This window comes from Streptomyces sp. NPDC004266, from assembly GCF_042874095.1.
In the GTDB taxonomy this organism is placed as follows: Bacteria; Actinomycetota; Actinomycetes; order Streptomycetales; family Streptomycetaceae; genus Streptomyces.
Genome location: NZ_JBIAMM010000022.1, coordinates 1 through 56,745, shown reverse-complemented (window position 1 = coordinate 56,745; position 56,745 = coordinate 1). Strand labels below are relative to the sequence as shown.

Sequence of the window (56,745 nt, the reverse complement as noted above, 5' to 3'; positions counted from 1 at the left end):
GTCGGGACGGACCAGCAGAGCCTGCCCCAACAGGTCCGCCGGTCCGTCCACGATCCTCGCCAGGGCCGCCGCCTCCCCCGAGACGGCGGCGGCCAGCGCGGCGGGGAAGACCCCGCCGCGGACCGGGGTGACGAGGATGTCGATGATGCCGCCGCAGGTCAGACCGACCGCGAAGGCGTCCTCGTCGCTGTATCCGAAGCGCTCGACGACGGTCTTGCCGTCTTCGAGGGCCTGGACGCACAGGTCGTAGACCGCGCCCTCCACACACCCGCCGGAGACCGATCCGATCGCCGTGCCGTCGCTGTCGACGGCGAGTGCGGCTCCCGGCTGCCGGGGCGCGCTGCCGCCGACCGCGACCACGGTGGCGACGGCGAACGTGCGTCCCTGCTCGACCCACCGGTGCAGCTCTTCGGCGATGTCCAGCATGTCGGTCTCCTTGGGTGTGCGGAGGGCGGGTCGGGCGTCAGCTGACGCCCAGCCAACCCTCGATCGGGTGAAGGGCGAAGAACACGATGAAGATCGCGGTGAGGGCCCACATGAACGCGCCGACCTCGCGCGCCTTGCCCTGGGCCACCTTGATGACGGTGTAGGCGATGACGCCGGCCGCGACGCCCGGGGTGATGCTGTAGGTGAACGGCATCAGGACGACGGTCAGGAAGACCGGGATCGCGACGGAGCTGTCGCCCCAGTTCACGTGCTTGGCGTTCATCATCATCATCGCGCCGATGACGACCAGGGCGGCGGATCCGACCTCACGGGGCACGATCTGGGTGATCGGGGTGAAGAAGATGGCGGCCGCGAAGAACAGGCCCGTGATCACCGAGGAGAAGCCGGTGCGGGCTCCCTCGCCGACGCCGGTGGCGGACTCCACGAAGACCGTCTGGCCGGAGGCGCCGGAGACGCCGCCGATCGCGCCGCCCGCGCCGTCGATGAACAGCGCCTTGGACAGGCCGGGCATCCGGCCCTTGTCGTCGGCGAGGTTGGCCTCGGTGCCGACGCCGATGATGGTGGCCATGGCGTCGAAGAAGCCGGCGAGGACGAGGGTGAAGACGATGACGCCGACGGTGATGAAGCCGACGTCGCCCCAGCCGCCGAAGGAGACGTCGCCGAAGAGCGAGAAGTCCGGGCTGGAGACCGCGCTGCCCTTGAGCTCCGGGGCGCCGTTGGCCCAGGAGCCCGGGCCCTTGGCCGGGATGTCGGCGACCGCGTTCACGATCAGGGAGATGACGGTGCCGGCGACGATGCCGATGAGGATCGCGCCCGGGATCTTGCGGGCCTGGAGCGCGAAGATGGCGAGCAGGGTGACCGCGAAGATCAGTACCGGCCAGCCGACGAGCTCGCCGCCGGCGCCGAGGGTGATGGGCGGGCCGAACTGCGGGCCGGCGCCCACGAAGCCGGCCTTGTTGAAGCCGATCAGCGCGATGAAGAGGCCGATGCCGATGGTGATGCCGTGCTTGAGCGGCAGCGGGATCGCGTTCATGATCATCTCACGGAGACCGGTGACCACCAGGAGGCAGATCACCACACCGTAGACGACGCACATCCCCATGGCCTGCGGCCAGGTCATCTGGGGCACGACCTGGGTCGCCAGCACACCGGAGACGCTGAGCCCCGCCGCGAGGACGAGCGGGACCTTGCCGACGAAGCCCATCAGCAGGGTGGTCACCGCCGCCGCGAAGGCGGTCGCCGTGATGACGGCGGAGGTGGCGAGGACGTGCTTGTCGACGTCCGGGCCGCCCAGGAGGATCGGGTTGAGCAGGAGAATGTACGCCATCGCCATGAAGGTGGTGACGCCGCCGCGGATCTCCGTCGCGACGGTGGATCCTCTCTCCGAGATGTGAAAGTACCGGTCGAGCCAAGAGCGCCCGGCGGGGGTGCGCGAGCCGGAGCCCGCGTCCTCAGCGGCGGTCTTGGGCTCCACAGACGACTGGGTCATGGGGCCTACTCCCAAGGTTCAAAGGGGCACCCGCATCAGACTTCCAAGCTCTGACGGTGAAGCTGCGGGATTTGGGATATTTCGTTGGCTGCACGACCCGGGGGACGGCCCGAGACGAACGGGGTGATGCCGTGAAGCGTGGGTACTGCGGGTGGAGCGGTACTGCGGTGACGCGGGTTCCCGAGAGGGAGTGCTCCGGGCGGTGAGGGCGGTGGAAGTGTGACGTTCCTGGGAGGCACGCACCGCCCGGAGAGTCCTACAGGGTGCCGGTGAGCGCCTCGGGGCGGACCGGCGTCTTGTTGAGCTCCAGGCCCGTCGCCGCCCGGATCGCCGCGAGGACGGCCGGGGTGGACGACAGGGTCGGGGCCTCGCCGATGCCCCGGACGCCGTACGGCGCGTTGGGGTCGGCCAGCTCGAGGTAGTCGACCGGGATGGTCGGCGTGTCGAGGATGGTCGGGATCAGGTAGTCCGTGAAGGAGGGGTTGCGCACCTTCGCGGTCTTCGGGTCGACGATGATCTCCTCCATCACCGCGACGCCCAGGCCCTGGGTGGTGCCACCCTGGATCTGGCCGACCACGGAGAGGGGGTTGACCGCCTTGCCGACGTCCTGGGCGCAGGCCAGCTCGATGACCTTGACCAGGCCGAGCTCGGTGTCGACCTCCACGACCGCGCGGTGCGCCGCGAAGGCGTACTGCACGTGGCCGTCGCCCTGGCCGGTGACGAGGTCGAAGGCCTGGGTGGGCCGGTGGCGCCACTCCTCCTCCACCTCCACGACCTGGTCCTCCAGGACGTCCGCGATGGTGGCGAGGGCCTCGCCGCCGTCGGTGACGACCTTGCCGCCCTCCAGGAGGAGCTCGGCGTTGGCCCAGGCCGGGTGGTACGAGCCGAACTTGCGCCGGCCGATCTCCAGGACCTTCTCGCGGACGATCCCGCAGGAGTTCTTGATGGCGCCGCCGGTCATGTACGTCTGACGGCCCGCGGAGGTCGAACCGGCCGAGCCCACCTGCGTGTCCGCGGGGTGGATGGTGACCTGCTGGACACCGAGCTCGGTACGGGCGATCTGCGCGTGGATCGTGACGCCGCCCTGGCCGACCTCCGCCATCGCGGTGTGGACCGTGGCGACGGCCTCGCCGTTGATGACCTCGATGCGGATCTTGGCGGTCGAGTAGTCGTCGAAGCCCTCGGAGAAGCCGACGTTCTTGATGCCGACGGCGTAGCCGACGCCCCGCACGACGCCCTCGCCGTGCGAGGTGTTGGACAGGCCGCCCGGCAGCGCGCGGACGTCCGCGCCCTCGCCGGCGGTCTCCCACTGGCGCTCCGGCGGGAGCGGGCGGGCCTTGACCCGGCGCAGCAGCTCGGCGACCGGGGCCGGCGAGTCCACGACCTGGCCGGTCGGCATGATCGTGCCCTGCTCCATGGCGTTGAGCTGGCGCAGCTCCACCGGGTCCATGCCCAGCTTGGCCGCGAGCTTGTCCATCTGCGCCTCGTAGGCGAAGCAGGCCTGGACCGCGCCGAAGCCGCGCATGGCGCCGCAGGGCGGGTTGTTGGTGTAGAGGCCGATCGCCTCGATCTCGACGTCGTCGATGACGTACGGGCCGACCGAGAGGGAGGAGGCGTTGCCGACGACCGAGGCCGTGGACGACGCGTACGCGCCGCCGTCCAGCACGATCTTGCACTTCATGTGCGTGAGCTTGCCGTCCTTGGTGGCGCCGTGCTCGTAGTAGAGCTTCGCCGGGTGCCGGTGGACGTGCCCGAAGAAGGACTCGTACCGGTTGTAGACCATCTTGACCGGCTTGCCGGTGCGCAGCGCGAGGATGGAGGCGAGGATCTGCATGGAGATGTCCTCGCGGCCGCCGAAGGCGCCGCCGACACCGGCCATGGTCATGCGGACCTTCTCCTCGGGCAGGCCGAGGCAGGGGGCGATCTGCTTGAGATCCGAGTGCAGCCACTGGGTGGCGACGTACAGGTCGACGCCGCCGTCCTCGGCCGGCACGGCGAGGCCGGACTCGGGGCCGAGGAAGGCCTGGTCCTGCATGCCGAAGGTGTACTCGCCCTTGACGATGACGTCGGCGCGCTTGGCGGCCTCGTCGGCGTTGCCGCGGATGATCGGCTGGCGGTGCACGATGTTCGGGTGCGGGACGTGGCCGGCGTGGTGGTCGTCGCGGTTCTCGTGGACCAGGATCGCGTCCGGGGCGAGGGCGGAGGCCTCGTCCGTGATGAGCGGGAGCTCGCGGTACTCGATCTTGATCTTCGCGGCGGCGCGGCGGGCGGTCTCCGGGTGGTCGGCGGCCACGAGGGCGACCGGCTCACCGTGGTGACGGACCTTGCCGTAGGCGAGGACCGGGGTGTCCTGGAACTCCATGCCGTAGTTCTTCGCGGCCGGCAGGTCCTCGTGGGTCAGGACGGCGTAGACGCCGTCCATCGTGAGGGCCTCGGAGGTGTCGATGGACACGATCTCGGCGTGCGCGACGGTGGAGCGCAGGATCTGGCCCCACAGCATGTCCTCGTGCCACATGTCCGAGGAGTAGGCGAACTCGCCGGTGACCTTGAGGGTGCCGTCCGGGCGGAGCGTGGACTCGCCGATGCCGCCCTTGACGTGGTTCTGGGTGACGTCGGTGGGCGTGCCCACCGGAAGTGTGTTCTGGGCCATCGTCAGACCGCCTCTCCCTGACGCTCCTGGCGAGCGGCCGCGAGGCGGACCGCGTCGAGGATCTTCTCGTAACCGGTGCAGCGGCAGAGGTTGCCGGAGAGCGCCTCGCGGATGTCCGCGTCCGTCGGGGACGGGTTGCGCTCCAGCATCTCGTCGGCCGCGACGAGCAGACCGGGGGTGCAGAAGCCGCACTGGACGGCGCCCGCGTCGATGAACGCCTGCTGGATCGGCGAGAGTTCGACGCCCTCACCGGTCTGCGAGTCCTGGGGCTTGGCCTCCCACTTCTTCGCGGCGTCGACCGAGGTCCCGCCGCAGGCGCCGGTGGCGCAACCGCCGTGCGCCTCGCGCTCCTTGGCGTACTCCGCCAGGCCCTCGACGGTGACGACCTCGCGGCCCTCGACCTGACCGGCGGCGACCAGACACGAACACACCGGCACGCCATCGAGGCGGACCGTGCAGGAACCGCACTCGCCCTGCTCGCACGCGTTCTTGGAGCCGGGCAGACCCAGACGCTCACGCAGGACGTAGAGGAGGGACTCGCCCTCCCAGACGTCGTCGGCTTCCTGCGGACGACCGTTGACCGTGAAATTGACGCGCATGGTTATGCAGCTCCCTCAAGCGTGCGGCCGGCGCCGCGGTACTGCTCCCAGGTCCAGCCGAGCTGGCGGCGAGCCATGATGCCGACGGCGTGGCGCCGGTACTTGGCGGTGCCGCGGACGTCGTCGATCGGGTTGGCGGCGGCCGAGCAGAGGTCGGCGAACTGCTTCGCGATCGAGGGGGTGATGATCTTGCCGTTGTCCCAGAAACCGCCCTCTTCCAGAGCCGCGTTCAGGAAGGCCTCGGCCTCCTTGGCGCGGATCGGGGTCGGCGCGGCGGAGCCGATGCCGGTGCGCACCGTCCGGGTCTCCGGGTGCAGGGCCAGGCCGAAGGCGCAGACGGCGATGACCATCGCGTTGCGGGTGCCGACCTTGGAGTACTGCTGGGGGCCGTCCGCCTTCTTGATGTGGACGGTCTTGATGAGCTCGTCGGGCTGGAGCGCGTTGCGCTTCACGCCCGTGTAGAACTCGTCGATCGGGATGAAGCGGTTGCCGCGCACCGACTCGACCTCGACCTCGGCGCCCGCGGCGAGCAGGGCCGGGTGGGCGTCGCCGGCGGGCGACGCGGTGCCGAGGTTGCCGCCGACGCCGCCGCGGTTGCGGATCTGCGGGGAGGCGACCGTGTGCGATGCCAGCGCCAGACCCGGGAGCTCTGCGCGCAGGTTCTCCATGATCTGCGTGTACGGGACGGAGGCGCCGAGGCGGACGTTCTCCTCGCCGACCTCCCACTCGCGCAGCAGCTCGATACGGTTCAGGTCCAGGAGGTACTCGGGGCGTCGGTGGTCGAAGTTGATCTCGACCATGACGTCGGTACCACCGGCGATGGGCACGGCCGTGGGGTGCTCGGCCTTGGCGGCGAGCGCCTCCTCCCAGCTGGCGGGGCGAAGGAAGTCCATGGTGGCTCTCTTCTAGTGATTCTGGTGATCGGGGGTCGAGCTAGTGGGTCCGGGGGGACGGCCGGCCCTCGACATCGTGTTCATGTGCTGTTCACGCGGTGTGTGGCCTAGTACACAAGCCACTGTCGCCCGGGGTGCAGTCACCGAAAACATGAAGGAGTTGGCTGGTGCCCGTCGTCGTCTTGTAGATTCGAACGAACGATGGAGAACAGAAACCTCTCCGTTTCCCCCTGGAAACGGTGGCACCGCGCCACCGTCGACAACGCGACACCACCATCACCGAACGAAGGAACGGCGGCGACACGATGCGGCTGCGCGCACTGCTGGAGAACGACGCGCTCGGGCTGCGCCTGCTCGGCGGCGAGGACGAGCTGGACCGGACCGTCCGGGGCGTCATGACGACGGACCTCAAGGACCCCAGCCGGTACCTGTCCGGCGGCGAGCTGGTGCTGACCGGCCTCGCCTGGCGGACGGACCCGGCCGACGCCGAGCCCTTCGTCCGGATCCTGGCCTCGGCCGGGGTGGCGGCCCTCGCGGCGGGCGAGGCCGAGCTCGGCGACATCCCCGACGATCTCGTGGAGGCGTGTTTGCGCCACCGGCTGCCGCTGTTCGCGGTGAACGAGTCCGTTGCGTTCGCGACGATCACCGAGCACGTTGTTCGACAGGTCTCCGGCGAGCGGGCCGGCGACCTGGCGGCCGTCGTCGACCGCCACCGGCGGCTCATGACCTCCGGTCCGGCGGGCGGCGGACCCGAGGTCGTCCTCGACCTCCTCGGCTCCGACCTGGACCTGCGGGCCTGGGTCCTCTCCCCCACCGGCCGCCAGATCGCGGGCGCCGGCGAACCCCTGGACGCCGGGCTCGCCGCCACCCTGGCCGGCGAGCACCTGGCCGCCACCCGCACCGGCCGGCGCGGCCCGCACCGGCTGAGCATCGCCGGAACGGCGTACTCCCTCTTCCCGATCCGCAACACCGGCCGGGGCGCCGCGCCCGCCTCCCGGGACGTGCGCGAGACGGTCCTGTCGGACTGGCTGCTGGCCGTCGAGGCGGACGCCGGGGACTGGCCCGCCGCCCGGCTCGACCTGCTCCAGGGCGTCACCCAGCTGATCGCCGTCGAGCGGGACCGGCGCGACGCGGCCCGTACGGTACGGCGCCGGCTCGCCCAGGAGGTCCTGGAGCTGGTGCAGACGGGCGCCGCGCCCGCCGAGATCGCGGCCCGTCTGCGGGTCGCCGCCCCGGTGCTGCTGCCCGGGCTCGGCACGGCCCCGCACTGGCAGGTGGTCGTCGCCCGCGTGGAGTGGGACCAGGAGGCCGGCCAGCCCCCCGTGGACAGCGGACCGGTCGCCCAGTCGCTCCTGGAGGAGGTCCTCGTCGACCCGGCGACCGTCGGCGCCGAGTCGGCCGACCGCATCGCGGTCGCGCACAGCGGCGACGAGGCGATCGCCCTGGTCCCGCTGGCCGCGGGCCCGCTGCCGGACAGCGAGGACGAGGGCCCGGCCCCCGCCCTCGGCCTCCACGCGGACGCGCTGCTCGCCTCCGTACGGGCGCCGCTCTCCTCGGGGCTCGACGGCGACGGGCGCCTCACGCTGGGCGTCAGCGCCGCCGTGCACTCGGCGGAGGGCCTGCGCGGGGCCCTGGAGGAGGCCCGGCACGCCCGCCGGGTGGCCGCCGCCCGCCCGGGCCGGGTCTGCGCCGCGGGGCACCACGAGCTGGCCTCGCACGTGCTGCTGCTGCCGTTCGTCCCGGACGACGTCCGGCGCGCCTTCACGGCCCGGCTGCTCGACCCGCTGCGCGACTACGACCGGCGCCACCGGGCGGAGCTCATCCCGACCCTGGAGGCCTTCCTGGACTGCGACGGCTCCTGGACCCGCTGCGCGACCCGCCTCCACCTGCACGTGAACACGCTGCGCTACCGGGTGGGCCGGATCGAGCAGCTCACCGGCCGTGACCTCTCCCGCCTGGAGGACAAGCTCGACTTCTTCCTGGCGCTGCGGATGAGCTGACGCCGTCCGGGTGAACCGGAGCGCGTGCGGCAGGGCCCGGCGGGGCCTCGGCGATTCACTCCTTCGGGCGAGTCCGGAGGAGTGGCGAACGGGGCTTCGGCGGGCCCTTCGGCACGGGGCCCGCGGACCGGGCCCGGCCCTGATCACCGCCGTGATCACGGGTCGATAGGCCGCCCCGCGCCCGGTCGGAACGGGCCGGGGCGGGGGCCCGCACCCCCTTCGGACTCTTGTGAAATTTTTCACCCGACCCCTTGGCCGGGTGCTCCCATCCGTGCTGAGATGCCGTCCTACTCAACAGCTCGATGGCGCGCTCGGGGAGGGCAATGTGGCGGATACCGCCATGTCTGGTTCCGAATCAAGGGGTGGCGAAGATCCGTCCCTCGCCTACGGCAAGGAGACACCCGTGGAGACCGCCATATGGCGGCTCCGCTCCCGAGGTTGCTGGACGGACGCGGCCGCGCTCCTCGCGCCGCACGCGTCCGAACCGGCGGCCGCACTCGAACGGGCCGCGCTGCTCATCGAGCGCTGCCTCTACACCGAGAAGGGCTGGGCCGACGCCGAGGAGGCGCTGAGGGCGGCCGAGGCCGTCGCCGGCACCGACGAGGAACGCGGGGCCGCGGCCTGCGAACGCGGCTATCTCGCCTACGCCTCCACGCTGTTGGGGGTGCGCGACCGGGCCGACGAGGCCCGGATGGCGCTGGGCCGGGCGGCGGCGCTGATCGGCCCCTCCGCCGACGGCCGTCCCCTCCTGGACTTCCGGCGCGGGCTCGTCGCCCAGAACCTCGGCGACTCCCCGCAGGCGGCCCGCGCCGCGTACCGCAGGGCGCACGAGGGGGCGACCGCCCGGGGCGACTCGTTCCTGCTCTCCTTCACCTGGCGGCACCTCGCCGGACTCGCCCTGCGCGAGGGGGAGTTGGCGGAGGCGCGGCACGGCTTCGCGGAGTCCCTGCGGATCCGCGAGGAGCTGGGCTACCTGGTCGGCACGGCCCCGGCGCTCACCGCCCTGGCGACCACGGAGACCGAGCCGGAGGCGGGCCGTCTGCGCGCCGAGGCCCGGCGTCTCTTCCAGCTTCTCGGCGGGGTGCCGACCTGGCTCTCGGCCCAGCTGACGCCCCGGGCCGCCACCTGAAGCCGCCCGGGCGGGACGCCTGCCGACGTCCCGTCACGGGTCAGCTCCTCGGGGCGAGGCACACCAGGCTCTCGTCGGTGCCGACGAGCAGGGAGCCGGAGCCGGTGACCGCGACCGCGCGGACCGGCGGGCCCGGGCGGAAGGAGAGCGTCGGGCCGCCCTCCGGCCGGTGCAGTTCGACCAGCCCGTCGGCCCAGGCGGCGGCGACCAGCGGGCCGTGCGGGGTCTCGGTCGCGTGCAGGGAGACGACCGGCGAGGGGCGTTCGGCGAGGGGCTCGGGTCGCGCGGTGCTGCCAGGCGTCCAGAGCCGGACGCTCCCGTCCGCGCCGCCGGAGCAGACGAACGGGGTCTCGGACTCGACCGCGGCGACGGCCGTGACCCGGCCGCTGTGCGAGGCCGACTGGTGAAGGCCCGTCAGGCCGAAGGCGTGGACGGAGCCCAGCCGGTCCCCCACCACCACCGAGCCGGCGATCGCCGCGAGGGCCGTCCCCGGGTGGCGGGCCAGGGTCGCGGAGACCGCCTCGGTGAGCCGCTCCAGGTACGGGGGCCTGGGTGCCGTTCCCCGTACGGCGTGCAGCCGGCCCCGGTCGTCCAGGAGCAGCACCGTGCCGTCGGGCGCGGGCGCCAGCGCGGTGATCCGGCCGGGGACGGTGTGCGCGAGCCGGCCGGCCGGGCTCGCGTCGGCCTCGTGGAGCAGCCGCACGGTGCCGGTGGGGTCGCCGACGAGGAGCGTCCCCGCCAGCGGGCCGCCCGCCGCGCCGAGCACGGTGACCGGGCCCGGCCAGGGCGGCGTCAGGTCGCCGCGGTGGCGGGCCCACCGGACCCGCCACGGCGCGGCTTCCGCGAGCTCGGCGAGCGCGGGGCGCAGCCGGGGGTCGGCGCCGTCGCCCAGGGCGGCGAGCAGGACCAACGCCCTGTCCGACGGGGCCTGTTGGCGGCAGAGCGACTGCCCGGCGCGCATCCAGGCGGTCCGGAGCCCGCCGTGCTCGTCGACGGCCCCCTCGCCGGGGCGGGCGGACGGCTCGGGCCCGTCCAGGGTGCCGGGCACCCCGGCGAGGGCGGCGCCGGTGACGTACGCCGTGGTGACGAGCAGCGGGTCGGCCGCGCAGACGGCGGCCGGGTCGGAGAGGTCCGGCAGCGGCGGGGCCGGCTCCGCCCGGGCGGCGTCGGCGGGCTCGGGGCCGCCGTCCAGGTCGACGACGGCGATCCGGCGTTCGGCGCGCAGGACGGCCGGGGCCGGGGTGTCGCTCCGGGCCTCGACCACGAGGCGGATCCTCCCGACTCCGGCGAGCTCCGCGATGAGCCGGGTGAGCGCGGCGGGTTCGGCGGCGGCGTGGAGGTCCGCGAGGAGGAGGACGGCCCCGCCGGCGGGACGCGGCTCGCTGGTGGCGAGGGCGTGGACGAGGTCGCCGGGCGACCGGGCCACGACACCGAGGCGGTCGGCGATCGTCCAGGCCGCGCCGAGGGCGCTCTGGCCGGCGAGCGGGACGAGCATCCGGGGCGTCCGGCGGCGGGAGCGACCGGAGCGCGGGCCGTGCGCGGCGAGCCAGCCGAGGAGGGCCGTCTTGCCGCTGCCCGGGGCGCCGGTGACGAGGCAGAGCCGGGGCGCCTCGGGATCGGTGAGCCAGCCGAGCAGCGCGACGGCCTCGGCTTCCGTACCGCCCCAAGCCGGGGGCGGGCTCGCGGACGTCATGGGGACACCTCACGGGTGACGCGACACGGCGGACGGCTGACGTCTCCGACCTTAGCCGTCCGAACGGCGGCCGGTACCCCGCCGGCGAAACCGGCTCACGGAGCGACGCGGGACGCCGGCGCCCCGCCGGACCCACCAGCCCCTCCCGGGCCGCGCCCCGGGGCGGGGGCCCAAGCGGGACTTTCCGGACACGGCCTAGCGCTCCGAGCCGGTGAAGTGCTCCCGCACCAGGGTCTGGACGACGGTCAGGTCCTGGGCGATCAGGGCGTCGAGCAGGGCGGTGTGCTCGGCGGCGTCGGCGACCAGGTCGCCGTGACGGAGGGCGGGGGCGCTGACCAGGGGCCACTGCGAGCGGCGGTGGAGGTCGTCCGCGACGGCGAGCAGCTGCTCGTTGCCGGCCAGGGAGAGGACGGCACGGTGGAAGGCCCGGTCGGTCTCGGCGTAGTGGGCGCGGTCGCCCCGGGCGGCGGCGGTCGCGGTGGCCTCGGCGAGCGGCCGGAGCTCGGTCCAGCGGGCGGCCGGGACCGTACGGGCGAGCCGCAGCATGACGGGGACCTCGATGAGCGCGCGGACCTCGGCGAGTTCGGCGAGCTCGCGGGGGGTGCGCTCGGTGACGCGGAAGCCGCGGTTCGGCACGACCTCGACGGCCCCCTCCACGGCGAGGCGCTGCATGGCCTCGCGGACGGGGGTGGCGGAGACGCCGAAGCGCTCGGCGAGGACGGGGGCGGAGTACACCTCGCCGGGACGGAGTTCACCGCCGACGAGGGCGGTGCGGAGGGCTTCGAGGATCTGGCCGCGGACGGAGTGCCTGCGCACGGTGCGGGGGCCGAGGTCCGCCGGTTCGTCGTGGGGGTGCTCGCCGCGGGCGTGCTCGGGGCCTCGGCCCGGCTCCGTGCCGCGCGTCTGCCCCGGGACCCGTACGGACTCCGGGTGCGGCGGCTCCGGACGCGGGGACGCCGCGCGGGCGGACTCAGGCCCCGCCGGCTCCGGACGTACGGTCCCCGTGGCGTCGCCGAAGGGCGGGGACGGCCTCTCCGTCGCCCGCTCGCGCGCTGCGCCCTGCTCCACCCGGGTCCTCCTGCGGCCTCGTGCCGGGCCCGGCTCGCGTCGCCGGGGTCCTCTGTGCACCATAGGCGAACGGACCGACATCCGGGGCATACGGGCTGCCCCGCAGGTGGGAGGGGTTCTCCGATGGTGAGAGGCCACCTCAAATCGGGTAAGGTAAGGCTAACCTGCCAATGCTCGCGATTCGGTGGTCCGCATGACCGTCCCCGCCCTGTTGCCCGCTCCTCCCGCCTCGCCCGTCGCGGCCTCCTACGCCCGGCTCGCCGAGGTCTTTCCCGGCCTGCGGATGGAAGAGGCCGCCCTGGAAGAGCGGCTGCCGAGCGGCGCGGGCTGGGTCGGCGCGGACGAGCTCGCGGCCGGCGGCCCCCGCCTCGACGCCTTCCTCGCCTGGGACGACGCGCAGGTGCTGCGGGACCACGGCGCCCGGGCCCGCCCCGACGTCGTCGCGGGCTTCGGTCTGCACCGTTACGCCTGGCCCGCCTGCCTCCTCGTCACCCTCCCCTGGTTCCTGGACCGCAGGGTGCCCCGCCTGCCCGTCCGGAACGTGGCCTTCCAGCGCATGCTCGGCCGCATGGCGGTCCGGGTGGAGGAGTTCGCCTGCCTCCCGGGCGACCCCGCGGCCGCCCTCCCCGGAGCCCGGGTCGTCGCCGACGAGGAGGCCCTGCGCGCCGAGGTGCGCGCCTCCCTCGCCGAGCACTTCGAGGCCGTCCTGGACGGCTTCGGACCCCGGATGCGGCGCGGCCGCCGGGCCCTGTGGGGGATGGCCACGGACGAGATCGTCGAGGGCCTCTGGTACGTCGCGGCCCTCCTCGGCGAGGAGCGGCGGGCGATGACCGAGCTCGAACTCCTCCTGCCGGGCACCCCCAAGCCGTACGAGCCCTACGCGGGCGGGGCGCGCTTCCGCGAACTGGCCGGCACCGAGGGGCCGGACGGCGCTCCGCACGCCACCCGCGACCGGGCCGCGTGCTGCTTCTTCTACACGCTGCGCCCCGAGGACACCTGTCTCACCTGTCCGCGCACCTGCGACGCCGAGCGCGTCCGCCGGCTGACCGCGACCGCGACCGCGACCGCGACCGCGACCGCGACCGCGACCGCCTGAGGCTCCCGGGGCGCGGCCACGCTTACGCCACCCGTTCAAGTGACGTGAATCGAACTCAATTCCCTTTCTCTGTGCGGGCGTTCGACCAGATCGCACCTATTCGCATGCCCCGCGACCCCGATGGCGTGCTCTTGCCCCGAAACCCCTTGAGCACCCCACGGGGTCGGCCAGTATGGGCCGCCAAACGCCCTACTGCGATGCAAGGGACACCGCATGAGACTGACCGACATATCGCTGGACTGGCTGCTTCCGGGCGGCGTGATGGTGGCCGGAGTCCTCACGGCGGTGGCGGTGCTCGCGCGCGGGAAGCGCGCCGGTGACCAGGCCGCGGCCGAGGACTCCTGGGAACGCAGCGAGGAGCGCCGCAGACGCAAGGAGGCCGTCTACGGATTCGCCTCGTACGGGCTGCTCTTCCTCTGCGCGGCCGTCGCGGCGGCGCTCTCCTTCCACGGCCTCGTCGGCTTCGGCCGGCAGAACCTGAACCTCGCCGGGGGCTGGGAGTACCTCGTCCCCTTCGGCCTCGACGGCGCCGCCATGTTCTGCTCGGTGCTCGCGGTCCGCGAGGCCAGCCACGGCGACGCGGCCCTCGGCTCGCGCCTGCTCGTCTGGCTGTTCGCGGGCGCGGCGGCCTGGTTCAACTGGGTGCACGCACCGCGCGGCATGGGCCACGACGGTGCTCCGCACTTCTTCGCCGGCATGTCCCTCTCGGCGGCGGTCCTCTTCGACCGGGCGCTGAAGCAGACCCGCAGGGCCGCGCTGCGCGAGCAGGGCCTGGTGCCCCGCCCGCTGCCGCAGATCCGCATCGTGCGGTGGCTGAGGGCGCCCCGGGAGACCTTCGCGGCCTGGTCGCTGATGCTCCTGGAGGGCGTGCGGACGCTGGACGAGGCGGTCGACGAGGTGCGCGAGGACCGGAGGGAGAAGGAGCAGAACCGGCTCCGCCGGCGCGACCAGGTCAAGCTGGACCGGGCGAGGCTGAAGGCGATCAACCGTCAGCACCGTGCCTTCGGGCTCGGCCGCGGCGGTGGCCGCCAGGTCGAGATGGCGGCCCTCGGCACCTCGGCCGGTACGGGTGCCGGTCCGGGTGCGGGCGGCGGCTCGGGCTCCGCGACGGCGGCCGTGCAGGCCGCCGTCGCGGAGCCCGCCATAGCGGACCCCGGACAGCTGCCGCTTCGACCCCGGCCCTCCCTGCAAGCCGTGAGGGGCGATGAGCCCCGCCCCGGCGAGTCCCGGACGGTGGACCTCACCGCCGAGGACGACACCCAGGCGCTGCCCCGTCTCGACTCCCTGGAGCGCAAGCTCAAGGATCTGGAGCAGCAGTTCGGCTGAGGGGGGAACAGGAAGGAGAACGGCGGGGTCGCCCCTCAGGCGACCCCGCCGTTCAGTTCGAACCACACCACCTTGCCCACCCCGTTCTCCTCGACCCCCCAGGAGTCGGCGAGGGCCTGGACCAGGACGAGTCCCCGGCCGTGCGTACCGTCGTCGGCGGGCGGTGCGTGCGGCCGTTCGAGTCCGGGCACGAAGTCGCGGACCTCGACCCTCAGCTGCTCGGGGACGACCGTCGCGGTCACGACGGCCCCGTGCTCGGTGTGGACCAGGGCGTTGGTCACCAGTTCGCTGGTGAGCAGTTCGGCCACGTCGGAGGCGCCTGGTCCGCCCCATCTCCGCAGCAGTTCACGCAGGGCGTGCCGCACCTCCGGCACCGCGGTGAGATCGGCGCATCCCACCTTTCTGAGCAGTTGAGTCGGCTGTCGTGCCTCCCCGGCCATATCCCCCACCCACAGGTCGCGTCGAACAGGCTCACGGGGATGCATGCCCCACATCACCGTCCGCATTCATGAGGTGGGGCTTTCCGGACACCGCTCAGGGCCTGGGCACGTTGCGCAGGTTGGAGCGGGCCATCTGGAGCATCCGGCCCACGCCGCCGTCCAGGACGATCTTGCTGGCGGAGAGCGCGAAGCCGGTCACCATGTCGGCGCTGATCTTCGGCGGGATGGAGAGCGCGTTCGGATCGGTGACGACGTCCACCAGGGCCGGTCCCCTGTGCCTGAAGGCGTCCTTGAGGGCGCCCGCGAGGTGCTTGGGCTTCTCGACGCGGATGCCGTGGGCCCCGGCGGCGCGGGCGATGGCGGCGAAGTCCGGGTTCTTGTTCGTCGTCCCGTACGAGGGAAGCCCGGCGACCAGCATCTCCAGCTCCACCATGCCCAGCGAGGAGTTGTTGAAGAGGACCACCTTCACGGGCAGGTCGTACTGGACGAGGGTCAGGAAGTCGCCCATCAGCATCGAGAAGCCGCCATCGCCGGAGAGCGAGACGACCTGGCGGTTCCGGTCCGTGAACTGGGCGCCGATCGCCTGCGGCAGGGCGTTCGCCATGGAGCCGTGGCTGAACGAGCCGATGATCCTGCGCCGCCCGTTGGGCGAGAGGTAACGGGCCGCCCAGACGTTGCACATGCCCGTGTCCACGGTGAAGACGGCGTCGTCGTCGGCGAGGTCGTCGAGGACGGAGGCGACGTACTCGGGGTGGATCGGGACGTGCTTCTCGACCTTGCGGGTGTAGGCCTTGACCACGCCCTCCAGCGCGTCGGCGTGCTTCTTCAGCATCTTGTCGAGGAAGCGGCGGTCGGTCTTCGCGCGGACCCGGGGGATCACGCAGCGCAGCGTCTCGCGGACGTCCCCCCAGACGGCCAGGTCGAGCCGGGAGCGGCGGCCGAGGTGTTCGGGCCGCACGTCCACCTGCACGATCTTGACGTCGTCGGGCAGGAAGGCGTTGTACGGGAAGTCGGTGCCGAGCAGGATCAGCAGATCGCACTCGTGGGTGGCCTCGTAGGCGGCGCCGTACCCGAGCAGACCGCTCATGCCGACGTCGTACGGATTGTCGTACTGGATCCACTCCTTGCCCCGCAGGGCGTGGCCGACCGGCGCCTTGATCCGCTCGGCGAACTGCATCACCTCGGGGTGCGCCCCCGCCGTGCCGCTGCCGCAGAACAGCGTCACCCGGTCGGCGGAGTCGATCATCCGCACGAGCGCGTCGATCTCGGCGTCCCCGGGGCGGACGGTGGGCCGGGTGGTGACGAGCGCGGTCTCCGCCGTCTTCTCCGGGGCCGGCTGGGAGGCGATGTCGCCGGGCAGCGAGACGACGCTGACGCCGCCGCGGCCGACGGCGTGCTGGATCGCCGTGTGGAGCAGCCGGGGCATCTGCTTCGGGTTGGAGATGAGCTCGCTGTAGTGGCTGCACTCGCGGAACAGCTGGTCGGGGTGGGTCTCCTGGAAGTAGGAGAGCCCGATCTCGCTGGACGGGACGTGCGAGGCGAGGGCCAGGACCGGGGCCATGGAACGGTGGGCGTCGTACAGGCCGTTGATGAGGTGGAGGTTGCCGGGTCCGCAGGAGCCCGCGCAGGCGGCGAGAGCGCCGGTGACCTGGGCCTCGGCGCCCGCGGCGAAGGCCGCGGTCTCCTCGTGCCGCACCTGGATCCAGTCGATCGCGGAGGTACGGCGGATCGCGTCGACGACCGGGTTCAGGCTGTCGCCGACCACTCCGTAGAGACGCCGGACGCCCGCCCGGACGAGGATGTCGACGAACTGCTCCGCGATGTTCTGTTTGGCCATGGCTCCATCAACACACGGCCCGGCGGGTTACGCCTCCCAGACGGCCACCCCCGTACGGTCGTCGGCGTAACCGGTCACCCTCAGCTGGGTGTCGGCGAGGAAGGCGGCGAGGCCGGGCGGCTCGGCGTCCGCCCAGCGGGCGGCGAGCTCGCGGGCGAGGGCGGGTTCACCCCGCATCGGCTCGGCGAGTCCGGGCGAGGCGAGGAGCAGGGTGTCACCCGGACGGGCCACGGAGGCGCGGAAGCGGAACGGCTCGGCGGGCGGCGGCACGGGCTCCTCGACGAGCGGCGGCGCGGTGGTGATGCCGAGGTCCATGGTGAGCCTGTCCCCCTCCTCGGTCGCCTCCGGGACGGGCGGCGGCGAGCCGAAGCCGACGACGGGGGCGCCGGTGACGGCGGCCGGTTCGGGCAGGATCGGTTCGAGGTCCTGCCAGGAGCCCTCGCGGAGCCGGAAGAGACCGCCGCCGCCGATGCCGAAGAAGACACGGGTGCGGCACTCGGGGTCGGCGGGGACGAGGAGGCAGCGGAGGGTCGCGGTGTACTCGTCGGGGGCGAGGCCCCGCTCGGCGGCGCGGGCCCGCAGCTTGCCGTAGGTCCGGTCGGTGAGCCGGTGGAGACCGGACTTGAGGTCGCCGCGGCGGCCGGACCTGATGTCCTCGGAGAGCCGGGCGTGGCTGCGGCAGACGGCCTCGGCGATCCAGTGGCAGGCGTCGGCGGCGGCGAGGTGGGCGTCCTCGGCGGCACGGGAGCCGGCGGCGACGGCGACGAGGACGAGCGCGGTCTCGTCGTGGCCGAAGCGGGCGGTGAGCAGGGCGTCGCGGCGGGGCTCGCCCCGGAAGCGGGCGGAGTCGCCTCGTACGGAGGCGGCGCGCAGGGTGCAGGTGCCGTAGCGGGCGCCGTCGAGGACGGTGTCGGCGACCAGTTCGGCGAGCTCGCCGGGGCGGGCGACGGGCAGCGCGGTGGGCTCGGCCTCGTAGGTGGGCGGTCTGCTCCCGATGAACCCGCTCCGGGGGCGGGGCACGGAGACGGCCACGGGCACCTCGACGGTGAGGTCGGGGTCGGGGCCGGGGGCGGGCTCCTCGGACGACGGCACCTGGACGGTGGGCGTCTCGACGGGCGCGGCGACCGGTGGCGGGGGCGGAGGGGCCGGAAACGTCCGCGGCCCGACGCCTTCGGGCGCCTCCCAGGGCGCCGGACCGGGCACGGGGGGCACCTGCCGGGGCGCGGGGGGCGCGGGCGACACGCTCGGCACGGAGACCACGGGCGGCGCGGGGGGAGCAGGGGGCGCGGGGGGAGCCGGGGGCGTCGGGGCCGCGGGGGAGGCGTTCGGCGCGGGCGGCGCCGGGCGCGTCGACTGCTCCGGGGGCCCGCTCGGGCCGGCGGCCGGCGGGGGCGGCGAGGTGGGCACCGGGGGCCCGGGCGGTGCCGGGGGCGGGCCGGGCGGCACGGGTGCCGTGGGCCGGGCCGTCGGCGTGGCCGCCGGGTCCGGCTTCGGCGCCCGGTCCGTCCGGGTCGGCGTCGCGCGGGGTGTCGTGTCGAAGTGGTCGTCGAGCGTGTCACCCGAGACCGTCGGGGCCGTGTCCGGCGCCGACTCGTCGTAGAGCTTGTCCCACCAGTTGTCCCCCTGCTGAGTCATGCCCTTATTGTCCACCGCTCACGGCGTCGGAAAACGGGACACCGGGAAAACCGTCGCCGCAAATGGGTGGTCCGCCGGGCGACCCCACCCCCCACGGGAAGGACGCCCGGCGGACCGGCGTGATCAGCGCACGTCGTAAGCGCGGACCACGGTCTGGGTGACGGAGTTGCCGTTGGCGTCCGTCAGTTCGGCCTTCAGGGTGACCTGCTTGCCGGTCGCGCCCGCGTGGTTCACGGTCGCGGTCCAGCCGTCGCCCTGCTGGGAGACCCGCGCTTCGGTCCAGGTCGTACCGCCGTCATAGGAGTACGAGAGCTTCGCCGAGGTGAGCGCCGCGGGAGTGTAGCCCGCGTGACCGGTCGCGGTGAGGCCGATGTGCTGGCCGTCGGTCGCGGCGAGGGTCTTGAGTCCGTCCTCCGGAAGGTCGTACCGGGGGAAGAGAATCGGGATGCTCTGAGAATAGACGCTCTCATCGAGCTTGGAGGTGAATTTCCACACCGAATTGACCGACGTGGAGCGGGCCCACACCTTGCTGCCGATCTTCATGGTGTTCTGTTCGAGCGTGTACGTCCCGGCTTCGGCCGGTACTTCGAAGACGCCGAACGGCCAGCCGGTCTCGCCGAGGAGCTCCCCGTCGCGGCGGAGGCTCAGGTTGCCGATGTCGCCGAAGGAGCCGGGCTCGGCGTGGTGGGTGCCGTCGCCCCACATGGCGTCGGCGAAGCCGATGAGGTTGCCCTGCCGCTCGGAGACCAGGACCGGCTTTCCGGTGGTGTCGCGCGGGGCGGTGGGGGCGATGACGCCGTCGTACCACTTCTCGGTGCGCTTCTCGCCGGGCCGGTACGCGTGGCGGGCGCCGATCATGATCTCCCCGAACGGGAAGCTGCTGTTGACCATCTGCTGCCAGGCGGTGTCACCGGCGGAGTAGTACTCGGTGCGGGTGCCGGGCGCCGGGACGGTCTCCAGCGAGCCGAAGGAGACGCCGACGCCGTTCGGGCGGTAGGCGGCCGGGAAGTCAGTGAAGTCGGTGGTGACTCCGGACGAGCCGTAGGTCGAGTCCGTGCGGCCGAGCGTGGCGTCGTGGACCCGGTAGTCCTTGTCGTCCCGGATCGCGCGGGTCTCGGGGAAGGCCAGGTTGTAGAGGTACGGGGTCTTCGCGGTGGCGTTCCAGGCGAGGGTGGTCCCGCCCGCGGCCAGCTTGCCGAGGAGCGCGGTCGCCTCCGTGGACGGGACGGAGAGGACGGGCAGTCCGAGGCCGGTGAAGCCGCCGGTGGGGTACCAGCGCCCGGGGGCCGCGTGGTACGTGACGACGGCGACGGCGCCCGCGGTCCTGGCGTTCCGGGCGAGGGCGCCCGCGTTGGTGGAGTCGTCCGGGAGGCGGACGAGGGCGATGCGGCCCTGGACGCCGGCGGCCTTGAGCTCGTCCGGCGTGCCCGTTCCGGCGTCGACGAGGCCGGCGGAGCCGGTGCCGTCGAGGTTGTCGGAGCCGAGGGAGGCGGTCAGCGGGTGCAGGGCGAGGCCGTCGCCGGTGCGCAGCGAGGTGATCTGCGGTGCGGCGGCCCGCCAGTAGCTGCCGAACTCGAAGTCGCCCTCGTCCGCACCGCCTTCGACCGAGGCGTAGTAGCCGCGGAGGGTGCGCGGGCCGGTGGCGGTTCCCGCGTGCAGCCAGTAGTCGTCCCAGGAGCGGGCGAACGCGATGGTGGCGCCGCGGAGTTCGGAGGCCCGGTCGGTCCTCACCGACAGCTTGTGGGCCTTGCGGGCGTCGAGGACGACCGTGGTGTCCTTCTTCAGCTCGACCTGCGGGCGGCCGAGGTAGCTGAGCGAGTCGTTCAGCGTGGCGCCCTCGCCCGCGTCGGGCGTGGTGACGAAGGAGGAGAGGAAGTAGCTGCCGGGGCGCAGGCGGTAGACCTGGTCGGCGGCCCCGTCGTTGAAGCGGCGCTCGCCGGTGGCGTCGTCGGTGCCGATGACGTCGAGGGAGGAGGCGCCGGAGGCGGGCTCGCCCTGACGGTCGATCAGCTTGACGCGCAGGGTGACGGTCTCGGGCTCCACGTACAGCGAGAACGGGGTGGAGACGTGGACGCCGCCCTTGCCGGTGGCGACGACGCGGCCGGTGACGTCGCCGTACTGGGCGCGCTCCAGGCGGGCGTCGGGGTCGAGGTCGAGCGGGACCTCGACGGTGGCGCCGGCCGGGACGGTGACGGTGCGCCCGCCGAGGCGGGCGACGGCCGACCGGACGGCGGAGCCGTCGTTGCCGGTGACCTTCTCGACGGCGAGGTTCAGGGTGACCGGCGCGTCGGAGGTGTTGGTGTACGGCACGGAGACCGTGGTGCGGTCGCTCTTGTCCTGGGGCCAGTCGAAGGTGCCGCCCTGGACGGCGGGCGCGCCGAGGACCGTCTGGTCGATCGCGGCCTCGACGTCGAGGCGGCCGCCGCCGACCTCGCGGACGTCGCCGGGGACGCCGCTGTCGGCGGAGGCGACGAGCGCGGACTTGATCTCCTGGGCGGTCCAGTCGGGGTGGCGCTGCTTGACGATGGCGGCGGCGCCCGCGACGTGCGGGGTGGCCATCGACGTACCGGACATGGACCGGTAGGCGTACACGCCGCGGCCGCCGGCCGCGGCGGCCGAGATGCCGACGCCGGGCGCCGCCACCTCGGGCTTGAGGGTGTGGTTCACGATCGTCGGGCCGCGGCTGGAGAACCACGCGGTGGAGTCGTCGCGGTCGGTGGCGCCGACGGTGAGCACGCTGGGCGCGCAGCCGGGCGAGGAGACGGTGTTGTGCGTCGGGCCCGAGTTGCCGGCGGCGATGACGAACAGCGTGCCCTCGTTCTGGGCGAGTTCCTCGGCCGCGACGCTCATCGGGTCGGTGCAGTCGGTGGGCACGGGGCTGCCGAGGCTCATGGAGACGACGTCGGCGCCCTGCGCGACGGCCCATTCCATGCCCGCGATGATCCAGGAGGCGGCGCCGGAGCCGGAGTCGTCGAGGACCTTGCCGTTGAGGAGGTCCGCGCCGGGGGCGACGCCCTTCTTCTTTCCGCCGCTCGCTGCGCCGGAGCCGCCCACGGTGGAGAGGGTGTGGGTGCCGTGGCCCTGGTGGTCGTCGGTGCTCGCGGAGTCGGTGAAGTTCTCCGAGGCGACGATGCGGCCCTTGAGGTCGGGGTGCTCGGCGTCGGCGCCGGTGTCGAGGACGGCGACCTTGGTGCCCTTGCCGTCGTAGCCGGCGGCCCAGGCCTCGGGGGCGTGGATCTGCTTCGTCGACTGCTCCAGGGTGGCCTCGACCTTGCGGTCGAGCCAGAGCTTCTTCAGCCCGGAGGCGGAGCGGGCGGCCGGGGTGGCGATGTCGGCCCAGAAGGTGGCGGCCTGCTTCTTCTCCGCCGTGAGCGCGACGCCGTCGACGGCCTTGAGGACCTGGCCGCGCCGGGCGCCGCGGGGGGCGGCGGGGACGGAGCGGGCGAGGTCGGAGCCGTAGACGGCGATGAGGGGCAGCGTGGTGGTGGCGGCGTCGTCGTAGCCCTGGCGGATCAGGCCGGTGACGTTGAAGAGTTGCTCGTCGACGCGTCCGGCGGCGAGCGCGGCGGTGGCGCCCTCGGGGTAGACGTACAGGTCCTGGCCGGAGCGGCGGGTCTGGACCAGGGGGACGGTCCCGTCCTCCCGGGGCAGCGCCGTGGCCGCCGGGTCGCCTTCGGCGTCCCGGGTGACCAGGACGCGGTCACCGGTGACCAGGGTCACCGTGGCGGTCCTGGCTCCGTCGCCGGTGCGGGCCGAGGCCTCGCTGCCGACCAGCGGTCGCTTGCCGGTCGCGTCGTCCTTCGGCTCATCGGCCATGGACGGCGCGACCGCGGTGACGGCCAGGACGACGGCGGTCGCCGCCCCCAGGGCCGTACGCGGAATCGGGCGCATCGCTCTCCCCATCTGAATCCGGAAAATGGGCATAAGGTGCCCTTCGCCGGAGGCTGTTGGTGCTGCGGTGGCGCCACATTGGCAGAGGTGAGGGCGGTACAGGGATGATGGGAGAGGCGGGAATACGCCGTGGCCGTTTCCCGCCAGGTCACCAACGGAACGAATGCCTCCGGTGAGCGTCCCCGGAAGATCCGGGACCGACCGCCGGAGGTGCGGCGAGGGGTGGGGCATCCATGCTGGGAGCGATAGGACTCGACGAACGCCAGGAGTCCGCGTACCGCGCCCTGGTCGCGCTGGGCGCGGCCGAGGTCACCGATCTCGCGCACCGGCTCGCCCTGCCCGAGCAGGACACCGAGCGGGCGCTGCGCCGTCTGGAGTCGCAGGGGCTCGCCGCCCAGTCCTCGGCCCGCACCGGCCGGTGGGTCGCGGCGCCGCCCGGGGTCGCGCTCGGCGCGCTGCTGACCCAGCAGCGGCACGAGCTGGAGCAGGCCGAGCTGGCGGCCAAGCTGCTCGCCGAGGAGTACCGGGCGGAGGCCGCGGAGGCGGCCGTGCACGACCTGGTGGAGGTGGTGGTCGGCGCGAGCGCGGTGACCCACCGCTTCCTCCAGCTCCAGCTGGGCGCCCAGGAGGAGGTCTGCGCCCTGGTGACGGGCAAGCCGATCGCGGTCTCCGGTCTGGAGAACCACGCCGAGGAGCAGGCGGCCGGGCGCGGCGTCCGCTACCGGGTGGTGATCGAGCGCGAGGTGCTCACGCTCCCGTCGGGGCTGCTCGAACTCTCCGCGGCGCTGAGCCGCGAGGAGCGGATCCGGGTCGCCGACCGGGTCCCCACGAAGCTGGTCGTCGCCGACCGGTCCCTGGCCATGGTCCCGCTGACCGGCCGGGGCGCCGAGCCGGCGGCGATCGTCGTGCACGCGAGCGGGCTCCTCGAATCGCTGATGGGCCTCTTCGAGTCGGTGTGGCGCGAGGCGCTGCCGCTGCGGCTCGGGGCGGGCGCGCAGATCACCGAGGACGAGGCCCCGGGCCCGGACGCGATGGACCTGGAGATCCTGTCGCTGCTGCTCGCCGGGATGACGGACGCGAGCGTGGCCAAGCAGCTGGATCTGGGGCTGCGGACCGTGCAGCGGCGGGTGAAGGGGCTGATGGAGCTGACCGGGGTGACGACCCGGCTGCAGCTGGGCTGGCACGCGTACGAGAAGGGGTGGGTGGCCCGCGGCTGACCACGGGGCGTATGGGAAGGTGAGCGGCCTGTTCCGCTTGCACCCTCGATCCCCTGGAGCTCAGCCCCCATGAACGGACGACGCCGTCGCGCCCTGCTGGCCACCGTGGCCCCGATGCTGGAGCCCGGGGAGCGGATCGAGGTGACGTGCGTCGTCGGCCTGAGCACGGTCTCCGTCAGCCGGACCGCGGCCTTCGGCGTGGCGTCGGCCATCCTCAGCGGCGGCTCGATGGCCGCGATACCGGCGCCGGTCCCGATGTACCTGGCGATGACCGACCGCCGGCTCTTCGTCTTCCGGGCGGATCCGGTGTTCGCGAAGCCGGTCGCGCACACCATGACGATCCCCCGCGACGGCCTGGTCCGCTCTGCGGTCAGGGAGCGGATCCTGAACTCCTCCTTCGTCCTCTCCTCGCCGTACGGCGAGACCGCCCTGAAGATCGTCTTCCCGTTGATCAGCCGCAAGGAGCGGAACCTCGTGGCCGCCGCCCTGCCCCTGGCGGCCTGACCCCTGCCGCGTCCCCCGTCCGCCCCGCGCGACCTGCGAAAACCCCGGCCGTCGTGCACGCTGGCAGCGTGGGTGTGTGGCAGCTCCTGATGATCGCGACGGTGATGCTGCTCGGCCTGTTCGGGGTGCTCGCGCCCGGCGTGCCGGGGACGTGGCTGGTGTGGGCGGCGATGCTCTGGTGGGCGCTGCACGAGCGCACGGACCTGGCCTGGATCCTGCTGGCCTCCTCGACCGGCCTGCTGCTCCTCACCCAGGTGATCGTCTGGCAGCTGCCGCCGCGCCGCCTCAGGGGCGTCGGCATCACCCGGCGCATGGTGACGTACGCGGGGGTGGGCGCCGCCCTGGGCTTCGTCCTGATCCCGGTGGTCGGCGCGATCCCCGGCTTCGTCGGCGGGATCTACCTCTCGGAGCGGCTCCGCCTCGGCGGTCACGGCCAGGCCAGGGCGGCGACCCGGACGGTGATGCGGGCGGCCGGCACGAGCGTGCTCGTCGAGCTCTTCGCCTGCCTGCTGGTCGTGGGCGCCTGGGCGGGCGCGGTGATCTGGGGCTGAGGGAGGACTACGTCCGGGCGGGCTCCGGGCTCGCGCCCAGGTAGCGCGCCGCGTAGGAGCGCCAGGGGCGCCACTCCTCCGCCTCCGGGGCACCCGCCGGAGACACGTCGGGGTCGCCGAGGGCCCGCATCCGGATCAGCGCGGCGGCCTCGGCGGTCACGCCGGGGACGGCGAGCAGGGCGCGCTCGGCCTCGTCGCGGTCGGCGCCGGGGTCGAGGCGTACGGCTCCGTCGGCGAGGGCGCGGGCCAGCGGCCCCGCGACGGGGTGCTCCGTCAGGACGGCGGGCTCGGGGAAGACATGGGTGAGGGTCCCGCAGGGGGTGGCCAGCGGGGTGCCGTGGAGCTCGACGAGCCGGGCCGACTCCTCGGCGCCGAGGACCGTCCGCAGCGCGAACTCCTCGGGCTCGGCCGTGCCCGGGGAGCGCACGCCCGGCCGGGCCGCCACCTCGGCGGCGAGCGCCGGGGCCGCCCCGAGGCGCTCGGCGACCGCGTAGGGGTCGGCGTCCAGGTCGAAGAGCCGGCGCAGCCGGTGCACGGCGGTGGTCAGGTCGCGCAGCTCGGTGAGGTGGATCCGGGCCTCCAGCCAGCGTCCGCCGGAGCGCTCGTCGACGGAGACGACGCCGGTGCCGTACGGGAGGCGGAGCGTACGCCGGTAGGTGCGGGCGCCGGGAGCGCCGACGACCTCCTCCACCCGGGGCACGGCCTCGGCGGCGAGCAGGTCGAAGACCTCGCCGGCCGCGTACGGCCCCCGGTGGGCGAGCCGCAGCGGCACCCCGGCGGCGAGCGCGGTGCGGGCTCCCGCGCCGCTGCCCGCCTCGGCGCGCAGGGCGGTGGGGGTGCGGGCGTAGACGGCGCGGATCGTCTCGTTGAACTGGCGGACGCTGGCGAACCCGGCCGCGAAGGCGATCTCGGTGACGGGCAGCCCCGTGGTCTGGAGCAGCAGCCGCGCGGTGTGCGCCCGCTGGGCGCGGGCCAGCGCGACCGGTCCCGCGCCCAGCTCGGCGGTGAGCTGGCGCTGCACCTGCCGGGTGCTGTAGCCCAGCCGGCCGGCGAGGCCGGGCACGCCCTCGCGGTCGACGACGCCGTCGCCGATCATCCGCATGGCGCGTCCGACGACGTCGGCCCGGACGTTCCACTCGGCGGAGCCGGGCACGGCGTCCGGACGGCAGCGGCGGCAGGCGCGGAAGCCGTGGCCCTGGGCGGCGGCGGCCGTGGGGTAGAAGGAGACGTTCTGCCGCTTGGGGGTGATGGCGGGGCAGCTGGGACGGCAGTAGATGCCGGTGGTCCGGACGGCGAAGAAGAACTCTCCGTCGAACCGCGCGTCCCTGCTGCTGACCGCCTCGTAGCGGGTGTCGTCGTCCCTCATGGCTCCCAGTGTGCGGGAGCCGCCACCACCCGGCTCGCGGTTTTCGGACACCGCGCTACGGGTGGGGCGGGAGGCCCGTCGGCACGCCGCTACCCCAGCCGGCCCTGGCGCTTGAACTCCATCTGGGCCTTGCCGCCCGCGCCCATGCGCTTCCACTCCTTGAGCATCTCGGAGCGCACCCGGGCGTCGGTCTTGGCCACGAGCCGCCGGTTCTCGCGGATCAGCTTGCGGTAGCTCTCCAGGCGGCGCACGGGCAGCGAGCCGTCCTCGATCGCCGCCGTCACCGCACAGCCCGGCTCGGACTCGTGGGCGCAGTCGTGGAAGCGGCAGTCCCCGGCCAGCTCCTCGATCTCGGAGAAGACCTGGCCGACTCCCGCCTCGGCGTCCCAGAGGCCGACGCCGCGCAGTCCGGGGGTGTCGATGAGGACTCCCCCGCCGGGCAGGACGAAGAGGTTGCGGGTGGTCGTGGTGTGGCGGCCCTTGCCGTCGACGTCACGGGCGGCCCGGACGTCCATCACGTCCTCGCCGACCAGCGCGTTGGCGAGGGTCGACTTGCCGGCGCCGGAGACGCCGAGCAGCACGGTCGTGCCGCCCGCGATCGTCGCGGTGAGCACGTCGAGCCCCTCCCCGGTGGCGGAGCTGAGCGGCAGCACCTGCACGCCGGGCGCGACCGTCTCCACGTCCTCGACGAGGTAGGAGAGCCCGACCGGGTCGGGCACGAGGTCGGCCTTGCTGAGGACGACGGTCGGCTGGGCGCCGGACTCCCAGGCCAGGGCGAGGAAGCGTTCGATCCGGCCGAGGTCGAGCTCGACGGCGAGCGAGACCGTGATGACGGCGTGGTCGACGTTGGCGGCGAGGATCTGGCCCTCGGACCGCTTGGAGGAGGTGGAGCGCGCGAAGGCCGTACGCCGCGGCAGGCACGCGCGCACGTACCGGGGATCGCTGACGCCCTCCGGGTCGACGGCGGCCCAGTCGCCGGTGCAGACGACCCGCAGCGGGTCGTGCGGGGTCACGAACGCCGTGTCGGCGCGGACGACCCCCTCGGCGGTGGCGACGTCGCACTGGCCGCGGTCGACACGGACGACCCGCCCCGGGACGAGCCCCCGGGCGGCGTAGGGCGCGAAGTCGGCGGCCCAGCCGGAGTCCCAGCCGTGGGCGTCGAGGAGGGAGGAGGAAGAGGAGAGGGAGGAAAGCGGGAAAGACAAGGGGGACCCTTCGAAGGGTGGCCCCGGCGGCGCGCTCCGAGCGCGCGGAAGTCGAGTGGGTGTCAGCCGGAGACCACAGGGGTGGGAACGATGAACTCCTGAATGCGGGCAGATCCCGTCACCGTGACAGTCATCAATGTCCTCACCCCCTGCTTCTTCTCGACGAACTGGTCCGCTCCCTCGGGGACGGACGAGCAGCACCATAACCTCACCCGAGGCCACGGCACCACCGATTTATCGGGAGGGACGAACCTTCCACCGCGGACAGGGCCGGTCGGGCACCGATCCTCGGCGATGGTCGCGCACCCGTCCGGCGCGACGGCGTGCCCGGCGAGGCGGGGCACGTCATCGCTTCACGCGGCTGCGCACGGCGAGGACGGCGAGCCCGAGCAGGGCCGGCTCGACGAGGCGGGCGGTCATCTCGACGTACGTCCCGATGGTGGTCAGGTCCTGTCCGGAGGCCCGGAAGATCACCGAATTGGCCACCACCCTCACGGACTTCTCGAACCGCGCGGTCGACAGACGCTTGGCGTACGGCCCTTCCGGGTTGACGGGTTCCGGCTTCTTGGTCGTCAGAGTCACCCGGCGGCCGTCGACGGTCCCCGCGCTGACCGGCTCCGGGTCGGCTCGCGGCAGCCCCCACAGCATCATCGCGAGCACGGTGGCCGTCATCGCCAGGATCAGCCAGGTCAGGGCACGCCCGGCGCGCAGGCCGTATCCGGAGAGCGCCCAGTACAGCCGCAGCAGCGTCCGCTCACCGCGGGACGCCGCGGTGTCGTGGCGGCGCATCTCCATCTCGCCGTAGTAGAAGTCGGCCGCGCCCGGCTCGTTCCGGCCGTCCTCGAGCGCCTTGCGAAGCTGCCGGTAGACCGGCGCGAGCACGGCGGGTTCAGGCGTCTCGACGCCCGGTGGCGCGGACGTCCAGCCGTCGCCGTAGCGGGTCGCCCGCCAGTGGTGTTCCTCGGCGAGGGTCCGGCGGCGTGTCCAGCGCAGCCCGACAGGCGGTGACGACAGGAGGCAGCGGCCTTCGAGCCGCAACTGGTCCAGGTGCACCGCCTCCACGAAGAGACAGCCGGTCAGGTCGACGTCGGCCAGCACCAGATGCGCGGCGTCCACGCCCTTGACCGAGGTGACGCGCACCCGGCTGTCGACGAGTCCTGGTTCGGCGATCACCTCGCCCTCCGGCGAGACGAACGGGCGGGGCCGGCCGACGACGCTCATCGGGAACTCCAGCACGGCGTCGCTCAGGTCCACTCCGGCGTACCGCAGCCGCAGCGCGGCGGTGGACGCCCACCGCGTCCGCCGGCAACGCACCTCCCGCGCGGCGGCCTCCAGCGTCACCGCGGCCTCGAACACGGCGTCGGAGAAGTCCACCCTCCCCGGGCAGACCAGCGGGCCGATCCGGGCGGTGCGCCGGAACACCGCCCGCCGAAAACCCACGCCGGCCTCCAGCCGGGCCCCGGAGAACGACAGGTCACCGCCGATCGCGGCCCCGTCGAACGTGGCCTCCGCCGCGAAGCGAGCCTCCGCGAACAGCACGTCCCCGCCGATGTCCGCCCCGCCGAAGCCGGCTGCGCCCCGGTGAAAACGCGCACCGTCGAAACAGGCCCGGCCCGCGATCCGGACCCTCTGGAAGTCGGCACCTTCCTCGAAGACCGCGCCGTCGAAGGCGGCCTCCCCGTCGACGACCGCCCCCTCGAAGGAGGCGACGCCGCATGTCCGGACACCCGAGAAGTAGGCGTCCCCGCAGGTCATGCCCTTGAACATCGCACCGCGGCCGACCTCGCGGACATGGAACCGCAGCGTGCCCTTGATCCGCGTCTCGTAGAACCAGGCATCACCGTCCACGTCGGTGTCATCGAGCCACACGTCTCCCGCGACCTGCGCCGCGCCGAGGCGGAAATCGCCCCCGACGTGCACGTCGTGGACGTACACGCCCCCGCCGAACACGGCCGACGAGAAGGAGCAGAAGCCGCCGAAGTCGATCCCCTGGAGCTCCGCGTCTCCGGTGAACCGCACCTCGTCGAACGACGCCCCTCCCACCCGCGCCCGCCCGCTCCCCGGATCCCTGAGCGGGGCGAGGAGCTCGTCGAGCAGGCTCTGGGTGAAGGGCGTGCCCCGGTGGTCGAGGTCGGCTCCGGGGGTCAACGTGGCCAGGTAGGCCGCCCGTTCGGCACTGTCCAGATGCGCCAGACAGGCCGTGTACGACCCCGCTCTGTGCCCCCGGCAGCGTTCCCCGGCGTCGAGGTGCCCGCACTGCTGCCAGGCCGGGGCGTCGGTTCCGGTCATCCCAGCTCCCGTCTCATGCCACCACGACCGTCACGTCCTTCCGGTCACGCCCCTTCGGCCGGTCGACCAGCGCCTCGACCACCCAGCGTCCGGGAGGGACTTCCAGTTCCGCCCGATAGCGGTCGGGCTCGTACTGCCGGAAGACGACGGGGTGCCTGTCGGTACGGCCCGAACGCCACATGAACGTCCGCAGATTGCGCCGCGGCAGGTCGTGCCCCAGCAGCTCGATCACGAACGGACGGCCGGCGACGACCAGGTCCCGGGGGAAGTGCAGGACGATGCCCTCCTCACCGGCGAGCGTGCCGCCGGGCGGACGTCCCGCGCGGATCGCGAGCATCGCGTCCCGGAGCGCGGGGCCGCTCGCCAGGTCCGCGTTCCGGAAGCCGGTCCACAGCATGGGGTCCGTACCGGTCCAGTCCGCGACGGCCGACCGGCGCGGCACCGTCCCGTCACCGGGCCCCGGCGGGCCATCGGTGATCCGTGACCCGTCGGAGGAGAGCACGAGCGCCTCGGGGGTCGGGAAGTCGACGCTGCCGAGGCAGTGCACGGCGTACGGGAGGGGGCCGGCCCTCCGGTGCCCGTCGCGGGCCGAGCGGAACTCCTCCCGAAAGGCCAGCGCCTCGCGGACGGCGTCGCCCGGCAGTCCGGGAACCGGATGGCGGCTGTCGGTGATCTGCCGCTCGCGGCTCTTCCCCTCGACCCGCACCGCGGGGTAGGCCGGCAGCATCTCGACGACCGCCGGCAGGTTGAGCGCCCAGTCCCGCAGCGCCTCGTTCAGCCGGGCGGCCACGTCCGCGCCGGGGCCCGCGCCGCCGGGGACCGCATGACCGGCCAGCAGCCGAGCGGCTTGGGCCAGCCCCTGTTGCGGGGTGCCGAGGGTGACCAGGGTCCGGGCGGTCTCCCGGCCGTCCTCGCACTCCAGATAATGTCGCCCGATCAGACCGCCCGTCGCGTGGCAGACCAGAATGACGCGCGGATCGTCGGTCCGGTCCGGGTAGTGCGCGTCGACCTCCGCGTGCCACCGGTCCAGCTCGCGCGCAACCCGCGCCTTCAGCTGCCGGGCCACCAGCCGGTGGGACAGCCTCCAGTCGTACCCGAACGGCACGAACTGCGCGTCGAGCGGGTCGCCGAGGGCGGCACGGAGGTCGGGATAGCCCATGCAGGACAGCAGCCCGGGCACGGAGTCCGGGACCTGGAGCAGCGCGTCGGCGTCCAGCCGGAAGGGACCTTCGGGCAGCGCGTCCCCCAGCCCCGGCGGAAGGGCCGCCTCGGTGAGCGCCGCAGCCGCCGGACCCATCAGCCGCTCGCTGCATCGTGCCCAGACGTCCCGGCCGTCCCGGCACAGCCTGGTGCCCAGGAACCCCGGGACGAAGACGACCAGATCGTGTTCCATTCACCCTCCCCGTGTCCCGGCGCCGAAGAACGTGTGCGGCAGCCGGATCAGATCGCAACGGTCCTCCCCCTGCAGCGCCATCACCAGACCCTCCGGGTCCATCGCGGTGCGGACGGCGTGCACGTCGTACCCCCGCGTGGGAATCCCAGGTCCGTCCGTCCACTCCCGGGACCAGACGTCCCAGGCGCGTGACACCGTCCCCGGCATGCAGAGCAACAGCACGGGCCGCTCCACCGGACCGGCGAACACCAGGGACGTCACGTCGGGGAAGTCCCCCGGCAGCCGCTCCGGGAGGTGGAGGCTCTCGTCGCCCGAGCAGTCCTTGACGTACACGCTGCCGTGGACCGCCCAGGCCAGCAGGGGCATCGAGGCGTCGTCCTCGTCGTCGTACAGCTCCCCGAGGGCGAGGCAGGAGGGGTCGGCCGTGAGGAGGACGCGCTGCTCGACGCCGTGCTCGCCCTCGGTCCAGACCCGCAGTTGGTCACTCAGGTCACCGGCCATCCAGTACGACCCGTCCCGCAGGACCCGCGTGTCGATCCCGCAGAACCCGCGGTCGGTCCGGATCTCGCGCACGGCGACCCCGGCGGACGAGAGATCGGCGGGGACTTCGCGGCGTACCAGCCGCCGGCCGTCCGCCACGCTCAGCCGCAGCGTGAGGGCGGCCGCGTCGCCGACCAGGCTCAGCGCGCGGGCCGGCTGGCCGGCATCCCCGCCGAGCCGGATGTCCCGGTGGGTGACGACCGACAGGCTGTCGTCGAGCCGCCACAGCCGTACGGTCCGGCCGGCCGCGGCGGCCACCGTCCAGCCGTCCGCCGCCCGGACCGCGGCCACCGCCGTCACCGTGTACCCGTCGTGGGCGAGCTCCGCAGCCGGGAGGTCGGCCGGATCCCCCTGCTCCGGCCGGGAGACCCGGATCCGGTCGTGCCAGGCCCGGCACAGCAGGGGCGGACCGTCCGGTGCGCCGGCCAGGGCGAGGACCGGGCGCTCGTTGCTCGGCCGCCGCTGGATCCCGTAGCCGGCCTCCAGCGCGGGGACCACGTCCACCACCCGGATGTAAGGGCCGTCGGCGACCGCGAGCAGTCCCCGACCGTCCGGTTCGAACGCGATGGCGCCCTCCCGGGGGGCGTTCAGGACGAGCGTGGCCTCGCGTCCGGGCCGCGCGACGGACCAGATCCGGACGGCCACCTCCTCGTATCCGGCGAGCAGTGGTTCGTCGCCGTACCGTCCGAAGGCCAGGCCGCGCGCGTTCGAAGGGTGCTCCGCCACCTTTTCCAGGACCGGCCGCCCGGACACGATCTCGCACCGCCAGACGTACACGGCGGTCCCGTCGGCCACGGCGAGGAGGACCTCCCGGGGCGAGACCGTGAACGCCGCGGCGTCCAGTGCGGGTGCCGCCAGGGTCACGCCGGGATCGGTCCGGCAGACGCGCAGACCGCCGTCACCGTGGCGGGTGTGGCCCACTTCGAACAGCTCCACCCGCTCGGTGCCCGCTGCCAGGACGAACATCCGCGTGCCCGCGGTGAAAGCCGCGAGCTGCCGCACGTCCGCCGTGCGGACCTCCCTCAGCCGCGTGTCCAGGTGCGTGCCGCTCTCCCAGGACCACACCCACACCCGGTCCCCGTCGGCCGCCAGGGCCACGCACCTGCCCTCCAGCTCGGCCGCCGACAGGGCCCGCACGCTGCCGCCCCACCGGTACTCCTGATCGGGCGTCCGGGCACCCGCGCGCCAGAAGTACACGGCCTGATCGTCCCGGGCGATGGTGACCCAGCGGGCTCCCGCGCCCACCTCACGCACTTCGCCGAACGGACGTCCGCGCTCCCCGCCGGTCCGGGGCAGCCGGCGGGTCAGCAGCCGGGCGCCCGACTCCGGGTGCAGGACCTGGATCTCCCCCAGTCCGCCCGCGGTCAGGGTGTCCGCCCGGGTCGGCCCCGCCGCCCCGGTCCCGGCGCGCCAGCTCAGCGCCCGCGCGCCGCCCGGAGGCGCCGCGCGCCGCCACTCCGGGGGGTCCGGCGGGACATCGGTCCAGTACTCCTGCCAGGGCAGGAAGCCGTCGGTGTGCCGCAGCGTCCGGTACGTCGCGTCGCGGTGGCTGACGAAGGCGGTGGCGCTGAGCAAGGCCTTGCGCTCCAGCAGAGCCGACGCCGACAGCGGGCCGGCCGCACGGGGGAACAGGCTCGCGACCCTGCCGTACAACGCGGCGCCGTCGCAGTCCCGGGCCAGGCCCGCCGCGAGCGGCAGCATGACGTCGGGGTTCGTGCGCAGCAGGTAGCCCACGTCCTCGAAGAGCTCCCGCAGGGCGTCCGGCCCCACCTGGGCCGCGTGGGCGCCCGCGTATTCGAGGGTGTACTCGTCGGCGCCCCTCCAGTCGCCGCCGGCGCGGGCGCGCAGCGCGTCGAGCACCCTGCGGTGTGCCTCCCGGGCGGTCAGTCCGGCGTCGGAGAGGAAGAACTCGCCGTAACTCGGATGGGCCAGCTGATGGCGCGTCCGACCGGCCGCCTGCCGCACGCCGTCCTTCTGGGTGGCGACGATGCCGCCGTCGGCGTTCCGGCACACCTGCCGCAGGTCCTCCGGCGTGAGCTCCGGTGAACCGGCCTCGCGCAGCGCGTTGGCGAGCGTCAGCCAGGTCGCGTCCGGGGGCAGTCCGGGGCCCTGGATCACCGCCAGCGCCCGCAGCACCTCGTGGGCCCGCTGCGCGCCGGGCTGCTCGCTCAGGTGGCGCGTCTCCTCCGCCAGGCGGGTGCGCAGACCCGTGCCGCCGTCACGCAGCCACGCCGACAGCTCGGCCTCGGCGGCGACCGTGGTCCGCCGGGCGAGCCCGGTCGCGACCAGCCGGGCCACCAGGAACGAGCCCTGGCTCCGCGCCGCGACGGTCTCTGCCGTCCAGTCGCGGTCCTCCCGCCGCGCGTCACCTCGGTACGGGGAACGCTCGGTGTCCAGTACGGACAGCACCATGCCCGTGATGCCGGCGCGCGCCTCCTCGTCGTCCCCGAGGACTATGGGGTCGACACTGAGTTCCAGGGTGTCCAGGAGCGACTCCTCCTCCGCGGGCGCGGTGGTGCGCCGACGGGGCTGCGTCCGGGTGGCGACGATCACCCGGACACCGGGCGTGTTCGCCAGGGGGCCCAGGACGTGCCGGGCGATCGCGTGCGCCTGGTCCGGGAGGGCCTCGTCGAGCGCGTCGAACAGCAGGTTCAACGACCCCGCCCGGCCGACCAGCCCCTCGAACGCGTCCGTGAACTTCTCCGACGCCACCGGCTCCTCCGGCAGCGACGGCGCCCCGTCGATGTCCGCCAGCACCTCCCGCAGATGCGCGGCCAGCGAATGGGCGGACTGCCCCCGGCAGCTCAGCGCCGCGTGAATGGTCCCGGCACGGGGCAGCGTCGCGGGGTCGAGGCCCGGGCCGAGGGTCTCCCGCCAGCTCGGAAGGGAGGTGAGGGCCAGCCGGCCGAGCAACGCGGTCTTCCCCGTGCCCGCCAGGCCCGTCACCGCGAGCAGGCCCTTCGGGTGGGTGTCCATCCAGCGCACGATCCGGCTCAGCGCGTCCCTCCGGCCCGCGAAGTGCCGGCTGAGGTGGCTGTTCTCCTCGAGACCGAACTGCTCGGCCTCGATCCAGGGTTTCCGCCGCGTCAGCACCGCCGGGGTGTACACCGGCCGGTCGGACTGACGGTAATGGGGGTTGTCGAGGAAGTTGTTGGGGAGCGCCCGGACCTCCCGGCAGTCCGGCCGCTGCGCGGGTTCGTCCAGGCCGTCGTCCGCGGCCCGCGCGTCCACGGCACCGCAGAGATACGGCAGCGGCAGGTACAGCGCGGACGGCTCGAACGGGCGGGCCTGGTCGTCCGCCACGAAGTCCGGCTTCGCCAGCGCCTCCTCCAGCCATGTCACCCAGCGGCCCGCCGGCACCTGCGCGTCCGCTCCCGAGGTGCCGATGACGGCGAAGCCCTTCCGTCGGCTCCCCCGTGCCCGGGTCACCGCGGAGTCCCGCTCCAGCTCCACGGCGTGCCGCACCGCCTCGCTCAGGGAGTTGTAGCTCTGCGAGGAGCAGGCGTCGATGATCAGCAGGGTGTCCGTCTCGTACTCCGGCCGCAGCAGGAACCCCACCAGTTCGAGCAGGGGGACGGCCCGCGCGGGGTCGAACTCGCCCGACTGCCACGAGTCGGCGCAGGCGAGGAAGTAGCCCTCGTCGCCGCGCTGGACCCCGTGCCCCGTCCAGTAGAGGGTCTTCCGCCGGGCGCCGGCGGTCAGGAACTCCTCCAGTCCGGCCCACAGCTGTTGCCGGGTCGCTCCGCCCCGGTCGATCCGGAGGGTCTCCCCGAACCCCAGCCCCTCCCGCATCGTCTCCGTGAAGCGGTCACGGACCTCGGCCAGCTGTGGGCGGCACAGCCTCCGCCGCTCCTCCGCGTCCGGATGGAGGTACTCCGGTACGGCGATCGTGCCCACCAGGGAAGAGGACCGTCGCTCGGCCTTCAGCAACGCCAACCGGTGGTCCGTGTTGTTCCGTAGCATGAGATCGACAGCACCCCCCAGTGTCCATCACACCTTGTTCATCAGTGGAGTTGGCGATGCGCGACAGGTTCACCGTAGTCGGCCGGGCGACAGGCTGTCACCTCTTCGAGGGCGACGGAACACGGCCCGTCGACGAGGAGAACGTCCACGTCAAGTACACGCCGAAGCGCGTGCAGTTCCCGGAGGAGATCGCCGCCTGGCGGCGGTCCATCGAGGCGGAGGAGGAGCGCAAAGAGGCCGGCGGGCTGCCGCACCGGTGGAACAACGCGCGTTTCGCGGTCGAGCGGGTCGTGGTCACCCGCACGCATCTGGCCGAGGAGCCCGTGGTGTCCCTCGCCCTGCGGGACGCCGACTACTTCGACTTCCTCACGACCTCGCTCAACCTGGACCAGCGGCAGCGGAACGGCCTCACGCTGCGCCAGCAGTATCTGGAGGGCGGAGACCCGGTCGACGCGCCCTCCTGGATGAACTGCAGCTTCGGCGTCAACGTGGCCCTGGAGACCGGCAAGGACGGCAAGATGCTGTTCTCCCGGCGCAGCGCCCAGGTCGCCGGGCCGAACAGCGCGCGGTGGAACTCCTCCGCCAACGAGGGCCTGGCCCAGCAGCACGACCTGCGCCGGGACGGCAGCCCGGTCAGCCTGCACGCGGTGGCGCGCCGGGCCCTCTTCGAGGAACTCGCCGTACACGACGGGGACATCGCCGAGGTGGAGCTGCTCGGATTCGGGCTCGACCTGATCAACCACCAGTGGGCGGCGTTCTTCCGCGCGGTGGTGCCCGAGCTCGACGAGCCGGCGCTGCGCCTTCGCTGGACGCGCGGTGTGACCGACAAGTGGGAACACGACCGGTTCGAGTTCGTGGACGCGGACCCGGAGTCGGTGTTCGGCTTCATCGCGGACGAGCCGGAGGAGCGGTGGACCCCCTGCGCGCCGGCCCTCTTCTACCTCGCCCTGGTGCGCGGCGCCGTGAAGCGCGCCGGTGGTGACCCGGCCGCGCGAGCCGCCGTGGAGCGTGCCGAGCGGAAGGTCATGGCGGACCGCGGCCTGTGAGCCGGGAGGGAGGAGTTCGGCCGGGGGGAGCAGGCTGCGGCAGGGCGGGCCGCCGGGGGCGGCGCGGGTCGTGGCGGACGAGGACCGGGCGGTGCGGGAGGCGGCCGGGGGCCGCGTCCGATTCGTACAAGACCCGGTGCCGCCGCGGTGCCTACCGTGCGGTCATGGACACAGCACCGCGCATCGCTCCCCGCTTCGACCTCGTCGGTCTCGTCGTCTCGGACATGGCCGCCTCGCTCGCGTTCTACCGGCGCCTCGGCCTGGACGTCCCGGCCGGGGCCGAGTCGGCCCCGCACGTGGAGGCGGCGGCCGGCGGGCTGCGGATCGCCTGGGACACGGAGGACGTCGTCCGCTCCTTCGATCCCGGATGGACGCGTCCGGTGGGCAACCGGGTCGGGCTCGCCTTCCGGTGCGGTGTGCCGGCGGAGGTGGACGCGGTCTACGAGGAGCTGGTCGCCGCCGGGTACCGGGGGCACCTGAAGCCCTGGGACGCCGAGTGGGGGCAGCGCTACGCGGTGGTCCTCGACCCGGACGGCAGCGAGGTCTCGCTCTTCGCGGACGTGGAAGCCGCGTAGGCGCCCAGGGTGGTCCCCGCGAGGGCCCGGGTCTCCCGTGCCAGGTGGGCCTGGTCGGCGCAGCCCGCGCGCAGGGCCGCCTCCGCGAAGGGCACCCCGGCCCTGACCAGGGCGAGCGCGCGCTGGAGGCGCAGGACGCGGGCGAGGGTCTTCGGGCCGTAGCCGAAGGCGTCGAGGGAGCGCCGGTGCAGCTGCCGGGCGCCGAGCCCGACCGCCTCCGCCGTCTCGGCGACTGGCCTGCCCGCCGCGAGTCGCGCCACGACGGCCCGGAGCAACGGGTCGGGCCCGGGGCCCCGGGCGGCCCGGCGCAGGACGAGGCCCTCCAGGGCGGCGGCCGGGTCGGCGGCCTCCGTGATCCGCTCGCCGAGCCGCCGCGCCGCCGCGTCGCCCCACAGCGCGCCGAGCGCGACCCGCCGGTCGCGGAGCTCGTGGGCCGGGACGCCCAGGAAGCCGGGGGCGTCGCCGGGGGCGAATCGGACGCCGGCGTACCGCGCGGCGAACTCGCCCGGTGCGTACGCGCGCGTGTCGGGTCCGGCGACGAGGAGGCTCCCGTCGGCCCAGATCAGGTCCATGCAGCCGTCGGGCAGGACGGGCCGGTCCGCCGTGGGGCCGGCGGCGGACCGGGTCCACAGCACGGCTCCGTCGAGCAGGGCGGGGCGCTCCTCGTACATCCTTCGAGCGTAGTCCCCGGGCCCGGGGACGGGCTCAGTCCTTCTCCCAGCCGGAGTGGAGGCGGGACTTCACGTCGTCCGGGGGGAGGAACCTGGACCAGCGCTCGGGGAACTCGGACGGCATGTCCGGGTCGTCCTCGTCGACGTCCTCCGCCTCGGCGCGGACGCGGGCGACGAGTTCGGCGGCCTGGACGGCGCGGGCCCGTTCGTTGGCCTCGCGGGCGGCGGCGGTGGCGACGGAGGGCCAGACGCGGTCGATGGCGGCGTTGACGGCGGCGCCGACGAGGACCGCGAAGGCCGAGATGCCGATCCAGAGGAGGACGGCGATGGGCGCGGCGAGGGAGCCGTAGATCGTCGGCCCCTCCACCTGGCTGGTCAGGTAGATGCGCAGCAGGAAGCTGCCGAGGACCCACATCCCGAGGGCGACGAGGGCGCCGGGGATGTCCTCGATCCACGGCGACCTGACGGGCACGGAGACGTGGTAGAGCGTGGTGAGGAAGGCGATGGAGAGCAGGATGACGGCCGGCCAGTAGAGGACGGCGACGACCTCGGTGCCCCAGGGGACGAGTTCGACGACCCGGTCGGGGCCGACGACGGCCAGCGGCAGCACGACGGCTCCGATGAGCAGCGCCACGATGTAGAGGAGCAGGGCGAGGAGCCGGGTCTTGACGATGCCCCGGTGCCCGTCGAGGCCGTACATGACGGTGATGGTGTCGATGAAGACGTTCACCGCGCGGGAGCCGGACCAGAGGGCGATGGCGAAGCCGAGGGAGATCAGATCGGGCCGTTTGCCCTGGGTGATGTCGTCGAGGAGGGGTTCGGCGATCTCGTGGACGCCCCGGTCGGACAGGACCGTGCCGGCCGCGTGGAGGATGTTCTCCCGGATGCTGGCGACGGTGTCGGTGTTGGTCCAGTCGTCGGCGTATCCGAGGACGGCGATCAGGCCGAGCAGCAGGGGCGGCAGCGACAGCAGGGTGAAGAACGCGGCCTCGGCGGCGAGGCCGAGGATCCGGTACTCGATGCACGAGTTGACGGTGTCCTTGAGGAGCAGCCAGGCCATCTTCCGCTTCGAGACGTTGCGGTAGAGGACGCGCGCGCGGTGGAGCCTGCTCCAGGGCCGACGCTCGGGCCGATCGGGTGTTTCTCTTGCTGCCTGCACCTGCTTACCGTATCGGCATGGCAGCGAGCACCCACACCGTGACCAACCAGGCTCCGCCCCTGCTCGGATACGACGTCTTCACGAGCGACCGGGCGCTGACGGAGGCGGTCGAGCGCCACCTCTCCCCGGACCTCCTGGCGGAGGCGCGCGACGATCTGAGCCTGCTGGGCCGGGCGACCGGTTCGGCGCAGGCGCGGGAGTGGGGTGAGCAGGCGAACGAGCACCCGCCCCGGCTGCGGACCCACGACCGGTACGGCCGGCGGATCGACGAGGTCGTGTTCCATCCGGCCTGGCACCGGCTCCTCGGGAAGTCCGTGTCGGCGGGGCTCACGCACGCGTGGGGCCGTCCGGGTGGTCATGTGCGGCGGGCCGCCGGGTTCCTGGTGGCGTCGCAGACGGAGGCGGGGCACGGCTGCCCGGTGTCGATGACGCACGCCGCGGTGCCCGCGCTGCGCGCCGAGCCGGAGCTCGCGGCGGTCTGGGAACCGGCGGCGCTCTCGCACGTGTACGAGCGGGAGCTCCGTCCGGTCGCGGAGAAGCCGGGGGCGCTGCTCGGCATGGCGATGACGGAGAAGCAGGGCGGCAGCGACGTCCGGACGAACACGACGGAGGCCCGGCCGCTGACGGCCGACGGCGAGTACGTCCTGACGGGGCACAAGTGGTTCTGCTCGGCGCCGATGTCGGACGCCTTCCTGGTCCTCGCGCAGGCGCCGGCCGGACTGACCTGCTTCCTGGTGCCCCGGGTGCTCGGGGACGGCTCGCGCAACGCCTTCGCGATCCAGCGGCTCAAGGACAAGCTGGGCAACCGGTCGAACGCCTCCGCCGAGGTGGAGTTCGACGGGACGACCTGGGCGCGCCGCGTGGGCGAGGAGGGGCGCGGGATCCGGACGATCATGGGCATGGTCGCGGCGACCCGGCTCGACTGCGTCCTCGGCTCGGCGGCGCTGATGCGGCAGGCGGTGGCGCAGGCCGTGCACCACGCCTCGTACCGCTCGGCCTTCGGCGGGCTGCTCGTCGAGAAGCCGCTGATGCGGAACGTACTCGCCGATCTGGCCGTCGAGTCCGAGGCGGCGACGGTCCTCGGCATGCGTCTGGCAGCGGCCTACGACGCCGTCGACGGCGACGGCGACGGCGCCGAGCAGGAGCGGGCCTTCCTCCGCATCGCCGTGCCCGCGGCGAAGTACTGGGTGACGAAGCGGTGCACGCCGATGGTGGCGGAGGCGCTGGAGTGCCTGGGCGGCAACGGGTACGTGGAGGAGTCGGGGATGCCCCGGCTGCTGCGGGAGTCCCCGCTCAACTCGGTGTGGGAGGGCTCGGGGAACGTGCAGGCGCTCGACGTGGTGCGGGCGCTGCGGACCGAGCCCGCCGCCCTCGACGCGCTGTTGCGGGAGGTGGGGGCGGCGCGGGGCGCCGACCACCGGCTCGACCGGGCCATCCGGGGGCTCCTCGGCGAACTGGCGGACCTGGAGGGGATCGAGGCGCGGGCGCGGCGGCTCACGGAGCGGCTGGCGCTGGTGCTCCAGGGCGCGCTGCTGGTGCGATGGGCTCCGCCGGAGGTGGCGGACGCGTTCTGCGCGGCGCGGCTCGGCGGGGACGGCGGCGCGGCCTTCGGGACGCTCCCGCACACGCTGGACCTGCGGGCGGTGGTGGAGCGGGCGCGGGCCGTGGTCTGAGGAGACGTACGGGAGCGCGGGCCGTGGTCTGAGGAGACGTACGGGAGCGCGGTCCGCGCGGAAACGCTGTGCCGCGCTTACCAGGGGTGGACCTGACGGGGTGTCGGTCAGGTCGGCACGCGCGGAAAAGCGGGGGTGGTGCTGCGCCGACACGGCACCACCCGCCGCTGTGACCACCCTCGCCCACGGGGCCGGTCGGTCGCCAGAGTTGCAAAGGGTTGCAGGATTACCCGAACCGGGCCTCGCCTGGCGCTCCCGGACGGCACGATGGGCACCGACACTCCGGACATCTGCCCCGTGCAGAACCGATACAGCACCCCGGGTGGCTGGGAGAGACCGATGAAGAACACGCAGCTCGACATGAAGCGGCTCGCCGCCATGGACTCCGCCCAGGCCAGCCGGCTGCTGCACCGGGTGCGCGAGGAGACCCTGGCGGGCCGGCGGCCGCCGATCGCGCCCCGCCCGGTGATCGACGCGTCCTGGCGGCGGATGGCCCGGCTCGGCCTCGACCCGGACCAGAGCACCAGCACCGTGCTGCTCCAGCGGGACGAGCTGGAGGAGCGGCGCAGGACCACGCTCCTGTCCGAGGTGATGCAGACGCTGAGCGGCGGCATCGCCGGCATCGCCGACGCCTCCCTCCAGATCATGGTGGTCACCGACGAGCACGGCCGGGTGCTGTGGCGCCAGGGGAACCTCGCCGTGCTGCGGCAGGCGAACGGCATCTGCCTGGAGGAGGGCGCGGCCTGGGCCGAGCACGCCACCGGGACGAACGCCGTCGGCACGGCGCTCGCCCTGGACCGGGCGGTGCAGGTGCACTCCGCCGAGCACTACGTGCAGACGCTGCACAACTGGACCTGCGCCGCCGCCCCCGTGCACGACCCCCGCGACCAGCGGCTCCTGGGGATCCTGGACGTGTCCGGCCCCGCGTCCAGCTTCCACCCCGCGATGCTGGCCCTGGTCGGCTCGGTGGCGCAGCTCGCCGAGGCCGAGATGCGGGAGCGGCACCGCCGGTCGATCGAGCGGCTGCGGGCGGTGGCGGCGCCGATCCTGTGCCGGGTCGGCGGCCGGGCCGTCGCGGTGGACGACCACGGCTGGACGGCCGCGGTGACCGGCCTCGCGCCGACGGACCGGATCCCGCTGCCGAAGTCGTTCCGGGCCGGCCGGGTCTGGCTGCCCTCGCTCGGCGTGTGCGCGGTGGAACCGCTGCCCGGCGGCTGGCTGCTGCGGGTCGAGGAGGAGACCCTTCCCGAGGAGCCGGGCGCGGGGGCGGCGGGCCGGGTGGTCCTGGACCTGAGCCGGCCGCGCCGCTGGACGGTGGCCGTGTCCGGGGCGGCGGGCAGCTGGCAGCAGGAGCTCAGCCCCCGGCACGCGGAGCTCCTCTATGTACTGGCGCTGCACCGCGACGGGCGGACGGCGGCGGAGCTGGCGGAGGACGTGTTCGGCGACCGTACGCGGACGGTGACCGTACGGGCGGAGATGTCGCGGGTGCGGCGGAACCTGGCGGGGGTCCTGGCGCACCGCCCGTACCGCTTCCGCGAGGAGGTCACGGTGGAGGTCCTGCGCCCGGAGCGCCCGGGAGACCTGCTCCCCCACTCGACGGCCCCCGCCGTCCGCGCCGCGAGCCCGGCCTGACCGGCCTAGGAAGCGAGCTGCTGGAAGAGGGCGCCGATCTCGGCCCCGTCCGCGACCAGCGGCAGGGTGTCGAAGTACAGCTCCCACTCCCCGCCGGGGCCGAAGCGCTCCACGATCCCGAAGGGGATGTCGGTGCGGGTCTCGGCGCCGTCGCGCACGGTGACGGTCCCGTGCCACTCCACGTAGGCGGTGGTCTCGCCGACGGCGACCTGGCCCGCCTTGAGCCGGAGGTCGGCGGTGGCGAAGAGTCGCTCCAGGTAGGCGCGCTTGCCGGCCTCGGAGACGAGCGGGGCGGCGAGCCCGGGCCCGCTGAGCCGCGCGCCCCGGGTGCGGGCGAGGAGGGCGTCGGCGTCCCCGGCGTTCCATGCGGCGAGGCGCTCCGGGACCTCTCCGGCCCGGGCCCGGAAGCCGGGCCGGGACGGCGGCGCGGTGTCCGGGGACGGCGCGGTGTCCCGGGTCCGCTCGCCGTTGCGGTCCCGGGGCGATCCCGCGTCCGTGATGCCTGCGAAGAGCGGGGCGGGTGCCGCCCCGGGCAGGGTGTCCCGGAAGAGGACGGCCCGGTCGTAGTAGCGGCGGGCCTGGAGGGTGCGCCCCTCGTCGCCGAGGACGTTCCGCGCGATCTGCGGATAGGCGACGGTGCGGCCCTTGAGGGTGACCTCGTTCCACTGCCCGAACATCACGGTGCTGCCGTCGGCGACCACGTCCGTGCCCCGGTAGGTGAGGCCGGGCGCGAGGCGCAGGGAGCCGGTGATGGAGGTGCCGATCGTGGTGCGGCCGCGCTGCGGGGCGCTCCCGGCCTCCCAGAGGGTGGCCTCGGGGTCGAAGATGTCGAGGTAGGCACGGACCCGGGGGTGGGCGAGGTCGCCGAGCGCGGGCGGCGTGCCGGTCGGCATCTCGCCGAAGGCGATCTGCCTCTCCATGAAGGCGCAGGCGTTGGGGGTGACGCGGCCCTCCAGCCGCTCGACCTTCTCCCGCGCCTGCGGGCAGTCGTCCCGCGCCGCCGTGGCCGCGCCGCCCGGGAGCGCCTCGGCCGCCGTCACGGTGACCGCCGCTCCCGCGACGAGCGCCGTCGCCATCGCGATGCCCACCAGACCCCGTCGACCCGTACCCATGTCGTACCCCTCGTGTCGTCGATCACCGGGTGCGGCCGTGTGCCGTCCCGGTGCGCCCACCCTGCCGGGAGGGCGGCACGGGGGTCGATTACCTCTGAGGTCATGCCGGGGGTCGTGCGCCTCGGCGGGCGGGCGCCGGGGCACGGGACGACAGGGCTTGTCCGTATGGCGGACACCCTGTCCGCCGGTGCCGAACAGGGTGGGAATCCGGCGCTCCGCATGATGCGATGACCCCATGAGCATCACTCTCACCACCTGGTCCCTCGAACAGACCTCTCCGTCCGACCTCCGTCCCGCCACCCCGCCGGAGGGCGACGACGTGGCGATCCGGCGCGCCGAGGTGCCGTCGGCGGAGTTCAGCCGCTTCCTCTACACGGCGGTCGGCGGCGACATCCGCTGGTCCGACCGGCTGTCGCTGACGTACAAGCAGTGGCAGGAGATAGTGGAGAAGCCGGGCGCCGAGATCTGGGTGGCGTACGACAGGGGGACGCCGGCCGGGTACGTGGAGCTCGCCCCCCAGGACGACGGCGTGGTGGAGATCGTCTACTTCGGCCTGATCCCCGCCTTCCGGGGCCGCCGGATCGGCGGCCACCTCCTCTCCCACGGGGTGGCGCGCGCCTGGGACCTGGCCGAGCGCTGGCCGGAGCGGGAGGCCACGAAGCGGGTGTGGCTGCACACCTGCTCGCTCGACGGTCCGCACGCCATGGCCAACTACGAGCGGCGCGGCTTCCGTCTCTTCGACACCAAGGTCGAGGAGGTCGAGGAGTCGGAGACCCCCGGCCCCTGGCCGGGCGCGTACGCCTGAGCCGTACGACCGAGCCGTACGCCCCGCCCGCACGCCCGAGCCGCCCGCACGCCCGAGCCGCACGACCCGCCCGCACGCCCGAGCCGTACGCCTCGGCCGTGCGCGCGGACCGCGAAGGGGCCCTGGTCAGGGCCCCTTTGACGTGACCTGGAGCACACCGTCTCGCTCTACGGGACGACTATGTCCGAATACTGGACGATGCTGGACTGGGTCCAAAGTCCCGTGACACGCTTCCGTCATGCCTGGAACTGGAATTGCCTTGGTGAGTCGGCGGCACGTCGACCTCGGCCGCATGTCCAGCGCCATCTGTTCGGCGCGCTGAGAGAACCAGCACCGCCGCGATCTCCTTACCGCCCGACTCTGCCCCACCCTGCTGCGCACTGACGCGCCACCCTCTGACCTGAGCGCGAGTGTGCAGGTCAGAGCCGCCCTCTCGCAGTCCCGAAGGACAAGACGCCATGGCCGCCACCCCGGAAAACCCCACTCCCGCCGCCGCCCGCCGCAAGGCCGGGCGCCACCGTGGCGAGGGTCAGTGGGCCGTGGGGCACTTCACCCCCCTGAACGGCAATGAGCAGTTCAAGAAGGACGACGACGGTCTCAACGTACGGACACGTATTGAGACGGTCTACTCGAAGCGCGGCTTCGACTCCATCGACCCCAACGACCTGCGCGGACGCATGCGCTGGTGGGGCCTCTACACCCAGCGCAAGCAGGGTCTGGACGGCACCAAGACGGGCGTGCTGGAGCCGGAGGAGCTGGACGACGAGTACTTCATGCTCCGGGTCCGCATCGACGGCGGCCGGCTGACCACCGAGCAGCTCCGGGTGATCGGCGAGATCTCCGAGGAGTTCGCCCGCGGCACCGCCGACATCACGGACCGGCAGAACGTCCAGTACCACTGGATCCGCATCGAGGACGTCCCCGAGATCTGGAACCGCCTGGAGGCGGTCGGCCTGTCCACCACCGAGGCCTGCGGCGACACCCCGCGCGTCATCCTCGGCTCCCCCGTGGCCGGCATCGCCGCCGACGAGATCATCGACGGCACCCCCGCCATCGACGAGATCCAGCGCCGGATCATCGGCAACAAGGACTTCTCCAACCTGCCCCGCAAGTTCAAGTCCGCGATCTCGGGCTCGCCGCTCCTCGACGTGGCGCACGAGATCAACGACATCGCCTTCGTCGGCGTGGAGCACCCGGAGCACGGCCCCGGCTTCGACGTCTGGGTCGGCGGCGGTCTGTCCACCAACCCGAAGCTCGGCGTCCGCCTGGGCACCTGGGTCTCCCTCGACGAGGTCCCCGACGTCTACGAGGGCGTCATCTCGATCTTCCGCGACTACGGCTACCGCCGGCTGCGCAACCGCGCCCGCCTGAAGTTCCTCGTCGCCGACTGGGGCCCGGAGAAGTTCCGTCAGGTCCTGGAGGACGAGTACCTCCAGCGCAAGCTGACGGACGGCCCCGCCCCCGAGCAGCCCGCGGGCCGCTGGCGCGACCACGTCGGCGTGCACCGGCAGAAGGACGGCAGGTTCTACGTCGGCTTCGCGCCCCGCGTCGGCCGCGTCGACGGCGCCACCCTGACGAAGATCGCCGCGATCGCCGAGGAGCACGGCTCCGGCCGGGTCCGGACCACCGCCGAGCAGAAGATGCTCGTCCTCGACGTCGAGGAGGCTCAGGTCGAGTCCATCGTCTCCGCCCTGGAGGCGCTGGACCTGCGGGTCACCCCCTCGCCGTTCCGGCGCGGCACGATGGCCTGCACCGGCATCGAGTTCTGCAAGCTCGCGATCGTCGAGACGAAGGGCCGCGGCTCCTCGCTCATCGACGAACTGGAGCGTCGCATCCCGGAGTTCGACGAGCCGCTGACGATCAACATCAACGGCTGCCCGAACGCCTGCGCCCGCATCCAGGTCGCGGACATCGGCCTCAAGGGCCAGCTGGTCCTGGACGACGAGGGCAACCGCGTCGAGGGCTACCAGGTGCACCTGGGCGGCGCGCTCGGCCTGGAGGCCGGCTTCGGCCGCAAGGTCCGCGGCCTCAAGGTCACGGCGGCCGAGCTCCCGGACTACGTGGAGCGGGTCCTCAAGCGCTTCCAGGCGGAGCGCGAGACCGGCGAGCGCTTCGCGACCTGGGCGGCCCGCGCCTCCGAGGAGGCGCTGTCATGAGCGAGCGTGCGGCCCCCTTCTTCTGCCCCTACTGCGGGGACGAGGACCTGCGTCCGAACGAGCAGGGTCACGGCGCCTGGGAATGCGCCGCGTGCAGTCGAGCCTTCCAGCTGAAGTTCCTGGGGCTCCTCGCCCCGGCGACTTCCGGCGACACCACTGGGAGGAAAGAGATATGACGATCACTCAGGACGCGACCGCGGCCGACCTGAAGGCACTCGCCGAGCAGGCCGGCCGTGATCTGGAGGACGCCTCCGCCCTGGAGATCCTCCGCTGGGCCGTGGACACCTTCGGCGACCGCTTCTGCGTCACCTCCTCCATGGAGGACGCGGTCGTCGCCCACCTCGCCTCGCGCGTGAAGCCCGGAGTGGACGTCGTCTTCCTCGACACGGGCTACCACTTCGAGGAGACCATCGGCACCCGGGACGCCGTGGACGCCGTCATGGACGTCAAGGTCATCACCCTGACCCCGCGTCAGACCGTGGCCGAGCAGGACGCCGAGTACGGTCCGGGGCTCCACGACCGGGACCCGGACCTGTGCTGCGCGCTGCGCAAGGTCAAGCCCCTCGAAGAGGGCCTCACGGCCTACGGCGCGTGGGCCACCGGCCTGCGCCGCGACGAGTCCCCCACCCGGGCGAACACCCCGGTCGTCGGCTGGGACGAGAAGCGGCAGAAGGTCAAGGTCTCCCCCATCGCCCGCTGGACGCAGGACGACGTCGACGCGTACGTCGCGGAGCACGGTGTCCTCACCAACCCGCTCCTCATGGACGGCTACGCCTCCGTCGGCTGCGCCCCCTGCACCCGCCGCGTCCTGGAGGGCGAGGACGCCCGCGCCGGACGCTGGGCGGGCCGCGCCAAGACCGAGTGCGGGCTGCACGGCTGATGACCCCCACCCCTCAGACCTCCCAGGAGAACCACGTGACCGGTGCCACCATCTGGCTCACCGGCCTGCCGAGCGCCGGAAAGACCACCATCGCGTACGAGCTGGCCGGTCGCCTCCGCGACGAGGGCCACCGCGTCGAGATCCTCGACGGCGACGAGATCCGCGAGTTCCTCTCCGCGGGCCTCGGCTTCACCCGCGAGGACCGCCACACCAACGTGCAGCGGATCGGCTTCGTCGCCGAGCTGCTCGCCTCGCACGGCGTGAAGGTCCTGGTCCCGGTCATCGCCCCGTACAACGACAGCCGCGAGGCGGTCCGCAAGCGCCACCAGGCCGAGGGCACCGCCTTCTTCGAGGTGCACGTGGCCACCCCGGTGGACGTCTGCTCGGTCCGCGACGTCAAGGGCCTCTACGCCAAGCAGGCGGCGGGCGAGATCTCCGGCCTCACCGGCGTCGACGACCCGTACGAGGCTCCCGAGACGCCCGACCTGCGGATCGAGTCCCAGAACCAGACCGTGCAGGAGTCCGCGGCGCAGCTCCACGCGTCGCTCACCGAGAGGGGTCTGCTGTGAGCGACGCACGCGCGGCCGCCGGGTCGCAGACGACAACGAAAGCCGCACCTCTGCGCCGCTCGGGCGGAGAAGCGAACGAGGAGGCACAGTGACCACCGTCGCCCACGCCCACGACACCACGGACAGTCCGTTCGCGCTGTCGCACCTGGACTCCCTGGAGTCCGAGGCCGTCCACATCTTCCGCGAGGTGGCGGGCGAGTTCGAGCGGCCGGTGATCCTCTTCTCCGGCGGCAAGGACTCCATCGTCATGCTGCACCTGGCGCTGAAGGCCTTCGCCCCCGCGCCGGTCCCCTTCACGCTGCTGCACGTCGACACCGGGCACAACTTCCCCGAGGTCATCGAGTACCGCGACCGGGTCGTCGCCCGGCACGGGCTGCGGCTGCACGTGGCCTCCGTGCAGGAGTACATCGACGCCGGCAAGCTCCGCGAGCGCCCCGACGGCACCCGCAACCCGCTGCAGACCGTCCCGCTGACCGAGGCGATCCAGCAGCACCGCTTCGACGCCGTCTTCGGCGGCGGCCGCCGCGACGAGGAGAAGGCCCGCGCCAAGGAGCGGGTGTTCTCGCTGCGCGACGAGTTCTCGCAGTGGGACCCGCGCCGCCAGCGCCCCGAGCTGTGGCAGCTGTACAACGGCCGGCACGCGCCGGGCGAGCACGTCCGTGTCTTCCCGCTGTCCAACTGGACCGAGCTGGACGTCTGGCAGTACATCGCCCGTGAGGGCATCGAGCTGCCGGAGATCTACTTCGCCCACGAGCGCGAGGTCTTCGCCCGCAACGGCATGTGGCTGACGGCCGGCGAGTGGGGCGGCCCGAAGGACACCGAGACGGTGGAGAAGCGGCTCATCCGCTACCGCACCGTCGGCGACATGTCCTGCACCGGCGCCGTCGACTCCGACGCCACCACGCTCGACGCCGTCATCGCCGAGATCGCCGCCTCCCGCCTCACCGAGCGGGGCGCGACCCGCGCCGACGACAAGATGTCCGAGGCCGCGATGGAAGACCGCAAGCGCGAAGGGTACTTCTAATGAGCACGTCCACCGAGCAGTTCGCCGACGTCTCGGCCACCACCCTGCTGCGTTTCGCCACCGCCGGCTCCGTCGACGACGGCAAGTCCACCCTGGTGGGCCGGCTCCTGCACGACTCCAAGTCGGTCCTCACGGACCAGCTGGAGGCCGTCGAGGCCGCGTCCATCAAGCGCGGCCAGGAGGCGCCCGACCTGGCGCTGCTGACCGACGGCCTGCGGGCCGAGCGCGAGCAGGGCATCACGATCGACGTGGCCTACCGCTACTTCGCGACGCCCCGCCGCCGCTTCATCCTCGCCGACACCCCCGGGCACGTGCAGTACACCCGGAACATGGTCACCGGCGCCTCCACCGCCGAGCTGGCCGTGGTCCTGGTCGACGCCCGCAACGGCGTCGTCGAGCAGACCCGCCGGCACGCCGCCGTCGCCGCGCTGCTCCGCGTCCCGCACGTGGTCCTCGCCGTGAACAAGATGGACCTGGTCGACTACCAGGAGTCCGTCTTCGCCGCGATCGCCGAGGAGTTCACGACGTACGCCTCCGAGCTCGGCGTCCCGGAGATCACCGCGATCCCGATCTCCGCGCTCGCCGGCGACAACGTCGTGGAGCCGTCCGCCCACATGGACTGGTACGGCGGCCCGACGGTCCTGGAGCACCTGGAGACCGTCCCGGTCAGCCACGACCTGACGGCCTGCCACGCCCGCTTCCCCGTGCAGTACGTGATCCGCCCGCAGACCGCCGAGCACCCCGACTACCGGGGCTACGCCGGTCAGATCGCGGCCGGCGCCTTCCGCGTCGGCGAGGAGGTCACCGTCCTGCCCTCGGGCAAGAAGTCGACGATCACCGGCATCGACGCGCTGGGCGAGTCCGTGGACATCGCCTGGGCCCCGCAGTCGGTGACGATCCGGCTCGCCGACGACATCGACATCTCGCGCGGCGACCTGCTCGCGCCGAGCGGCGACGCCCCGGCCACCAGCCAGGACGTCGAGGCGACGGTCTGCCACGTGGCGGACCAGCCGCTCGCCGTCGGCCAGCGGGTCCTGCTGAAGCACACCACGCGCACGGTCAAGGCGATCGTCAAGGACATCCCCTCGCGGCTGACCCTGGACGACCTCTCCCAGCACCCGGACCCCGGGCAGCTGGTCGCCAACGACATCGGCCGGGTCGTGGTCCGCACCGCCGAGCCGCTCGCGCTCGACGCGTACGCGGACTCCCGCCGTACGGGTTCGTTCCTGCTGATCGACCCCGCGGACGGCACCACGCTCGCGGCCGGCATGGCGGGCGAGTCCTTCGCCACGACCAAGGCCGTCGCCGCGGTGGACGAGGAAGAAGGGTGGGATTTCTGAGATGAGACGGGACGTCTACGCCACCTTCGCGAAGGAGGGCGGCCGGGTCGGCTCCGGCGCCCTCGGTGCGGGCATGGGAGGTGTCGCGCGATGTGCGTGCTGACCTCGATGTGCCGCGCGAGCGGTACGAACCGGCTCCACCCGCTCCACCCCGAACGACATAGACGCAGACTTCGCTGAGAAGTCGAACCGAGGGGAACACCACCCGTGCCTGCCACCACCCGTACCACCCTGCGCCGCGGCCTGGCCGCCGCCGCCGCCCTGCCGCTGCTGATCGGCGCGCTCGCCTCCTGCGGCTACGGCTCCGAGGCCAAGAACGACGACGCCGCCCCGAAGAAGGTGGCCGCCGAGGGCGAGAAGCTCTCCGCCGACACCGTACGGCTCGGGTACTTCCCCAACCTCACCCACGCCACCGCGCTGGTGGGCGACCAGGAGGGCATCCTCCAGAAGGAGCTGGGCGGCACCAAGCTGGTCCCCACCACCTTCAACGCCGGTCCGTCCGAGATCGAGGCGCTGAACGCCGGCTCCATCGACATCGGCTTCATCGGCCCCTCGCCGTCCATCAACGGTTACGTCAAGACCAAGGGCACCAACCTCCGCATCATCGGCGGCGCCGCCTCCGGTGGCGTGAAGCTCGTGGTGAACCCGGCGAAGATCAAGACCCTGGACGACCTCAAGGGCAAGAAGATCGCCACCCCGCAGCTCGGCAACACCCAGGACGTGGCCTTCCTCAACTGGATCTCCGAGAAGGGCTGGAAGGTCGACGCCCAGAGCGGCAAGGGCGACGTCTCCGTGGTCCGCACGGACAACAAGGTCACCCCGAACGCCTACGCCTCCGGCGCCATCGACGGCGCCTGGGTGCCCGAGCCGACCGCGTCGAAGCTGGTCAGCGAGGGCGCGAAGGTGCTGCTCGACGAGTCCGACCTGTGGCCGGACAAGAAGTTCGTCATCACGAACATCATCGTGTCGCAGAAGTTCCTGACGGAGCACCCGGACGTCGTCGAGGCGTTCCTGCGCGGCTCGGTGAAGACCAACGAGTGGATCAACGCCAACCAGGACAAGGCGAAGGCCTCGGCCAACGCCAAGCTGAAGGCCCTCTCGGGCAAGGCCCTGGGCGCCAAGGTGATCGACGCCGCGTGGCCGTCGATCCAGTTCACCAACGACCCGCTGGCGGCCACCCTCCAGGCCCAGGCCGACCACGCGGTGAAGGCCGGTCTCCTGAAGCAGCCCGAGCTGTCCGGCATCTACGACCTGAAGCCGCTCAACAAGGTCCTGAAGGCCGCGGGTCAGCCCGAGGTCTCCGACGCCGGTCTCGGCGCGAAGTAACAGCCCGCAGCTGATCCCCAGGAGGTGACGACCATGGCCACGACCACGACGCTCGCCAAGGCCGAGGACCGTGCGGCGGTGACCCATGCCGCCCGCATCGAACACGTCTCGAAGTCCTTCGGCGGACCCGCGGGCGGGCAGCTCGTCCTCGACGACATCTCGCTCGATGTCGCCCCCGGCGAGTTCGTCACCCTCCTGGGCGCCTCGGGCTGCGGCAAGTCCACCCTGCTCAACCTGGTCGCCGGGCTCGACCGGCCGTCCGCGGGGTCCATCGAGACCCCCGGCGGCCGGCCGGCCCTGATGTTCCAGGAGCACGCCCTCTTCCCGTGGCTCACCGCGGGCAAGAACATCGAACTCGCCCTGCGGCTGCGCGGGGTGCCCAAGGCCGAGCGGCGCGAGGAGGCCGAGCGGCTGCTCGACCTCGTCCGGCTCGGCGGCTCGTACGGCAAGCGGGTCCACGAGCTGTCCGGCGGCATGCGCCAGCGCGTCGCGCTGGCCCGCGCGCTCGCCCAGGACAGCGACCTGCTCCTGATGGACGAGCCGTTCGCCGCGCTCGACGCCATCACCCGGGACGTGCTGCACGACGAACTGACCCGGATCTGGCGGGAGACGAAGCTGTCGGTGCTCTTCGTCACCCACAACGTGCGCGAGGCCGTCCGCCTCGCCGAGCGTGTCGTCCTCCTCTCGTCCCGGCCCGGCCGGATCGCGCACGAGTGGACCATCGACATCCCTCAGCCGCGCCGCATCGAGGACGCCGCCGTCGCCGAGCTGTCCCTCGAGATCACCGAGCACCTGCGTGGGGAGATCCGCCGTCATGGCCAGCACTGACATCAGCCCGAACACCGACGACCTCGCCGGCCTCGAAGCCGGCCTGGACGCCCTCGACACCGTGAACGTCTCGCGGACCCCGGTCCGCGAGGTGCTGGTCAAGAAGGTGCTGCCGCCGGTCGTCGCCATCGTGCTCGTCCTGGGCGTGTGGCAGCTCCTGGTGTCCCTGAAGGTCACCGACGAGTACAAGCTGCCCGCACCGTCCGCCGTGTGGGACAGCCTGACCGCGATGTGGCTGGAGGGCACGCTCCTCCAGGTCCTCTGGACCAGCGTCTCCCGGGCCCTGTTCGGCTTCCTCCTGGCGCTCGCCATCGGCACCCCGCTGGGCCTGCTCGTCTCCCGCGTGAAGTTCGTGCGCGCGGCGATCGGCCCGATCCTCGCGGGGCTCCAGTCGCTGCCCTCGGTGGCCTGGGTGGCTCCGGCCGTCCTGTGGCTCGGCCTCAACGACAGCATGATGTACGCGGTGATCCTGCTCGGCGCGGTCCCCTCGATCGCCAACGGCCTCGTCGCCGGCGTCGACCAGGTCCCGCCGCTCTTCCTGCGGGCGGGCCAGACGCTCGGCGCGACCGGCCTCAAGGGCGCCTGGCACATCGTGATGCCGGCCGCGCTCCCCGGCTACCTCGCGGGCCTCAAGCAGGGCTGGGCGTTCTCCTGGCGTTCGCTGATGGCCGCGGAGATCATCGCCTCCTCGCCGGACCTGGGCCTCGGCCTCGGCCAGCTCCTGGAGAACGGCCGCAACAACATCGACATGGCCGGGATCTTCCTCGCGATCATCCTGATCCTGATCGTCGGCATCGCCATCGACCTGCTCATCTTCAGCCCGCTGGAGCGCGCGGTCCTCCGCCGCCGCGGCCTGCTCACGAAGGCCTGACCATGAACCGCCCCGTCCTCCTCGTCGTCGCCCACGGCAGCCGCGACCCGCGGCACGCGGCCACCGTCCAGGCGCTGGTGCGCCGGGCCGGTGCGCTGCGGCCGGGGCTGCGCGTGGAGACGGCGTTCCTGGACTTCAACCTGCCGTCGGTGCCCGGGGTGCTCGACCGGCTCGCGGCCGACGGGGTGCGGGAGGTCGTGGCCCTGCCGCTCCTCCTCACCCGGGCCTTCCACGCGAAGGCCGACATCCCCGCCGTGCTGCGCCAGGCCCCTCCGTCCCTGAGCGTCCGCCAGGCGGAGGTCCTCGGCCCGTCGCCGCTGCTGATCGCGGCGGTGGAACGGCGGTTGCACGAGGCGGGCCTCACGCCCGCCGACAAGCCCGCGACCGGGGTCGTCCTGGCCTCGGCGGGCTCCACCGACCCGGAGGCGATCGCGGTGATCGCAGAAACGGCGCGGGAGCTGCGGCGCACCGGTTGGTGCTCCGTGCGGCCCGCGTTCGCCTCCGCTGTGTTTGCCGGGGGCGTCCCCCGCACGGAGGACGCCGTCCGGGCCCTGCGCCTGGAACCGGGCGTCCGGCGGGTGGCCGTCGCCCCGTACGTGATCGCCCCGGGCCGCCTCCCGGACCGCATCGCGGCGGGCGCGACCGGGGCCGACGTCCTGGCGGACGTCCTGGGCCCCTCCCCGGAGCTGGCGCACCTGCTCCTGGACCGGTACGACGAGGCCCGCACGGCCCGCCGCCCGGTCGCCAGGACGGCTTAGACCCGAGGGGTCCTGGCGGAAGCCGCCTCCCCGGGGCCGTCCGCGCGCGGCCCCGGAGCGCACGACGCGCCCCGCTGCCCGGCGGACGGGTGTCAGCCGGTCGTGGGGACGGGACGCGCCTTCGCCGACGGAACGCTCCGCAGTCGTACGGCGAGCCGGGCGCAGCGCGCGCCGAGCGCGACGAGGAAGGCGGTGGGCAGGAACACCGCGTCGCAGACGACCATGGCCATGGACAGGAAGGGAATGCCGAGGACGACGGCGATGCCCAGGTGCTCGGCGATCATCGCGGCCAGCAGGACGTTCTTGACCCGGCGGTTGGCCAGCGTGAAGGGGAAGGCGACCTGCACCGTCACCGTGGCGTAGCTGAGGGCCAGCACCAGCACGGTGCTGCCGGCGAGGGCTCCCGAGAGGCCGGGCCAGGGCGTGAAGTAGTCCAGGTGCAGGGCGTAGTAGAGGGCGCTCCCCTCCTGCCACCGGGTGCCCTGGATCTTGTACCAGCCGGCGGTCGCGTAGATCAGGCAGACCTGCGCCATGATCACGGCCATCGCGGCGTTGTGGAGCATGGCACCGGCCGCGTCGAGCACGGCCCGGGCCTCGTGCCGCGGGAACCACAGGTCGGCCGCGTACCAGAGGCCCTGGACGGCCCACAGGGTCCAGAAGACAGGGACCAGCCACGGGTGTCGTACGAGGACAGCGGGACGAGCGCCGCCACCGACGCGGCCCACAGGAGTGGTCCGACCGGGTCGTGGTCCGGCCATGGGGTGTCCCGGGTCCCGCGGTCCGCGCGGAGCCGGGCGCGCCGGGCGTCGAGGGAGCACACCTGGGCGCAGCGGGTGAAGACCAGGTAGATGACCATGATCCGGACGACGTTGTCGCCGCCGTCCCCGACGAGGGTGTTGCGGTTGACGATCGACAGGACCCCGGCCATGAGCACGACGGTGGTGCCCCTGGTGCGCCAGCCGAGCATGACGGCGAGGGCGGCGGCCATGGTGACGACGTAGACGGCCTCGAACCAGAGGGCCCCGTCCCCCCAGGCCAGCACGGTGAAGGTGCGCTCCTCGCGGACCAGCACCTGGGCCAGTTCGAAGGAGAGCGGACTGCGGTCGCCGTACAGGACGTGCCGGTGCGGCCATTCCCGCAGGAGGAAGGCGAGGACGACGGCGGAGAGGCCGATCCGGAAGACGGCGGCCTGGTGGGGTGCGCGGACCGTGGTGAGCGCGGCCAGGAGGCGGTCGAGGCGCTCGGCGGGCCGCGATGCCCGGGAGGTGGTCATGTCACAGACTCCTGTGGTCCTGTTCGGTCACCGTCCACCAGGGCAGCAGTCGGTAGTCGGTGGTGTCGGACGGCGTCTCCGAGCTCCACTCCGGCGGGTCCACCAGCGTGAACCGGCCCCCGACCTGGACGGAGACGATCCGGCCGCCGTTCCAGGTGCTGCCGATGCGCTGGAGCACCACGCGTTCGAGGTAGTCGCGGGTCATCACCCCGCGCGCCCCCTTGGGGCGGTCGCCCTTCAGGCTGTGCGTGGCGACGTACGCGTCCCAGGCCCGGCGCAGCATGTTCTGGTCGACGTGGCTGGGCGCCGGGTTTCCGTGGATCGCCTCGATGTCCTGGGCCGTGAGGTTGATCCACTCGCTCTGGTGGTAGCGGCCGTCCGGGCCGAGGGTGTTCACCCGGACCCCGACGGCGTCGTTGCGCTGCATCGGGTTCGGCGCGAACAGCTTCCAGTCCTGTTCGAACTCCGGTTGGACGTAGGCCTCGACGGCGTCGCGGTGTCTGACGCTGAGGGCGTTGGGCGGGGCGATGCTCAGGAAGACGAACGCGAGATGGGCCAGGAGGGCACCGGCCAGGGTCAGCGCGGCGGCCGCGAGCGTGACCCGGGCCCCTCGTGACCACGGGACGGGCGGGGGCGTGGCTCCCATCGTGCTCCTTGTACGGGCGGCGGGACGGCGCCGTGGATCGGGGGTGGGGGGTGCCGCGCCCGCTCGGCGCGGGCGCGGCTTCCGGCTACGCGGGTGCTACAGCGGGCAGTTGTCGACGCGGACGCCCTGGTAGTTGATGTCCGGGTGGTTGTCGCTCAGGTAGTCGGCCACGTTGTTCGCGGCCCCGCCGCCGTACCACTGCGGGTTCGACACGACCTCGAAGAGGGTCGGGTCGGTGGGGGCGTTGTTCATGACGCCGTTGTTGGAACGCGGCCGCGGAGCCCCGAAGACGGCGCTGTACAGCGTGTCCGGGCTGATGCCGGTCGGTCCCCACGCGGCGGGGTGGTTCTTCCAGAAGCCGGGCGAGCACCACTCGGCGTCCCCGGGCGGGGTGGTCGTCCCGTCGGTGCCGGTGGTGCCGGTGGTGCCGTCGGTACCCGTGGTGCCCGTCGTACCGGTGGTACCGGTCGTACCGGTGGTGCCCGTCTGCCCGGTCGTGCCGGTGAGACCGATGAGACCGGTCGTGCCGATGAGGGAGACGTCGCCCAGGATCTTCGGCGAGAAGTTCGCGTTCTGCGTGCAGTACCCGAAGGTGCCGCCCTGGCAGCTGTGGTGGAGGTCGTGCTTGGACTTGTCGACCACGACGTGGTCGCCGCCCTTGCCGTGGCTGTCCCCGCCACGTACGGAGGCCACCGTTTCAGCGCTGCTGCCGAGGGCCTGGGGCACGCCGACCAGACCGAGTGTCAGCGCGCCCGCCGAGACCGACACCAGCAGTCCGCGGAGGTATCGCGTGCAACGTCCCTTCTCGATGCCGGCGAGACGGCTCCCGCCGTGATTGCCCCACGTAACGGGGGATCACGAGCAAGGTGACTGGCCGAGAATCCACTTCGCCGAAATGGCCCAAAAAGTGCTATTCGCGGAAACCCGAGTGGCGGCGGCACACGACGGCTCCGGGGCGCGCGCCGTGCCGCGCACTCCGGCCGTCCGCGCGACGCGGTTCGACGCACGCGGTCAGGGCGTGGAGATGTGCCGCCCCCGCCCCCGCCGCCGGCCGCGGCGGGGGGCTTCCGTCCGGATGCCCTAGCTGTATTGCCCAGTGAGGTTGGGGACGCGGCTGGCGGGTGGTTTGCCTGCGAGTGCGGTGTGTCCGCGGTGGTGATTGTAGGAGTGCAGCCAGCTC

46 protein-coding genes (1 of these 46 only partly in view) are annotated in these 56,745 nt (G+C 73.2%); 23 read left to right on the top strand and 23 right to left on the bottom strand.

Annotation, left to right across the window (positions count from 1 at the left end; all coding sequences use genetic code 11):
- From ACFYUZ_RS35970 to ACFYUZ_RS35950, 5 genes are all read right to left on the bottom strand, one after another.
- Window positions 1-426 carry the 5' end (the start) of an XdhC family protein gene (locus tag ACFYUZ_RS35970; RefSeq protein ID WP_389316445.1) on the bottom strand. The gene continues 711 nt to the left of window position 1, outside the view, so only the first 426 of its 1,137 coding nucleotides appear in the window; it begins with the start codon at window positions 424-426; its stop codon lies off the left edge, out of view.
- 37 nt (window positions 427-463) lie between these two features.
- The gene (locus ACFYUZ_RS35965; RefSeq protein ID WP_389316443.1) at window positions 464-1,936 is read right to left on the bottom strand and encodes an NCS2 family permease; all 1,473 of its coding nucleotides are present in this window, start codon (window positions 1,934-1,936) and stop codon (window positions 464-466) included.
- Between the two features lie 256 nt (window positions 1,937-2,192).
- A complete protein-coding gene (pucD, locus tag ACFYUZ_RS35960; RefSeq protein WP_389316442.1) occupies window positions 2,193-4,586 on the bottom strand; it encodes a xanthine dehydrogenase subunit D in 2,394 nt (797 codons plus the stop codon).
- Between the two features lie 2 nt (window positions 4,587-4,588).
- Window positions 4,589-5,185, bottom strand: coding sequence for a (2Fe-2S)-binding protein (locus tag ACFYUZ_RS35955; RefSeq protein WP_389316440.1), 597 nt, complete (start codon window positions 5,183-5,185; stop codon window positions 4,589-4,591).
- A gap of 2 nt (window positions 5,186-5,187) precedes the next feature.
- A complete protein-coding gene (locus ACFYUZ_RS35950) occupies window positions 5,188-6,078 on the bottom strand; it encodes a xanthine dehydrogenase family protein subunit M (protein WP_041131867.1) in 891 nt (296 codons plus the stop codon).
- Window positions 6,079-6,383: 305 nt separating this feature from the next.
- Between ACFYUZ_RS35950 and ACFYUZ_RS35945 the strand changes: the two genes are divergently transcribed.
- Complete coding sequence (locus tag ACFYUZ_RS35945) at window positions 6,384-8,078, top strand: PucR family transcriptional regulator (protein WP_389316438.1); 1,695 nt, start codon at window positions 6,384-6,386, stop codon at window positions 8,076-8,078.
- Window positions 8,079-8,418: 340 nt separating this feature from the next.
- Complete coding sequence (locus tag ACFYUZ_RS35940) at window positions 8,419-9,207, top strand: hypothetical protein (RefSeq protein WP_389316436.1); 789 nt, start codon at window positions 8,419-8,421, stop codon at window positions 9,205-9,207.
- A 40-nt stretch (window positions 9,208-9,247) separates the two neighbouring features.
- On the opposite strand, the gene ACFYUZ_RS35935 is transcribed toward ACFYUZ_RS35940, so the two are convergent.
- Together ACFYUZ_RS35935 and ACFYUZ_RS35930 are read right to left on the bottom strand one after the other, a co-directional pair.
- Window positions 9,248-10,900 (bottom strand): WD40 repeat domain-containing protein, encoded by a 1,653-nt coding sequence (locus ACFYUZ_RS35935; RefSeq protein ID WP_389316434.1) that lies wholly within the window; start codon window positions 10,898-10,900, stop codon window positions 9,248-9,250.
- Between the two features lie 195 nt (window positions 10,901-11,095).
- Window positions 11,096-11,968 (bottom strand): GntR family transcriptional regulator, encoded by an 873-nt coding sequence (locus ACFYUZ_RS35930; RefSeq protein WP_389316432.1) that lies wholly within the window; start codon window positions 11,966-11,968, stop codon window positions 11,096-11,098.
- A gap of 193 nt (window positions 11,969-12,161) precedes the next feature.
- Here ACFYUZ_RS35930 and ACFYUZ_RS35925 point away from each other — a divergent pair, with 193 nt between their 5' ends.
- Entirely contained in the window at window positions 12,162-13,064 is a 903-nt protein-coding gene (locus ACFYUZ_RS35925) for a (2Fe-2S)-binding protein (protein WP_389316431.1), read from the top strand.
- A 213-nt stretch (window positions 13,065-13,277) separates the two neighbouring features.
- A complete protein-coding gene (locus ACFYUZ_RS35920; RefSeq protein WP_389316429.1) occupies window positions 13,278-14,390 on the top strand; it encodes a DUF2637 domain-containing protein in 1,113 nt (370 codons plus the stop codon).
- 35 nt (window positions 14,391-14,425) lie between these two features.
- On the opposite strand, the gene ACFYUZ_RS35915 is transcribed toward ACFYUZ_RS35920, so the two are convergent.
- From ACFYUZ_RS35915 to ACFYUZ_RS35900, 4 genes are all read right to left on the bottom strand, one after another.
- Window positions 14,426-14,830: an ATP-binding protein gene (locus tag ACFYUZ_RS35915; protein WP_389316428.1), complete on the bottom strand. Its 405-nt coding sequence runs from the start codon at window positions 14,828-14,830 to the stop codon at window positions 14,426-14,428.
- Window positions 14,831-14,924: 94 nt separating this feature from the next.
- Window positions 14,925-16,667: a pyruvate dehydrogenase gene (locus ACFYUZ_RS35910; RefSeq protein ID WP_389316426.1), complete on the bottom strand. Its 1,743-nt coding sequence runs from the start codon at window positions 16,665-16,667 to the stop codon at window positions 14,925-14,927.
- Between the two features lie 27 nt (window positions 16,668-16,694).
- A complete protein-coding gene (locus ACFYUZ_RS35905; RefSeq protein WP_389316424.1) occupies window positions 16,695-18,302 on the bottom strand; it encodes a protein phosphatase 2C domain-containing protein in 1,608 nt (535 codons plus the stop codon).
- A 123-nt stretch (window positions 18,303-18,425) separates the two neighbouring features.
- Entirely contained in the window at window positions 18,426-22,193 is a 3,768-nt protein-coding gene (locus ACFYUZ_RS35900) for a S8 family serine peptidase (RefSeq protein WP_389316422.1), read from the bottom strand.
- A gap of 233 nt (window positions 22,194-22,426) precedes the next feature.
- On the opposite strand from ACFYUZ_RS35900, the gene ACFYUZ_RS35895 reads away from it, so the two are divergent.
- From ACFYUZ_RS35895 to ACFYUZ_RS35885, 3 genes are all read left to right on the top strand, one after another.
- Window positions 22,427-23,410 (top strand): helix-turn-helix domain-containing protein, encoded by a 984-nt coding sequence (locus ACFYUZ_RS35895; RefSeq protein WP_389316420.1) that lies wholly within the window; start codon window positions 22,427-22,429, stop codon window positions 23,408-23,410.
- A 69-nt stretch (window positions 23,411-23,479) separates the two neighbouring features.
- A complete protein-coding gene (locus tag ACFYUZ_RS35890; protein ID WP_389316418.1) occupies window positions 23,480-23,914 on the top strand; it encodes a hypothetical protein in 435 nt (144 codons plus the stop codon).
- A gap of 68 nt (window positions 23,915-23,982) precedes the next feature.
- Complete coding sequence (locus tag ACFYUZ_RS35885; protein WP_389316416.1) at window positions 23,983-24,465, top strand: DUF456 domain-containing protein; 483 nt, start codon at window positions 23,983-23,985, stop codon at window positions 24,463-24,465.
- Between the two features lie 7 nt (window positions 24,466-24,472).
- Here ACFYUZ_RS35885 and ACFYUZ_RS35880 read toward each other — a convergent pair whose 3' ends face one another.
- The 5 genes from ACFYUZ_RS35880 to ACFYUZ_RS35860 all read right to left on the bottom strand — a co-directional run bounded on the left by ACFYUZ_RS35880 (window position 24,473) and on the right by ACFYUZ_RS35860 (window position 35,221).
- Window positions 24,473-25,831, bottom strand: a complete 1,359-nt coding sequence (locus tag ACFYUZ_RS35880; RefSeq protein ID WP_389316414.1) for a DNA-3-methyladenine glycosylase 2 family protein — start codon at window positions 25,829-25,831, stop codon at window positions 24,473-24,475.
- An 89-nt stretch (window positions 25,832-25,920) separates the two neighbouring features.
- The gene (gene rsgA / locus ACFYUZ_RS35875) at window positions 25,921-27,036 is read right to left on the bottom strand and encodes a ribosome small subunit-dependent GTPase A (protein WP_389316412.1); all 1,116 of its coding nucleotides are present in this window, start codon (window positions 27,034-27,036) and stop codon (window positions 25,921-25,923) included.
- A gap of 345 nt (window positions 27,037-27,381) precedes the next feature.
- Window positions 27,382-29,325, bottom strand: coding sequence for a pentapeptide repeat-containing protein (locus ACFYUZ_RS35870; protein WP_389316410.1), 1,944 nt, complete (start codon window positions 29,323-29,325; stop codon window positions 27,382-27,384).
- A gap of 13 nt (window positions 29,326-29,338) precedes the next feature.
- Window positions 29,339-30,718, bottom strand: coding sequence for an esterase/lipase family protein (locus tag ACFYUZ_RS35865; RefSeq protein WP_389316408.1), 1,380 nt, complete (start codon window positions 30,716-30,718; stop codon window positions 29,339-29,341).
- Window positions 30,719-35,221, bottom strand: coding sequence for a peptidase C14 caspase catalytic subunit p20 (locus ACFYUZ_RS35860; protein WP_389316406.1), 4,503 nt, complete (start codon window positions 35,219-35,221; stop codon window positions 30,719-30,721). It lies immediately after the preceding gene.
- 56 nt (window positions 35,222-35,277) lie between these two features.
- On the opposite strand from ACFYUZ_RS35860, the gene ACFYUZ_RS35855 reads away from it, so the two are divergent.
- Window positions 35,278-36,267: a translation initiation factor 2 gene (locus tag ACFYUZ_RS35855; protein ID WP_389316404.1), complete on the top strand. Its 990-nt coding sequence runs from the start codon at window positions 35,278-35,280 to the stop codon at window positions 36,265-36,267.
- Window positions 36,268-36,431: 164 nt separating this feature from the next.
- On the top strand, window positions 36,432-36,842 hold the full coding sequence (locus ACFYUZ_RS35850) for a VOC family protein (protein ID WP_389316402.1): 411 nt from the start codon (window positions 36,432-36,434) through the stop codon (window positions 36,840-36,842).
- On the opposite strand, the gene ACFYUZ_RS35845 is transcribed toward ACFYUZ_RS35850, so the two are convergent.
- Together ACFYUZ_RS35845 and ACFYUZ_RS35840 are read right to left on the bottom strand one after the other, a co-directional pair.
- Window positions 36,776-37,513 carry a helix-turn-helix domain-containing protein gene (locus ACFYUZ_RS35845; RefSeq protein ID WP_389316400.1) on the bottom strand — a complete coding sequence of 246 codons (738 nt, stop codon included), beginning with the start codon at window positions 37,511-37,513 and terminating at the stop codon, window positions 36,776-36,778. The genes ACFYUZ_RS35850 and ACFYUZ_RS35845 overlap by 67 nt on opposite strands.
- A 34-nt stretch (window positions 37,514-37,547) precedes the next feature.
- Complete coding sequence (locus tag ACFYUZ_RS35840) at window positions 37,548-38,672, bottom strand: YihY/virulence factor BrkB family protein (RefSeq protein WP_389316398.1); 1,125 nt, start codon at window positions 38,670-38,672, stop codon at window positions 37,548-37,550.
- Between the two features lie 17 nt (window positions 38,673-38,689).
- On the opposite strand from ACFYUZ_RS35840, the gene ACFYUZ_RS35835 reads away from it, so the two are divergent.
- Window positions 38,690-40,345 carry an acyl-CoA dehydrogenase family protein gene (locus tag ACFYUZ_RS35835; RefSeq protein WP_389316396.1) on the top strand — a complete coding sequence of 552 codons (1,656 nt, stop codon included), beginning with the start codon at window positions 38,690-38,692 and terminating at the stop codon, window positions 40,343-40,345.
- 339 nt (window positions 40,346-40,684) lie between these two features.
- Complete coding sequence (locus tag ACFYUZ_RS35830; RefSeq protein ID WP_389316394.1) at window positions 40,685-41,977, top strand: GAF domain-containing protein; 1,293 nt, start codon at window positions 40,685-40,687, stop codon at window positions 41,975-41,977.
- A 5-nt stretch (window positions 41,978-41,982) separates the two neighbouring features.
- On the opposite strand, the gene ACFYUZ_RS35825 is transcribed toward ACFYUZ_RS35830, so the two are convergent.
- A complete protein-coding gene (locus ACFYUZ_RS35825; RefSeq protein ID WP_389316392.1) occupies window positions 41,983-43,089 on the bottom strand; it encodes a hypothetical protein in 1,107 nt (368 codons plus the stop codon).
- Between the two features lie 235 nt (window positions 43,090-43,324).
- On the opposite strand from ACFYUZ_RS35825, the gene ACFYUZ_RS35820 reads away from it, so the two are divergent.
- The 12 genes from ACFYUZ_RS35820 to ACFYUZ_RS35765 all read left to right on the top strand — a co-directional run bounded on the left by ACFYUZ_RS35820 (window position 43,325) and on the right by ACFYUZ_RS35765 (window position 53,646).
- Entirely contained in the window at window positions 43,325-43,894 is a 570-nt protein-coding gene (locus tag ACFYUZ_RS35820; RefSeq protein WP_389316390.1) for a GNAT family N-acetyltransferase, read from the top strand.
- A gap of 238 nt (window positions 43,895-44,132) precedes the next feature.
- Window positions 44,133-44,216, top strand: a complete 84-nt coding sequence (locus ACFYUZ_RS35815) for a putative leader peptide (RefSeq protein WP_356067285.1) — start codon at window positions 44,133-44,135, stop codon at window positions 44,214-44,216.
- 136 nt (window positions 44,217-44,352) lie between these two features.
- Complete coding sequence (locus tag ACFYUZ_RS35810; protein ID WP_389316389.1) at window positions 44,353-46,050, top strand: nitrite/sulfite reductase; 1,698 nt, start codon at window positions 44,353-44,355, stop codon at window positions 46,048-46,050.
- The gene (locus tag ACFYUZ_RS35805; RefSeq protein WP_389316388.1) at window positions 46,047-46,226 is read left to right on the top strand and encodes a hypothetical protein; all 180 of its coding nucleotides are present in this window, start codon (window positions 46,047-46,049) and stop codon (window positions 46,224-46,226) included. The genes ACFYUZ_RS35810 and ACFYUZ_RS35805 overlap by 4 nt, the downstream gene beginning before the upstream one ends.
- Entirely contained in the window at window positions 46,223-46,930 is a 708-nt protein-coding gene (locus tag ACFYUZ_RS35800) for a phosphoadenylyl-sulfate reductase (protein ID WP_389316386.1), read from the top strand. The genes ACFYUZ_RS35805 and ACFYUZ_RS35800 overlap by 4 nt, the downstream gene beginning before the upstream one ends.
- On the top strand, window positions 46,930-47,499 hold the full coding sequence (cysC, locus tag ACFYUZ_RS35795) for an adenylyl-sulfate kinase (RefSeq protein ID WP_389316384.1): 570 nt from the start codon (window positions 46,930-46,932) through the stop codon (window positions 47,497-47,499). Before ACFYUZ_RS35800 ends, cysC begins: the two co-directional genes overlap by 1 nt.
- 88 nt (window positions 47,500-47,587) lie before the next feature.
- Window positions 47,588-48,523 carry a sulfate adenylyltransferase subunit CysD gene (cysD, locus tag ACFYUZ_RS35790; RefSeq protein WP_093873473.1) on the top strand — a complete coding sequence of 312 codons (936 nt, stop codon included), beginning with the start codon at window positions 47,588-47,590 and terminating at the stop codon, window positions 48,521-48,523.
- On the top strand, window positions 48,523-49,863 hold the full coding sequence (locus tag ACFYUZ_RS35785) for a sulfate adenylyltransferase subunit 1 (protein ID WP_389316382.1): 1,341 nt from the start codon (window positions 48,523-48,525) through the stop codon (window positions 49,861-49,863). Before cysD ends, ACFYUZ_RS35785 begins: the two co-directional genes overlap by 1 nt.
- Before the next feature lie 207 nt (window positions 49,864-50,070).
- On the top strand, window positions 50,071-51,189 hold the full coding sequence (locus ACFYUZ_RS35780; protein WP_389316381.1) for an aliphatic sulfonate ABC transporter substrate-binding protein: 1,119 nt from the start codon (window positions 50,071-50,073) through the stop codon (window positions 51,187-51,189).
- A 33-nt stretch (window positions 51,190-51,222) separates the two neighbouring features.
- Entirely contained in the window at window positions 51,223-52,017 is a 795-nt protein-coding gene (locus ACFYUZ_RS35775; RefSeq protein WP_389316379.1) for an ABC transporter ATP-binding protein, read from the top strand.
- The gene (locus tag ACFYUZ_RS35770; protein ID WP_389316378.1) at window positions 52,004-52,888 is read left to right on the top strand and encodes an ABC transporter permease; all 885 of its coding nucleotides are present in this window, start codon (window positions 52,004-52,006) and stop codon (window positions 52,886-52,888) included. The genes ACFYUZ_RS35775 and ACFYUZ_RS35770 overlap by 14 nt, the downstream gene beginning before the upstream one ends.
- 2 nt (window positions 52,889-52,890) lie before the next feature.
- On the top strand, window positions 52,891-53,646 hold the full coding sequence (locus tag ACFYUZ_RS35765; RefSeq protein WP_389316376.1) for a sirohydrochlorin chelatase: 756 nt from the start codon (window positions 52,891-52,893) through the stop codon (window positions 53,644-53,646).
- Window positions 53,647-53,738: 92 nt separating this feature from the next.
- Here ACFYUZ_RS35765 and ACFYUZ_RS35760 read toward each other — a convergent pair whose 3' ends face one another.
- From ACFYUZ_RS35760 to ACFYUZ_RS35745, 4 genes are all read right to left on the bottom strand, one after another.
- Window positions 53,739-54,209: a hypothetical protein gene (locus ACFYUZ_RS35760; RefSeq protein WP_389316374.1), complete on the bottom strand. Its 471-nt coding sequence runs from the start codon at window positions 54,207-54,209 to the stop codon at window positions 53,739-53,741.
- Window positions 54,182-54,919, bottom strand: a complete 738-nt coding sequence (locus ACFYUZ_RS35755; protein WP_389316372.1) for a hypothetical protein — start codon at window positions 54,917-54,919, stop codon at window positions 54,182-54,184. The genes ACFYUZ_RS35760 and ACFYUZ_RS35755 overlap by 28 nt, the downstream gene beginning before the upstream one ends.
- Window position 54,920: 1 nt before the next feature.
- Window positions 54,921-55,565: a DUF5819 family protein gene (locus tag ACFYUZ_RS35750; RefSeq protein WP_389316370.1), complete on the bottom strand. Its 645-nt coding sequence runs from the start codon at window positions 55,563-55,565 to the stop codon at window positions 54,921-54,923.
- A 96-nt stretch (window positions 55,566-55,661) separates the two neighbouring features.
- Window positions 55,662-56,333 carry a hypothetical protein gene (locus ACFYUZ_RS35745; RefSeq protein ID WP_389316368.1) on the bottom strand — a complete coding sequence of 224 codons (672 nt, stop codon included), beginning with the start codon at window positions 56,331-56,333 and terminating at the stop codon, window positions 55,662-55,664.
- Window positions 56,334-56,745: the final 412 nt, after the last annotated feature.

Excerpts from the sequence above, each read along its gene's own strand:
- ACFYUZ_RS35965 (WP_389316443.1), bottom strand. The coding sequence starts at position 1,936 with ATGACCCAGTCGTCTGTGGAGCCCAAGACCGCCGCTGAGGACGCGGGC.
- pucD (WP_389316442.1), bottom strand. The coding sequence starts at position 4,586 with ATGGCCCAGAACACACTTCCGGTGGGCACGCCCACCGACGTCACCCAG.
- ACFYUZ_RS35955 (WP_389316440.1), bottom strand. The coding sequence starts at position 5,185 with ATGCGCGTCAATTTCACGGTCAACGGTCGTCCGCAGGAAGCCGACGAC.
- ACFYUZ_RS35950 (WP_041131867.1), bottom strand. The coding sequence starts at position 6,078 with ATGGACTTCCTTCGCCCCGCCAGCTGGGAGGAGGCGCTCGCCGCCAAG.
- ACFYUZ_RS35945 (WP_389316438.1), top strand. The coding sequence starts at position 6,384 with ATGCGGCTGCGCGCACTGCTGGAGAACGACGCGCTCGGGCTGCGCCTG.
- ACFYUZ_RS35940 (WP_389316436.1), top strand. The coding sequence starts at position 8,419 with ATGTCTGGTTCCGAATCAAGGGGTGGCGAAGATCCGTCCCTCGCCTAC.
- ACFYUZ_RS35935 (WP_389316434.1), bottom strand. The coding sequence starts at position 10,900 with ATGACGTCCGCGAGCCCGCCCCCGGCTTGGGGCGGTACGGAAGCCGAG.
- ACFYUZ_RS35925 (WP_389316431.1), top strand. The coding sequence starts at position 12,162 with ATGACCGTCCCCGCCCTGTTGCCCGCTCCTCCCGCCTCGCCCGTCGCG.
- ACFYUZ_RS35920 (WP_389316429.1), top strand. The coding sequence starts at position 13,278 with ATGAGACTGACCGACATATCGCTGGACTGGCTGCTTCCGGGCGGCGTG.
- ACFYUZ_RS35915 (WP_389316428.1), bottom strand. The coding sequence starts at position 14,830 with ATGGCCGGGGAGGCACGACAGCCGACTCAACTGCTCAGAAAGGTGGGA.
- ACFYUZ_RS35910 (WP_389316426.1), bottom strand. The coding sequence starts at position 16,667 with ATGGCCAAACAGAACATCGCGGAGCAGTTCGTCGACATCCTCGTCCGG.
- ACFYUZ_RS35905 (WP_389316424.1), bottom strand. The coding sequence starts at position 18,302 with ATGACTCAGCAGGGGGACAACTGGTGGGACAAGCTCTACGACGAGTCG.
- ACFYUZ_RS35900 (WP_389316422.1), bottom strand. The coding sequence starts at position 22,193 with ATGCGCCCGATTCCGCGTACGGCCCTGGGGGCGGCGACCGCCGTCGTC.
- ACFYUZ_RS35895 (WP_389316420.1), top strand. The coding sequence starts at position 22,427 with ATGCTGGGAGCGATAGGACTCGACGAACGCCAGGAGTCCGCGTACCGC.
- ACFYUZ_RS35890 (WP_389316418.1), top strand. The coding sequence starts at position 23,480 with ATGAACGGACGACGCCGTCGCGCCCTGCTGGCCACCGTGGCCCCGATG.
- ACFYUZ_RS35880 (WP_389316414.1), bottom strand. The coding sequence starts at position 25,831 with ATGAGGGACGACGACACCCGCTACGAGGCGGTCAGCAGCAGGGACGCG.
- ACFYUZ_RS35870 (WP_389316410.1), bottom strand. The coding sequence starts at position 29,325 with ATGACCGGAACCGACGCCCCGGCCTGGCAGCAGTGCGGGCACCTCGAC.
- ACFYUZ_RS35865 (WP_389316408.1), bottom strand. The coding sequence starts at position 30,718 with ATGGAACACGATCTGGTCGTCTTCGTCCCGGGGTTCCTGGGCACCAGG.
- ACFYUZ_RS35860 (WP_389316406.1), bottom strand. The coding sequence starts at position 35,221 with ATGCTACGGAACAACACGGACCACCGGTTGGCGTTGCTGAAGGCCGAG.
- ACFYUZ_RS35855 (WP_389316404.1), top strand. The coding sequence starts at position 35,278 with ATGCGCGACAGGTTCACCGTAGTCGGCCGGGCGACAGGCTGTCACCTC.
- ACFYUZ_RS35850 (WP_389316402.1), top strand. The coding sequence starts at position 36,432 with ATGGACACAGCACCGCGCATCGCTCCCCGCTTCGACCTCGTCGGTCTC.
- ACFYUZ_RS35845 (WP_389316400.1), bottom strand. The coding sequence starts at position 37,513 with ATGTACGAGGAGCGCCCCGCCCTGCTCGACGGAGCCGTGCTGTGGACC.
- ACFYUZ_RS35835 (WP_389316396.1), top strand. The coding sequence starts at position 38,690 with ATGGCAGCGAGCACCCACACCGTGACCAACCAGGCTCCGCCCCTGCTC.
- ACFYUZ_RS35830 (WP_389316394.1), top strand. The coding sequence starts at position 40,685 with ATGAAGAACACGCAGCTCGACATGAAGCGGCTCGCCGCCATGGACTCC.
- ACFYUZ_RS35825 (WP_389316392.1), bottom strand. The coding sequence starts at position 43,089 with ATGGGTACGGGTCGACGGGGTCTGGTGGGCATCGCGATGGCGACGGCG.
- ACFYUZ_RS35820 (WP_389316390.1), top strand. The coding sequence starts at position 43,325 with ATGAGCATCACTCTCACCACCTGGTCCCTCGAACAGACCTCTCCGTCC.
- ACFYUZ_RS35815 (WP_356067285.1), top strand. The coding sequence starts at position 44,133 with ATGCCTGGAACTGGAATTGCCTTGGTGAGTCGGCGGCACGTCGACCTC.
- ACFYUZ_RS35810 (WP_389316389.1), top strand. The coding sequence starts at position 44,353 with ATGGCCGCCACCCCGGAAAACCCCACTCCCGCCGCCGCCCGCCGCAAG.
- ACFYUZ_RS35805 (WP_389316388.1), top strand. The coding sequence starts at position 46,047 with ATGAGCGAGCGTGCGGCCCCCTTCTTCTGCCCCTACTGCGGGGACGAG.
- ACFYUZ_RS35800 (WP_389316386.1), top strand. The coding sequence starts at position 46,223 with ATGACGATCACTCAGGACGCGACCGCGGCCGACCTGAAGGCACTCGCC.
- cysC (WP_389316384.1), top strand. The coding sequence starts at position 46,930 with ATGACCCCCACCCCTCAGACCTCCCAGGAGAACCACGTGACCGGTGCC.
- ACFYUZ_RS35785 (WP_389316382.1), top strand. The coding sequence starts at position 48,523 with ATGAGCACGTCCACCGAGCAGTTCGCCGACGTCTCGGCCACCACCCTG.
- ACFYUZ_RS35775 (WP_389316379.1), top strand. The coding sequence starts at position 51,223 with ATGGCCACGACCACGACGCTCGCCAAGGCCGAGGACCGTGCGGCGGTG.
- ACFYUZ_RS35770 (WP_389316378.1), top strand. The coding sequence starts at position 52,004 with ATGGCCAGCACTGACATCAGCCCGAACACCGACGACCTCGCCGGCCTC.
- ACFYUZ_RS35765 (WP_389316376.1), top strand. The coding sequence starts at position 52,891 with ATGAACCGCCCCGTCCTCCTCGTCGTCGCCCACGGCAGCCGCGACCCG.
- ACFYUZ_RS35760 (WP_389316374.1), bottom strand. The coding sequence starts at position 54,209 with ATGCTCCACAACGCCGCGATGGCCGTGATCATGGCGCAGGTCTGCCTG.
- ACFYUZ_RS35755 (WP_389316372.1), bottom strand. The coding sequence starts at position 54,919 with ATGACCACCTCCCGGGCATCGCGGCCCGCCGAGCGCCTCGACCGCCTC.
- ACFYUZ_RS35750 (WP_389316370.1), bottom strand. The coding sequence starts at position 55,565 with ATGGGAGCCACGCCCCCGCCCGTCCCGTGGTCACGAGGGGCCCGGGTC.